At 68.5% G+C, this 46,223-nt stretch carries 40 protein-coding genes and 1 pseudogene; 25 read left to right on the top strand and 16 right to left on the bottom strand.

Annotated elements, in window-relative coordinates; all coding sequences use genetic code 11:
• The first annotated feature begins 45 nt into the window (after positions 1-45).
• From sphst_RS12965 to sphst_RS12955, 3 genes are all read left to right on the top strand, one after another.
• Complete coding sequence (locus sphst_RS12965; protein WP_031396665.1) at positions 46-459, top strand: DUF4345 domain-containing protein; 414 nt, start codon at positions 46-48, stop codon at positions 457-459.
• A 39-nt stretch (positions 460-498) separates the two neighbouring features.
• On the top strand, positions 499-1,695 hold the full coding sequence (locus sphst_RS12960) for a thiolase family protein (protein ID WP_031396666.1): 1,197 nt from the start codon (positions 499-501) through the stop codon (positions 1,693-1,695).
• A gap of 223 nt (positions 1,696-1,918) precedes the next feature.
• Positions 1,919-2,590, top strand: coding sequence for a peptidylprolyl isomerase (locus sphst_RS12955; protein ID WP_107045645.1), 672 nt, complete (start codon positions 1,919-1,921; stop codon positions 2,588-2,590).
• Between the two features lie 4 nt (positions 2,591-2,594).
• On the opposite strand, the gene sphst_RS12950 is transcribed toward sphst_RS12955, so the two are convergent.
• From sphst_RS12950 to sphst_RS12940, 3 genes are read right to left on the bottom strand one after another with little or no spacing between them, the layout of a single operon-like run.
• Positions 2,595-3,950 carry a dihydrolipoamide acetyltransferase family protein gene (locus tag sphst_RS12950; RefSeq protein ID WP_107045644.1) on the bottom strand — a complete coding sequence of 452 codons (1,356 nt, stop codon included), beginning with the start codon at positions 3,948-3,950 and terminating at the stop codon, positions 2,595-2,597.
• Positions 3,950-4,957 (bottom strand): alpha-ketoacid dehydrogenase subunit beta, encoded by a 1,008-nt coding sequence (locus sphst_RS12945; protein ID WP_031394420.1) that lies wholly within the window; start codon positions 4,955-4,957, stop codon positions 3,950-3,952. Before sphst_RS12945 ends, sphst_RS12950 begins: the two co-directional genes overlap by 1 nt.
• A 56-nt stretch (positions 4,958-5,013) precedes the next feature.
• Positions 5,014-6,321, bottom strand: a complete 1,308-nt coding sequence (locus sphst_RS12940) for a thiamine pyrophosphate-dependent enzyme (protein WP_031394419.1) — start codon at positions 6,319-6,321, stop codon at positions 5,014-5,016.
• A gap of 151 nt (positions 6,322-6,472) precedes the next feature.
• Between sphst_RS12940 and sphst_RS12935 the strand changes: the two genes are divergently transcribed.
• Positions 6,473-6,862 (top strand): MmcQ/YjbR family DNA-binding protein, encoded by a 390-nt coding sequence (locus sphst_RS12935; RefSeq protein ID WP_234387641.1) that lies wholly within the window; start codon positions 6,473-6,475, stop codon positions 6,860-6,862.
• A gap of 12 nt (positions 6,863-6,874) precedes the next feature.
• On the opposite strand, the gene sphst_RS12930 is transcribed toward sphst_RS12935, so the two are convergent.
• On the bottom strand, positions 6,875-7,891 hold the full coding sequence (locus sphst_RS12930) for a fumarylacetoacetate hydrolase family protein (protein ID WP_107045643.1): 1,017 nt from the start codon (positions 7,889-7,891) through the stop codon (positions 6,875-6,877).
• A gap of 201 nt (positions 7,892-8,092) precedes the next feature.
• Between sphst_RS12930 and gloB the strand changes: the two genes are divergently transcribed.
• From gloB to sphst_RS12865, 13 genes are all read left to right on the top strand, one after another.
• Positions 8,093-8,821 (top strand): hydroxyacylglutathione hydrolase, encoded by a 729-nt coding sequence (gene gloB / locus sphst_RS12925; RefSeq protein ID WP_107045647.1) that lies wholly within the window; start codon positions 8,093-8,095, stop codon positions 8,819-8,821.
• Positions 8,822-8,862: 41 nt separating this feature from the next.
• Entirely contained in the window at positions 8,863-9,279 is a 417-nt protein-coding gene (locus sphst_RS12920; protein ID WP_107045642.1) for a hypothetical protein, read from the top strand.
• Complete coding sequence (locus sphst_RS12915) at positions 9,276-9,644, top strand: hypothetical protein (protein WP_192139446.1); 369 nt, start codon at positions 9,276-9,278, stop codon at positions 9,642-9,644. Before sphst_RS12920 ends, sphst_RS12915 begins: the two co-directional genes overlap by 4 nt.
• Before the next feature lie 135 nt (positions 9,645-9,779).
• Positions 9,780-11,957, top strand: coding sequence for a TonB-dependent receptor (locus sphst_RS12910; protein ID WP_107045640.1), 2,178 nt, complete (start codon positions 9,780-9,782; stop codon positions 11,955-11,957).
• Positions 11,958-12,301: 344 nt separating this feature from the next.
• On the top strand, positions 12,302-12,925 hold the full coding sequence (locus sphst_RS12905; RefSeq protein WP_107045639.1) for a glutathione S-transferase: 624 nt from the start codon (positions 12,302-12,304) through the stop codon (positions 12,923-12,925).
• Between the two features lie 148 nt (positions 12,926-13,073).
• A complete protein-coding gene (locus sphst_RS12900; RefSeq protein ID WP_442800401.1) occupies positions 13,074-15,407 on the top strand; it encodes a TonB-dependent receptor in 2,334 nt (777 codons plus the stop codon).
• 145 nt (positions 15,408-15,552) lie between these two features.
• Positions 15,553-16,671: a DUF47 family protein gene (locus sphst_RS12895; RefSeq protein WP_056679450.1), complete on the top strand. Its 1,119-nt coding sequence runs from the start codon at positions 15,553-15,555 to the stop codon at positions 16,669-16,671.
• 195 nt (positions 16,672-16,866) lie between these two features.
• Positions 16,867-17,865: an inorganic phosphate transporter gene (locus sphst_RS12890; protein WP_031394897.1), complete on the top strand. Its 999-nt coding sequence runs from the start codon at positions 16,867-16,869 to the stop codon at positions 17,863-17,865.
• A gap of 76 nt (positions 17,866-17,941) precedes the next feature.
• Positions 17,942-20,614, top strand: a complete 2,673-nt coding sequence (locus sphst_RS12885; RefSeq protein WP_107045637.1) for an EAL domain-containing protein — start codon at positions 17,942-17,944, stop codon at positions 20,612-20,614.
• A gap of 406 nt (positions 20,615-21,020) precedes the next feature.
• Entirely contained in the window at positions 21,021-22,907 is a 1,887-nt protein-coding gene (locus tag sphst_RS12880; protein ID WP_409349135.1) for a ribonucleoside-diphosphate reductase subunit alpha, read from the top strand.
• Positions 22,908-23,090: 183 nt separating this feature from the next.
• A complete protein-coding gene (locus sphst_RS12875) occupies positions 23,091-23,849 on the top strand; it encodes a hypothetical protein (RefSeq protein ID WP_325049481.1) in 759 nt (252 codons plus the stop codon).
• Positions 23,846-25,015, top strand: coding sequence for a M48 family metallopeptidase (locus sphst_RS12870; RefSeq protein ID WP_107045635.1), 1,170 nt, complete (start codon positions 23,846-23,848; stop codon positions 25,013-25,015). Before sphst_RS12875 ends, sphst_RS12870 begins: the two co-directional genes overlap by 4 nt.
• Positions 25,015-25,587 carry a hypothetical protein gene (locus sphst_RS12865; RefSeq protein ID WP_107045634.1) on the top strand — a complete coding sequence of 191 codons (573 nt, stop codon included), beginning with the start codon at positions 25,015-25,017 and terminating at the stop codon, positions 25,585-25,587. Before sphst_RS12870 ends, sphst_RS12865 begins: the two co-directional genes overlap by 1 nt.
• On the opposite strand, the gene sphst_RS12860 is transcribed toward sphst_RS12865, so the two are convergent.
• The 5 genes from sphst_RS12860 to sphst_RS12840 form a co-directional block, all read right to left on the bottom strand.
• Positions 25,584-27,815 (bottom strand): hybrid sensor histidine kinase/response regulator, encoded by a 2,232-nt coding sequence (locus tag sphst_RS12860; RefSeq protein WP_107045633.1) that lies wholly within the window; start codon positions 27,813-27,815, stop codon positions 25,584-25,586. The two genes, sphst_RS12865 and sphst_RS12860, sit on opposite strands and share 4 nt — an antisense overlap.
• A gap of 128 nt (positions 27,816-27,943) precedes the next feature.
• Positions 27,944-29,608, bottom strand: coding sequence for a response regulator (locus sphst_RS12855; protein ID WP_159043617.1), 1,665 nt, complete (start codon positions 29,606-29,608; stop codon positions 27,944-27,946).
• Between the two features lie 13 nt (positions 29,609-29,621).
• A complete protein-coding gene (locus sphst_RS12850) occupies positions 29,622-31,130 on the bottom strand; it encodes an ATPase domain-containing protein (RefSeq protein WP_234387640.1) in 1,509 nt (502 codons plus the stop codon).
• Between the two features lie 170 nt (positions 31,131-31,300).
• Positions 31,301-33,109, bottom strand: coding sequence for a DUF885 domain-containing protein (locus tag sphst_RS12845; protein ID WP_107045630.1), 1,809 nt, complete (start codon positions 33,107-33,109; stop codon positions 31,301-31,303).
• 85 nt (positions 33,110-33,194) lie between these two features.
• Entirely contained in the window at positions 33,195-33,398 is a 204-nt protein-coding gene (locus tag sphst_RS12840; protein ID WP_031440577.1) for a DUF5818 domain-containing protein, read from the bottom strand.
• A 176-nt stretch (positions 33,399-33,574) separates the two neighbouring features.
• Between sphst_RS12840 and nhaA the strand changes: the two are divergent.
• Positions 33,575-34,961 (top strand): annotated as a pseudogene (nhaA, locus tag sphst_RS12835) (Na+/H+ antiporter NhaA).
• Between the two features lie 57 nt (positions 34,962-35,018).
• Positions 35,019-35,336, top strand: coding sequence for a hypothetical protein (locus sphst_RS12830; protein ID WP_234387638.1), 318 nt, complete (start codon positions 35,019-35,021; stop codon positions 35,334-35,336).
• Between the two features lie 461 nt (positions 35,337-35,797).
• On the opposite strand, the gene sphst_RS12825 is transcribed toward sphst_RS12830, so the two are convergent.
• On the bottom strand, positions 35,798-36,046 hold the full coding sequence (locus tag sphst_RS12825; protein ID WP_031396615.1) for a DUF2171 domain-containing protein: 249 nt from the start codon (positions 36,044-36,046) through the stop codon (positions 35,798-35,800).
• Positions 36,047-36,102: 56 nt separating this feature from the next.
• Here sphst_RS12825 and sphst_RS12820 point away from each other — a divergent pair, with 56 nt between their 5' ends.
• From sphst_RS12820 to sphst_RS12805, 5 genes are all read left to right on the top strand, one after another.
• The gene (locus sphst_RS12820) at positions 36,103-36,306 is read left to right on the top strand and encodes a hypothetical protein (RefSeq protein ID WP_031396614.1); all 204 of its coding nucleotides are present in this window, start codon (positions 36,103-36,105) and stop codon (positions 36,304-36,306) included.
• Positions 36,303-36,566, top strand: a complete 264-nt coding sequence (locus tag sphst_RS12815) for a hypothetical protein (RefSeq protein WP_031396613.1) — start codon at positions 36,303-36,305, stop codon at positions 36,564-36,566. The genes sphst_RS12820 and sphst_RS12815 overlap by 4 nt, the downstream gene beginning before the upstream one ends.
• A 45-nt stretch (positions 36,567-36,611) precedes the next feature.
• Entirely contained in the window at positions 36,612-37,667 is a 1,056-nt protein-coding gene (locus tag sphst_RS12810; RefSeq protein ID WP_056409090.1) for a ribonucleotide-diphosphate reductase subunit beta, read from the top strand.
• A gap of 180 nt (positions 37,668-37,847) precedes the next feature.
• A complete protein-coding gene (locus sphst_RS20610; protein WP_159043616.1) occupies positions 37,848-38,018 on the top strand; it encodes a helix-turn-helix domain-containing transcriptional regulator in 171 nt (56 codons plus the stop codon).
• Positions 38,011-38,274 (top strand): DUF2442 domain-containing protein, encoded by a 264-nt coding sequence (locus sphst_RS12805; RefSeq protein WP_031396611.1) that lies wholly within the window; start codon positions 38,011-38,013, stop codon positions 38,272-38,274. Before sphst_RS20610 ends, sphst_RS12805 begins: the two co-directional genes overlap by 8 nt.
• A 210-nt stretch (positions 38,275-38,484) precedes the next feature.
• On the opposite strand, the gene sphst_RS12800 is transcribed toward sphst_RS12805, so the two are convergent.
• The 5 genes from sphst_RS12800 to sphst_RS12780 form a co-directional block, all read right to left on the bottom strand.
• The gene (locus tag sphst_RS12800) at positions 38,485-39,261 is read right to left on the bottom strand and encodes a thermonuclease family protein (RefSeq protein WP_234387637.1); all 777 of its coding nucleotides are present in this window, start codon (positions 39,259-39,261) and stop codon (positions 38,485-38,487) included.
• 232 nt (positions 39,262-39,493) lie between these two features.
• Complete coding sequence (locus sphst_RS12795) at positions 39,494-40,159, bottom strand: outer membrane protein (protein WP_031394478.1); 666 nt, start codon at positions 40,157-40,159, stop codon at positions 39,494-39,496.
• Between the two features lie 265 nt (positions 40,160-40,424).
• The gene (locus sphst_RS12790; protein ID WP_051916419.1) at positions 40,425-41,045 is read right to left on the bottom strand and encodes a hypothetical protein; all 621 of its coding nucleotides are present in this window, start codon (positions 41,043-41,045) and stop codon (positions 40,425-40,427) included.
• A 73-nt stretch (positions 41,046-41,118) separates the two neighbouring features.
• On the bottom strand, positions 41,119-41,460 hold the full coding sequence (locus sphst_RS12785; protein ID WP_031394476.1) for a hypothetical protein: 342 nt from the start codon (positions 41,458-41,460) through the stop codon (positions 41,119-41,121).
• Between the two features lie 72 nt (positions 41,461-41,532).
• Positions 41,533-42,792, bottom strand: coding sequence for a multidrug effflux MFS transporter (locus tag sphst_RS12780; RefSeq protein WP_031394475.1), 1,260 nt, complete (start codon positions 42,790-42,792; stop codon positions 41,533-41,535).
• Positions 42,793-43,250: 458 nt separating this feature from the next.
• On the opposite strand from sphst_RS12780, the gene sphst_RS12775 reads away from it, so the two are divergent.
• Positions 43,251-44,207, top strand: coding sequence for an isopenicillin N synthase family dioxygenase (locus tag sphst_RS12775; RefSeq protein WP_031396078.1), 957 nt, complete (start codon positions 43,251-43,253; stop codon positions 44,205-44,207).
• A 274-nt stretch (positions 44,208-44,481) separates the two neighbouring features.
• Here sphst_RS12775 and sphst_RS12770 read toward each other — a convergent pair whose 3' ends face one another.
• Positions 44,482-45,714, bottom strand: a complete 1,233-nt coding sequence (locus sphst_RS12770; RefSeq protein WP_107045629.1) for a M20 metallopeptidase family protein — start codon at positions 45,712-45,714, stop codon at positions 44,482-44,484.
• Between the last annotated feature and the right edge of the window lie 509 nt (positions 45,715-46,223).

The raw sequence follows: 46,223 nt of genomic DNA, 5'->3' as shown, positions 1-46,223 counted from the left end.
AAAAAAAGAACTGCTCGACAACCCCGAACTGCTCGACAAGCTGACATGACGCTCGAACACCGCCTGCTGCAGGGCGTCGTCGCGCTCGCCTGCCTCCTGCCGCTGCTCGTCGGCGGTCAGGGGATCGTCCAAGGCCCCGCGCCGTTCGGCCACCTCGCCGACGTGCCGCGCGATCTCGACAGCCATTTCCGCTATATCTCGGGAATCTTCTTCGCGACCGGGCTCGGCTTCCTCAGCTGTATCCCGCATATCGAGACCAAGGGACCACGCTTCCGCCTGCTCGGCGGGCTGATCGTGGTCGGCGGCCTCGCGCGGCTCGTCTCGCTGATCGATGTCGGCATGCCGTCGCGCGGGCATGTGCTCGGGCTCGGCATGGAAATCCTCGTCGTGCCGCTGCTGATGCTCTGGCAGGCGCGCCTCGCCCGCCGGGCCCTTTCCAACGCCGGACCGAATCCCTAGACGACGCTTGACCATACCCGGTCCTCGAAAGGTCCAAGCATGCGTGAAGCCGCCATCGTCTCGACTGCCCGTACCGCCATCGGCAAAGCCTATCGCGGCGCGTTCAACGCGACCGAGGCACTGGTGCTAGGTGGGCATGTGATGACAGCGGTGGTCGAGCGCGCCGGGATCGACCCCGCGCGCATCGACGAGGTGTTCTGGGGCGTTGGCAACCAATGGGGGACACAGGGCGGCAACGCCGGACGCATGGCGCTCTTCGCCGGCGGCCTGCCCGAATCGGTCCCCGCGGTCACGCTCGACCGCAAATGCGGCTCGGGGCTGACCGCGGTCGCGCTCGCCGCACGCACGATCATCTGTGACGAGGCCGATGTCGCGCTGGCGGGCGGGATGGAATCGATCAGCTACACCGTGACGAAGGACGCGCCGCGCTACGTCAACCAGAGCGTCACCGCGCGCGAGCCCGCCGCCTATATCCCGATGATCGAGACCGCCGAGATCGTCGCGCGCAAATACGGCATCAGCCGCGAGGCGCAGGACGCCTATGCCGCGATGAGCCAGCAGCGCGCCGCCGCCGGCCTCGCGAGCGGCGCGTTCGCCGAGGAGATCGTGCCGATCACCGTCGAGAAGGCACTGTTCGACAAGCAGGGCACGCGCACCGGCAGCGAGAGCGTCACGCTGAGCCAGGACGAGGGGATCCGCGCGGGCACCACCGCGGAGGCGCTCGCCGGGCTGAAGACGGTCTGGCCGGGCGGCGATTTCTCCAGCCCGGGGACCAGCGTCACCGCGGGCAATGCCAGCCAGCTCTCCGACGGCGCCTCCGCACAGCTGCTGATGGACCGCCGGACCGCGGAGGCCGAGGGCAAGGAGATCCTCGGTATCTATCGCGGCTTCCAGTCGGCGGGCTGCGATCCCGCCGAAATGGGCATCGGCCCAGTCTTCGCGATCCCCAAGCTGCTCGACCGCGCCGGGCTGACCGTCGCGGACATCGGCCTGTGGGAGCTGAACGAGGCGTTCGCGTCGCAATGCCTCTATTGCCGCGACCATCTCGGCATCGATCCGGAGAAGTACAACGTCAATGGCGGCGCGATCGCGGTCGGCCACCCCTTTGGCATGACCGGCTCGCGCCTCGTCGGCCACGCACTGATCGAGGGCCGCAAGCGCGGCGTCCGCTATGTCGTCGTCTCGATGTGCACCGCCGGCGGCATGGGCGCCGCGGGCCTGTTCGAGATCGTCTGACGCGACGGGGGCGGGAGGGATGACGCACCCTCCCGTCGCTCCGCACCATCCACCCTGCCCCCTCCCGTCATCCTGACGAAAGTCAGGATCCAGGGTAACAGGCCACAGCGCTCCTGGCTCTGGATCCTGACTTTCGTCAGGATGACGGCGGGTATAGAGGCTCAGCCTGTCCGCGATCGCCGACCCGGCGAAGGCCCCGAATGACAAAGGTCGTGCCCTGCGTATGCGTTTCCTCCTCCTCCCGACACTAGCGCTGCTGGCCGCCCCGGCCGCCGCCGCCCCCCAGAAACCCACCCCCGCGAAACCCGGCACCGTCCGCGTCCGCCTCACCACGTCCGAAGGCCCGATCACGCTCGCGCTCGACACGCGCCGCGCGCCCAAGACCAGCGCGAACTTCCTCGCCTATGTCGATGACGGCCGCTTCGACGGGACCGATTTCTACCGCGCCGCGCGCAGCAAGAAGGCGCCGAAATTCGGCTTCGTCCAGGGTGGCATCCGCACCGACGCGCGGCGCATCCTGCCCGCCTTCCCGCTCGAGACCACGACGCAGACCGGCATCCGCCATCTCGACGCGACGATCTCGATGGCGCGCGGCAGCGAACCCGGCTCGGCGGGCGGCAATTTCTTCATCACCGTGGGGCCGACGCCCGCGATGGACGCGCGCCCGGGCTATCTCGGCTATGCGGCGTTCGGCCATGTCGTCGGCGGGATGGACACGGTCCGCCGCATCCTCGCCAAGCCGACCGGCGGCGGGCTCGACGCGTTCAAGGGCCAGATGATCCTCAACCGCGTCGCGCTGATCAGTGCCAAGCGGCTCGACGGCACGCCCCGCCCGACCAGCGGCCCGCGACCATGGCTGTTGAAGACCCGCCCCACCCCGCCACGGCCGCGCTGACGTCTCAGTCCGCGAACAGCAGGACCGGCGTCTCGAGATACTTCTTCAGCCCCTGGACGAAGCTCGCCGCGTCCCAGCCATCGACGACGCGGTGGTCGCAGCTGATCGACAGGTTCATCAGCTTCGCACGGACCACCTCGTCGCCCTTAAACACGGGGCGTTCGACGATCTTGTTCGGCCCGATGATCGCGACCTCGGGCCGGTTGATCACCGGCGTCGTCGCGATCCCGCCGAGCGGCCCGAGCGAGGTGACGGTAATCGTGCCGCCACCCATCTCGTTCGGCGCAAGCTTGCCCGCGCGCGCGGCTTCGGCGAGCCGCGTGATCTCGGTCGCGAGCTGCCAGACGTTGCGATCCTGCGCGTCGCGGATCACGGGCACGGTCAGCCCCGCATCGGTCTGCGCCGCCATGCCCAGATGAATGCTGCCGTGGCGGGTGACCACGCCCGCCTCGTCGTCATAGCGCGCGTTGAGCATCGGGAAGTCAGGGATCGTCTTGCATATCGCGACGATCATCAGCGGGAGCATCGTCAGCTTCGGCCGCCCGCCGCGATTGGCGTTCAGATCCGCGCGCATCGCCTCCAGCGCGGTGACGTCGATCTCGTCGACATAGGTGAAATGCGGGATAGCCCGCTTCGACGCGGCCATGTTCTCGGCGATCTTGCGCCGCATGCCGATGACCTTGATCGGCTGGTCCGCGCGCGCCCGGCTCGCCCCCGGCGCCTGATAGCCCTGCCCCGCGCCATACCGCAGATACGCGTCGAGATCGGCATGACGGACCCGGTCGGACTCGGTCTTCACCGACGCCAGATCAATCCCCAGATCCCGTGCCCGCGCCCGCACCGCGGGCGACGCCAGTGCGTGTGCCTTGGCGGCAGCGGCGACCAACCCCTCACTCCCCCCCGGCGAAGGCCGGGGTCCAGTTGGAACGTCTGCAGTGATAGCGGTCCGAGGCTCGTCATCTGCCGACCCCACCTGGGCCCCGGCCTCCGCCGGGGTGGTGGAGGTCGGCGTATCGACCACCTCCTCAACCCCCGGATTCTCCGCCTCATACTGCTCCGCCGTCTCCGCCTGCGCCGCCGTCAACGGCGCCGCCACGACCTCGCCCCCGGCGTCAACCGCATCCGTCTCGATCACCACCAGCGCGGCGCCGATCGACACCTGATCGCCGACCTCGCCCGCCAGCTCGACGACGACGCCCGACACGGGCGACTCCATCTCGACCGTCGCCTTGTCGGTCATCATGTCCGCGACCGGCGAATCCTCCTCGACGCGGTCGCCGATCGCGACGTGCCATGCGACGATCTCGGCCTCCGAGATGCCTTCGCCGATATCGGGCAGTTTGAAGGTAAAGCGAGCCATTATGCGTCCTTCATGATCTTCTTGAGGGCCTCGGTGATCCGGACCGGCCCCGGGAAATAGGCCCATTCCAGGCTGTGCGGATAGGGCGTGTCGAACCCCGTCACGCGCTCGATCGGTGCCTCGAGATGGTAGAAACACCGCTCCTGCACCAGCGCCGACAGCTCGGCGCCGAACCCGCTGGTCCGCGTCGCCTCGTGCACGATCATGCAGCGCCCGGTCTTCTTCACCGACGCCTCGATCGTCTCGATGTCGAGCGGGACGAGCGTGCGCAGGTCGACGATCTCCGCGTCGATCCCCGTCTCGGCGATCACCGCCGCGCAGACATGCACCATCGTCCCGTAGGCGAGGATCGTCAGCGCCTCGCCCGCCCGGACGATCTTCGCCTTGCCGAGCTCGATCTTGTAATAGCCGGTCGGCACCTCGCCCGCGGGATGCTTCGACCAGTTCTGCGACGGCCGGTCCCAGTATCCGTCGAACGGCCCGTTATAGATGCGCTTGGGCTCGAAGAAGAGCGTCGGGTCATTGTCCTCGATCGCCGCGATCAGCAGACCCTTGGCGTCATAGGGCGTCGACGGGATCACCGTCTTGATCCCCGACATGTGCGTGAACAGCCCCTCAGGACTCTGGCTGTGCGTCTGCCCGCCGAAAATGCCACCGCCGAACGGCGATCGCACCGTGATCGGCGAGGTGAACTCGCCCGCCGAGCGATAGCGCAGCCGCGCCGCCTCCGACACCAGCTGGTCGAGCGCGGGATAGATGTAATCCGCGAACTGGATCTCGGGGACAGGACGCAGGCCGTAGGCGCCCATCCCCACCGCGACGCCGATGATCCCGCATTCGGTGATCGGCGTGTCGAACACGCGCGTCTTGCCGTGTTTCGCTTGCAACCCCGCGGTCGCGCGGAACACGCCGCCGAAATAGCCGACATCCTCGCCCATCACGATCACGTCGGGATCGCGCGTCATCATGATGTCCATGGCGGAGTTGATCGCCTGGATCATGTTCATCCGGCTGGTCTCGCCGCCATCCGCTGCGTCGGACCCGGGTGCCTCGATCATGTCGCTCATGCCTTGCGATCCCATGGACGGCCGCTTGCCGTCTCTTCATCGAGCATCTGCTGACGCTGCTCCTTCAGATGCCAGGGCAGCTCCTCGAACACGCCGTCGAACAGCGATTCGAGCGGCTGGTGAAGCCCGTGGCCGAGGATGCCGTTCTTCTCGGCCTCCTTCTGTGCGGCCTTGACCTGCTCGGCGAGTTCCTTGTCCTGCGCGGCGTGGCGCTCATCGTCCCATTCGCCGATCGCGATCAAATGGTCCTTCAACCGCTTGATCGGGTCGCCGAGCGGCCACGCATTGGGCTCGCCCTCGCTGCGATACTGGCCGGGATCGTCCGAGGTCGAATGACCTTCCGCGCGGTACGTGAAATGCTCGATCAGCGTCGGCCCCTGATTGGTCCGCGCCCGCTCGGCCGCCCATTCAGTGGCTGCGTACACGGCAAGCGCATCGTTACCGTCGACGCGCAGGCCCGCGATCCCGTACCCGACCGCCCGCGCCGCAAACGTCGTCGCCTCCGCGCCGGCAAACCCCGAAAAGCTCGAAATCGCCCACTGGTTGTTTACGACGTTGAAGATCACCGGCGCGCGGTAGACCGCGGCAAAGGTGCACGCCGAATGGAAGTCGCCCTCCGCGGTCGATCCCTCGCCGCACCAGGTCGCCGCGATCCGCGTGTCGCCCTTGGCCGCCGATGCCATCGCCCAGCCCACGGCTTGCGGATATTGCGTCGTGAGGTTGCCCGAGATCGAGAAGAACCCGGCTTCCTTCACCGAATACATGATCGGCAGCTGCTTGCCGCCCAGCCGGTCCGCGGTGTTCGAATAGATCTGGTTCATCATGTCGACGAGGCTCCAGCCCCGTGCGATCAGCAGCCCCTGCTGGCGATAGGAGGGGAAGCACATGTCCTCGTAATCGAGCGCATAGGCCGCCGCGACCGCGACCGCCTCCTCGCCCAGCGCCTTCATGTAGAAGCTCGTCTTGCCCTGCCGCTGCGCGCGGAACATGCGTTCGTCGAACGCACGGAGCAGCGCCATGCTGCGCAGCATACGGCGCAGCATATCGGGCGAAAGCTTGGGATCCCACGGCCCCACCGCATGGCCCTCATCGTCCAGAACGCGGACCAGCGTATAGGCGAGATCAGTGAAATCGCTCGCCTTGTCCGCCGTATCGGGACGCCGCGCCTGCCCTGCGGGCGGCACGTCGACTTCGGCGAAATCGACCGGATCGCCGGGTCGGAACTTCGGTTCGGGCACATGCAGCGTCAATCCGGGTAGATTGCGCAGCGGCTGCGAATCGGCGCGAGGGTGCTCGCTGGCCATCGTCACTCCATCTCCATCGCCCGGCGGCGTACGCGCCGGATCGCTCTTCGCGGCCTTGTTATAAAATTTCAACGGCATTGGCGAGAGGGAGTTTTGCCGGACTCCGCATTCGCACCGGCGGCGTGCAACGCCGTGCGATCAATGCGATAGCATGAGCCTGCGGACGGGGGCACGAACGGGGAGGCAGGGCGAGATGCTGCAGGACTGGGACGCCATCGTCGCGATCGGATGCACGCTGCCGGGTGTCGAGCCGGGCACCAGCTACGGCCGGCCCGCACTCAGGTTCCGCGGCAAGACGCTCGCCTCGACCACCGCGTCCGATCCCGGCAGCTTCGTGCTCCATATCGGTCTCGACGAGAAGGAGATCCTGCTCGACACCGACCCCGCGACCTTCTGGCAGACCGAACATTATGACGGCTGGCCGGCGGTGCTGGTCCGCTACGGCACCGGCGCGAGCGAGCGGATCGCGCATCTGCTCGCGCGCGCCTGGTGGGACCGCGCCACGTCAGCGCAGCGCAAGGCCTATGGCGAGCGCCCCTAGCCGGCTCGCACGCTACTCCACCGTCTGCTCGATCACCCCGAAGATCGGGCGGTGCCGGTCGTCCTCCGCCCAGATCCGCACCGTGTCGCCCTTTTTCAGGAACGGGGTCACCGCCGCGCCGCCCGCGATCGTCTCGATCGTCCGCACTTCGGCCAGGCACGAATAGCCGACCCCGCCCTCTGCGATCGGCTTGCCCGGCCCGCCATCCTCGCCGCGGTTCGACACCGTGCCCGACCCGACGATCGTCCCCGCGCCCAGCTTGCGCGTCTTGGCGGCGTGCGCGATCAGCGTGCCGAAATCGAACGTCATGTCCTCGCCCGCCTCGGCGCGGCCAAAGGGCTGGCCGTTCAGGTCGACCATCAGCTTGCGGTGCAGCTTGCCGTCCTGCCACCAGTCGCCGAGCGATTCGGGCGTCACGAACACCGGTGAAAACGCGCTGGCGGGCTTCGACTGGAAGAAGCCGAACCCCTTGCCCAGCTCGCCCGGGATCAGGTTGCGCAGCGACACGTCGTTGGTCAGCCCGACCAGCCGCACCGCCGCCAGTGCCTCGTCGCGGCTCGCGCCCATCGCCACGTCGCCGGTGACGACGACGACCTCGCCCTCCATGTCGCAGCCCCAGCTCTCGTCGGAAAGCGGGATCGGGTCGCGCGGCCCGAGAAACCCGTCCGATCCGCCCTGATACATCAGCGGATCGTGCCAGAAGCTGTCGGGCATCTCGGCGGCGCGCGCCTGCCGGACGAGCGCGACATGGTTCACATAAGCCGAGCCATCCGCCCACTGATAGGCGCGCGGCAGCGGCGATGCCGCGTCATGCTCGTGGAACCGCCGCATCGGGATCATCTCGTGCTCGAGATCGGTCGACAGATTCTCGAGCATCGGCGCAAGCCGGTCCCAGTCGTCGAGCGCGGCCTGCAGCGTCGGCGCGATATGCGTCGCATCGGCATACCAGGCGAGGTCGTTCGACACGACGACAAGCCGGCCGTCACGGCCCCGGGCTGGATCTGCGTCCTTCAGGCTGGCCAGTTTCATTGCGGATCCTCTCAATGTTTTCACCACCCTACGCCCGCCCGCCGCCGGAAGTCGAGACCGACGGTCGCACGCGCATCCCGACCGCCGCTCATGCGTTATCCTTGCATCCCCCCGACCCCGGCGCCACACCTGGCCACCGCCTTCGAAAGCTCCGCCATGCCCCTCGACGCCATGCCCCTCGACGCCATGCCCCTCGACGCCATGCCCCTCGACATCGTCCGCGTGCCCGTCCTCAGCGACAATTACGCCTGGCTGATCCACGATCCCGACAGCGGCACGACGGTCGCGCTCGACCCGGGCGAGGCGGATCCGGTGATCGCCGCGGCGACCGCGCGCGGCTGGCGGATCGATCAGGTCTGGACGACGCACTGGCATCCCGATCACACCGGCGGCAACGCCGCGATCCGCGCTCAGGGCGCGACCGTCACCGGCCCCGCCGCCGAGGCCGCGAAGATCCCGACGCTCGACCGCACCGTGACCGAGGGCGATACCGTGACGCTGGGCACGCACGCGGCGCAGGTGATGACCGTGCCCGGGCATACGCAGGGCCATATCGCCTTCCACTTCGCCGACGACGCGGTGATCTTCACCGGCGACACGCTGTTCGCGATGGGTTGCGGCCGGCTGTTCGAGGGCACCCCCGCCGACATGTTCGCCAACATGCAGCGTTACGCCACGCTGCCCGACGAGACGCGCGTCTATTGCGGGCATGAATATACCCAGTCGAACGGCCGCTACGCGCTGGTCGCCGAGCCCGACAATGCTGCGATCCACGACCGGATGGCCGAGGTCGACGCGGCCCGCGCGCGTGGCGAGGCGACCGTGCCCACGACGATCGGGCTCGAACGCGCGACCAATCCGTTTCTCCGTGCGACCTCGGCCGCCGAGCTCGGCGAATGCCGCGCGGCAAAGGATGCGTTCAAGGGCTGAATAGGCTATGCTGGGCCCCTCGGGGGCGCAAAGGAAACCGCATGCGCATCATGACACGCTTATCGCTGCTCTGCCTGACGATCGCCGCCACCGCCTGTACGGCGACCCCGCGCGAACAGGCGCAGATCGCGCAGCGCGAAACCGAAACGCAGCGAAAGCTCGCGACCGCGCTCAAGGGGCTGACCCCGGGCGAGCCGACCCTGTGCCTCAACACCTTCGGCCAGAAACAGGTGACCAGCTACGGCTCGACCTTTCTCTACCGCGTCAACAACGGCACGATCTACCGGACCGAGACCAATGGCGGGTGCGGCGATCTCGACCGCAACATCCTGATCACGCGGACGCCGACCGGCCAGCTCTGCCGCGGCGACATCGCCAACACGATCGACCGCGCCAGCCGCTTCCCCAGCGGCAGCTGCAGCTTCGGCGAATTCGTCCCCTATCGGAAGGCCCGATGAGGATGCCGCGCTCCGGCAGGATCGCCAGCCTCGCCGCGCTCGCGCTGACGCTCGTCGCCGGCCGCGACGATCCGCTCGCGGGGCGCATCGCTGGCGCGCCGGTCCGCTGCATCGGCATCGGTCTGGTCCAGGGCCCGACGATCCTCGACGCGACCACCATCCTCTATCGCCAGTCGGGCAAGCGCGTCTGGCGCACCGGCCCGGTCGGCCCCTGTCCGCAATTGCGCCCGCTGTCGACGATCATCGTCGACATCTATGGCGGCCAGCTCTGCCGCAACGACCGGTTCCGGCTGATCGAACCCGGCCTGTCGATCCCCTCACCCTCCTGCCGCTTCACCGACTTCACCCCCTACGACAAACCCTGACGCCCGGCCGTCCCGGATGATATGTTGCATCATGGCAACAACCCCTGACCCAATATTCCGCAACTGCGAACATCTGCTTTGATATGATACATCATTCGCGCTAGGCGGCAGCTCCGGGGTTCAAGGAGCGTTTCTATGCGTAAGACTTTCATCGGGATCAGCGCGCTGGCGGTCTTCGCCGCGACCGCCGCGACCGCCCAGACCGACACGCCGCCGACCGGCGCACCGGCCGATACGCCTGCCGCAACCCCAGCCCCGACCCGCACCCCCACCTCGCGCGCCGCCGCCGAGATTCTCGTCACCGCCCCCGTCCGCCAGAGCGAGACCGACGTCCTCCAGGGCACCTCCATTCTCTCGGGCGCCGAGCTCACCCGCAACCTGCGCCCGACCATCGGCGAGACGCTCGCGCGCCAGCCCGGCGTGTCCGCCACCTCGTTCGGCCCCAGCGCGTCGCGCCCGATCCTCCGCGGCTTCCAGGGCGAGCGCATCCGCGTGCTGACCGACGGGATCGGCTCGATCGACGTCTCGAACACCTCGGTCGATCACGCGGTCATCATCGACCCGCTGCTCGCCGAGCGGATCGAGGTGCTGCGCGGCCCCTCCGCCCTCCTGTTCGGCTCGTCCGCGGTCGGCGGCGTCGTCAACGTCATCGACACGCGCATCCCGCGCACCGTCCCCGAAAACGGCTACCGCGTGAACGGCATTGCGACCTACGGCTCGGCCGCGAACGAGCGCTCGGGCGGCGCCGCGGGCGACGTCGCGGTCGGCCAGCACCTCGTCCTCCACGCCGACGGCTCCTATCTGAAGTCGGGCAATCTGCGCACCGGCGGCAACATCCTGTCGTCGCAGGCGCGCGCCGCCGCGCTCTCACAGGTTGGCCTCCCGCAGGATACCGACGAGCCGATCGACTTCGCCGGCTCCGCCGCGCTCCGCGGAAAGCTGCCCAACACCCAGTCCGAGACCTGGACCGCGGGCGTCGGCGCGTCGATCATCACCGATGGCGGCAATCTCGGCGTGTCGTACAGCCATTATGACAGCCTCTACGGCGTGCCGATCCGCTATGCGACCGCCGTCGGCCAGGAGCAGGAGGCGCCCCGCCTCGACGTCGTCCAGAACCGCGTCGACCTGCGCGGCGAGATCAACACCGGCGGCGGCTTCCTCGACAAGATCCGCGTCCGCGCGGGCCACGCGACCTATCGCCATTTCGAGCTCGAACCCGATGGCGGCGTCGGCACCGCCTTCTTCAACAACGGCACCGAAGGCCGGATCGAACTGGTCCAGGCCAATCGCGGCGGCTGGCAGGGCGCATCGGGCGTGCAATATTTCAACCGCCTGTTCGACGTGAACGGCGACGAGGCCTTCCTGCCGCGCAACGAGACCAACCAGACCGGCCTCTTCACGCTCCAGCAATACAGCGCCGGCGCGTTCCGGGCCGAGGGCGGGCTGCGCTACGAGACGACCTCGCTCTCCGCCAAGACCCCGCTCGACGACCTCCGCTTCTTCCGCGGCAGCCGCAGCTTCGACGCGGTCTCGGGCTCGCTCGGCGCCTCCTACGGCGTGACCGACGCGGTCCGCTTGGGCATCAACCTCTCGCACACCGAGCGCGCGCCGTCCGCCGAGGAGCTGTTCGCGAACGGCGGCCATGCCGGCACCCAGGCCTATGAATTCGGCAGCCCCGATTTCAAGCTCGAGAAGAGCTGGGGCATCGAGGGCACGCTCCACGCGCATGGCGACGGCTTCAGCTTCGACGCGTCGGCCTATTACAACGACTTCTCCAACTATATCTCGGAGAACCAGGTCGCGCAGAGCGTCTGCCAGACCGCCGCCGATCCGTCGGGGCGGGAGGTCGACCTGCCCTGCTTCCAGTATCAGCAGGCGGACGCGCGCTATTACGGGTTCGAGGCCAATGCCTCGGTCCGCCTCGCACAGATCGGCGGCTATGTGCTCAACGCCGACCTGCTCGGCGATTATGTCCGCGCGACGATCGTCGACAACGGCCCCGTGCCGCGCATCCCGCCGATGCGCGTGCTCGGCGGGATCGAGGCACAGGGCGACCGCGTCAACGGCCGGCTCGAGGTCGAGCACGTCTTCGACCAGGACCGCATCGCCGCGTTCGAGACGACCACCAACGGCTATACGATGGTCAACGCGACCCTGGGCTTCAACCCGTTCGGCAAGGACAGCAAGACCTCGATCCTGCTCAGCGCGAACAACCTGTTCGACGTCGAAGCCCGCCGCCACGCCAGCTTCCTCAAGGACTTCGCCCCCCTAGCCGGCCGCGACATCCGCGCCACCCTCCGCTTCGGGCTGTAACGGGAGGGGGCCGCTCCCCACCCCCTAGAAAAAGAGCACCACCCCGGCGAAGGCCGGGGCCCAGTTGGGAGGACCGGAGTAATCAGCCCCAGCCCGCCGTCGAAAGCCTACCCAACTGGGCCCCGGCCTCCGCCGGGGTGACAGGCAGAGGCGCACCCTCCCCCAACCCCACCCCGGCGAAGGCCGGGGCCCAATTGGGGAAGCGGAGTAATCAGCCGCAGCCCGCTGTCACGACCGCCTTCCCATTTGGGCCCCGGCCTTCGCCGGGGTGGGGGCGAGCGTGCGAAGCGATCGGGCCAACCAGCCCCCGAGACGCGCCGCCCCCCGCCCCCTATACCCAACCCATGCTCCCCATCCTCTACAGCTTCCGCCGCTGCCCCTACGCGATCCGCGCCCGCAGCGCGGTCGTCGCCAGTGGCATCGCGGTCGAGCTCCGCGAGATCGTCCTGCGCGACAAACCCGCCGCCCTCCTCGCCGCCTCGCCGAAAGCCACCGTCCCCGTCCTCGTCCTCCCCGACGGCCGCGTCATCGACCAGAGCCTCGCCATCATGCACTGGGCGCTCGCCACAGCCGATCCGCTCGACTGGCTCGCCGGAGAGGACACCGATCTGATCGCGACCAACGACGGCGCGTTCAAGCATCATCTCGACCGCTACAAATATGCCGATCGCCACGCGACCGACCCGCTTGAGCACCGCGCCGCCGCCGCCGCGATCCTCGCCGATCTCGACGCGCGGCTGCACGCCACCGGCCATCTCGTCGCGCCCCGCTTCACGCTGACCGACATGGCGATACTCCCCTTCGTGCGGCAATTCGCGCAGACCGACCGCGGCTGGTTCGACACGCTCCCCCTCCCCGCACTCCACGACTGGCTGGGGCGCTATCTCGCCTCGCCGCTCTTCGCCGCGGTCATGACCAGAGTCACGCCGTGGCAGCCGGATGCGCCGACTGTCATTTTTCCAACATGATCCGCGGCTAGCGCGTCGCCGGGGGGCATTGCGACAGCATGAGCCGCGCGACGGCGATCACGGTCCACGGGGGTGGCCGCGATCGGCGCGCGCGGCTCGTCGGGTGTCCCTTCGGTAGAACCAAGAAGATCATCCAGGGAATATCACCGTGACACGCACCCGTCTGACCACGTCGCTCCTGCGCGGCATCGCACCCGCGACATTGCTGCTCGCCGCACTGCCCGCCGCCGCCCAGGACACGACCACCGCCCCTGCTGCCGCCCCCGCTGAAGACGGCCTCGGCGAGATCGTCGTCACCGCCGAACGCCGCTCGGAGAATCTCCAGCGCGTGCCGCTGTCGGTCGGCGTCGCCTCGGGCGATGCGTTGCGCGCGTTCCAGGCGGGTGGCGACGACACGCTGCTGTCGCTGTCGGGCCGCGTCCCCGGCCTCTATGTCGAGACCACCACCGGCCGCATCTTCCCGCGCTTCTACATCCGCGGTCTCGGCAACATCGATTTCTACCTCGGCGCGTCGCAGCCGGTCACGATCATCCAGGACGACGTGATCCTCGAGCATGTCGTGCTGAAGTCGAACCCGGTCTATGACGTCCGCCAGGTCGAGGTGCTGCGCGGCCCGCAGGGCTCGCTGTTCGGCCGCAACACGACCGCGGGCATCATCAAGTTCGACACGATCAAGCCGACCAACGACTTCGACAGCCGCGCCTCGGCCTCGGTCGGCACCTATGGCAGCGTCAGCGTCGATGCGGGCGTCGGTGGCCCGCTGATCAAGGACCTGCTGTCGATCCGCGTCTCGACCTTGCTCCAGCACCGCGAAAACTATGTCGACAACGTCTATGCCGGCGTCACGCAGGACAGCACCGCGACCCCGCGCAAGAACGCGATGGGCGGCTTCGACGACCGCAACGTCCGCGTCCAACTCGCGCTGACCCCGGGCAACGCCTTCTCGCTCGACCTGTCGGGCCATGCCCGCTGGTATGACGGCACCTCGACGCTGTTCCACCGCGCCGCGCTGAAGAAGGGCTCGAACGACGTCCAGGCCGAACCGCGCAACATCGTCGCGCTCGACGAAGGCAATGACAATCCGCAGAGCTACACCACCTATGGCGGCTCGGTCCGCGCGACCTACGACTTCGGTCCTGCCGCGCTCACCTCGATCACCGCCTATGAGACGACCTCGGGCTTCAGCCGCGGCGACACCGATGGCGGCGCGGGCGCGAACTTCCCCGTCCGCGGCACGGCGAACGGCTTCGGCCAGTCGCAGGGCCAGATCCGCGATCTCGACCAGTGGTCGCAGGAGCTGCGTCTGTCGGGCACGCAGGGCGGGCGCTTCAACTGGCAGGTCGGCGGCCTGTATTTCGACACGCGCGACATCACCGATTTCTACCAGCGGACCTTCTTCCTGACGACCGCGCAGCGCAACCCGAACAACTGGGTCCGCCTCCACGACGTCAACACCTCCTGGGCCGGCTTCGGCCAGGTCAGCTACGAGCTGATGGACCGGCTGACGCTCACCGCCGGCGGCCGCATCACCGAGGACAAGAAGCGCACGCAGCTGCTCAAGCCCGTCCAGAACGTCGCCGGCATCAGCCAGTATCCGGCCGGCTTCCGCACCGACGTCACGCTGAAGGCGACCAAGCCGAGCTGGGACGCGAGCCTCCTCTACCAGGCGAGCCCCGACATCAGCCTCTACTCGCGGATCGCGCAGGGCTTCCGCGGACCGACGATCCAGGGCCGCTCGGCAGTGTTCAACTCGGACTTCTCGACCGCCAACTCGGAGACGATCCTGTCGTGGGAGACGGGCATCAAGACCCGCCTGCTCGACAACACGCTCAGCCTCAACGCGACCGTGTTCGGCTACCGCGTCAACGACATCCAGCTCAACGGCAACGATCTCAACGGCAACGGCATCCTGTTCAACGGCAACAAGGCCGAGGCGTACGGCATGGAGGCCGAGGCGAACTGGAAGCCCGTTCCCAACCTCACGCTCGGCGCCGGGCTCAGCCTGCTGCACAGCGCGATTCGCGACACGACGACCGAGGTGCAGATCTGCGCGCTCAACAACGCGGTCGTCTGCACGCCGTCCGCGGCGGTCCGCCCCGTCCCCGGCGCGTTCGGCACGACCTTCCTCGTCAAGATCGACGGCGAGCCCCTGCCCAATGCCCCTGAGTATAATGTCGACCTGACCGCACGCTACGACCAGCCGCTCGGCAATGGCGGTCGCGCGTTCATCGCGGGCGACTTCAACATCCAGGGCTATACGCAGTTCGTGCTCTACAAGACCAAGGAGTTCACCGCGAACGGCAACTTCGAAGGCGGCCTGAAGATCGGCTATGCCGCGCCCGACGATGCCTATGAACTCGCGGTGTTCGCGCGCAACATCACCGGCGAGAAGAACCTGAAGGGCGTGATCGAGAACTACATGGCCGCGGTGTTCAACGAACCGCGGATCATCGGCGTCTCGCTCAGCGGCAAGTTCCGCTGATACGGCCGGCGTGGCGGTAACCCCGCCACGCCATCCCCTTGCGGATCGTGGCGGTTCATCCGCCACGCCACCTTTGCGGAGCGTCTGGCGCTCGCGCGCGGTGCGTGTCAGACATCGGGTTTGACCTTGCCCGAGGACCCGACCGATCCGTCAGATCGCTGCCCTGCCCTACCGGATCACCGCCGACGGATCCGCCGAGATCCTGCTCATCACCTCGCGCGAGACGCGGCGCTGGGTGATTCCCAAGGGCAATCCGATTGCCGGCCTCGCCTCGCACGAGGCCGCCGCGCAGGAAGCGTTCGAGGAAGCCGGGATTCGCGGCATCCCCTGCCCCAGCGCGGTCGGCGATTTCTGCTACGACAAGCGGCGCCGCAGCGGGCGTCTCCGGCCGATGATCGTCAGCGTCTATCCGATGCAGGTCGTCGAACAGGTCGCGGACTGGCCCGAGCGGGATCAGCGCGAGACACGGTGGTTTCCGCCTGATAAGGCCGCCGCCGCGGTCGACGAGCCCGAACTCAAGGCTCTGATCCGAGGATTCCGAAAGCCACCGATCCCGGTGGCGTTCGAACAACGCGTGCTGCCTGTGCTGCGGTCACGAATGAGGAGGCGTTTTCCGATGCTGGGCTGGTTCCAGGCACTCATGCCCAAGCAGGGGCGGTTCTTCGAGCTGTTCGACGCGCATGCCGCGACGCTCGTCGCGGGCGCCGACGCGCTCGCCCGGCTGCTCCACGGCGAAGGCTCGATCGAAAGCCAGATCGCCGAGATCGTGCGCCGCGAACACGAGGCCGACGACATCACGCGCGAGGTCCTGCAGGACGTCCGCCGCGTGTTCGTGACGCCGTTCGACCGCAGCGCGATCACCGACCTGATCGGCGTGATGGACGATGCGATCGACCAGATGAACGGCACCGCCAACGCGATCGCGCTCTACGAGGTGACCGAATTCGCGCCCGAGATGCGCGACATGGCGGGCATCATCGTCGAGGCTGCGCGGATCACCGCCGAGGCGATCCCGCTGCTCCGCTCGCTCGGCAGCAACGCCGGCCGTCTCCACGACCTGACCGCCCGGCTGATCCAGATCGAGGGTCACGCCGACGACATCCACGACACCGGCCTGCGCGCGCTGTTCGCCGCGTCGAAGAGCCATGCCGACCCGATGGCCTTCATCATCGGCCGCGAAATCTATTCCAGCCTCGAAAAGATCGTCGACCGCTTCGAAGACGTCGCCAACGAGATCCAGGGACTCGTCATCGACCATGCGTGACGCGTCGTTTCGGCCCGAAGCCTCCCCCAGTTCACCCCCCCGGCGAAGGCCGGGGCCCAGTTGGGCGACGGCCATGGCCGAGGGCAGCGCACCGTTACTGCGACCTCTCCAACTGGACCCCGGCCTCCGCCGGGGAGGTAAACTGGTGGGACGCCCCGCGATGACGCCAATGCAGGCTCGGGGAAGCATCCCCGCATGATCCTCTCGCTCCCGGTCCTCATCGGCCTGATCGGCATCGCGCTGCTGTTCGATTTCCTGAACGGCCTGCACGACGCTGCGAACTCGATCGCGACGGTCGTCTCGACGCGCGTGTTGAAACCCCAATATGCCGTGCTCTGGGCGGCATTCTTCAACTTCATCGCCTTTGCCGTCTTCGGCCTCCACGTCGCGCAGACCGTCGGCACCGGCATCGTCCATGCGCAGGTGATCGACGCGCAGGTGATCTTCGCCGCGCTGATCGGCGCGATCGCGTGGAACGTCATCACCTGGGTGCTCGGCATCCCCTCGAGCAGCAGCCACGCGCTGATCGGCGGGCTGCTCGGCGCGGGCGTCGCCAAGATCGGCTTCGGCGCGATCGTCTGGAGCGGCGTGATCAAGACCGTCAGCGCGATCTTCGTCTCGCCCGCGGTCGGCCTGCTGCTCGCGCTGCTGCTCGTCCTGCTCGTCGCCTGGACCAGCCTGAAACTCACCCCCCTCGGCGTCGACAAGCGCTTCCGCAAGCTCCAGCTGATCTCCGCCGCGCTCTATTCGCTCGGCCACGGCGGCAACGACGCGCAGAAGACGATGGGGATCATCGCGGTGCTGCTCTATTCGCAGGGGCTGCTCGGCGGCGAGTTCCACGTGCCCTTCTGGGTCGTGCTGTCCTGCCAGGCGGCGATGGCGCTCGGCACGCTGTCGGGCGGCTGGCGGATCGTCCACACCATGGGGTCGAAGATCACCCGGCTGACGCCCGCGCAAGGGTTCTGCGCGGAGACCGGCGGCGCGATCACGCTGTTCGCCGCGACCTTCTGGGGCGTGCCGGTCTCGTCGACGCACACGATCACCGGCGCGATCGTCGGCGTGGGTGCCGCGCGCCGCCTGTCCGCGGTGCGCTGGAACGTCGCCAGCAACATCATCATCGCCTGGACCGTGACGCTGCCCGCCGCCGCCGCGATCGGGGCGGCGACCTATTGGCTGACCGGGCTATTTATCTGATAAATGCAGGCGCTTACGACCTGTTAAGCATGATCGGAGGGCAATTGCGCAACCGCTGATGCGGTACGCTTGCGCAATGTTCTCGCGCTCTCCCGCCATTCCCCTCCGCGATCATCCCGACGCCACGAGCCTCATCCTGTTCGGGCTCGTCGAAAGCGACGAGGATGCGTGGAGCGCCGCGCAGCATGTCCGCCTCGCCAAGGTCGGCGCGGTCTGGCCGGTCGCGCTGATCGCGCACCTCGTGGCCGCGGCGATCGTCTTCGGCGTTTCGCTGGCGGCACGGCCGGCGCTGATCGCGGCGGTGGCGGTGCATGCGGGGGTGATCGCTCTGCTGTCCGGCGCGGCCTTCGCGACGGTGCGCAGCAGGACGCTGCGCGAATGGCCGATCCATCGCCGCAACGCGGTGCTCGCGACCTGCGCCGCCGGGCTCTCTGCTGCGCTCCTGTCGTTGCTCTGGGTCACCGTCGAGCTGCCGGGCGGGCCGATCGAGCTCGCCGGGCTGGTCGCGATCGTCGGCGCGATCAGCGTCACCGCGATCACGCTTTACGCCGTGCGCGCCGCGACCCTGGGGTTCGGCATCGGCCTGGCGCTGATGCTGACCTTGCTGTCGGGCGTCGGCATCGCACCGGTCGTCGCGATCGCCGCCTTTGCCGGCTTTGCCGCGGTCGCCTACCGGATGGCGCGGATCGACTATGCGCTCGCGCTCGATCACGCGGACCAGTCGAGCGAGGGCCGGCTCGCGATGAAGCTGATGGCGGAGTTCGAGAATTACGGCCCCGGCTGGTTCTGGGAAGCCGACCGGCGCGGCCGCATCACCTATATCTCGCCCAAGATGGCGCACGCGCTCCCGCCGCCGTCGGATCCGGAGGAGGGGTGCGACCCGTCGTCCGGGCTGGTCGGCTGCATCCTCACCGACCTGTTCCGCATGGACAGCGAGGCGCCCGGCACCGAACGCACGCTCGCCTTCCATTTGTCATCGCGCACCTCCTTCTCGGACTATTCGGTCTGCGCCGCCGCTGACCCCGCGCCCGAGCGCTGGTGGTCGATGTCGGGCCGACCAGTGATCGACGAGATCGGCCGGTTCCAGGGCTTTATCGGCACCGGCTTCGACCTCACCGAAAAGCGCAAGGCCGATGCCGAGATCAACCGCCTCGCGCTGTTCGACGGGCTGACCGGGCTCGCCAACCGCCAGCGGATGCGGCTCTCGCTTGACAAGACGCTCGCGCAGCAGGCCGGGCCCTACCGCCCGACCGCGCTCTTCCTGATGGATCTCGACCGGTTCAAGGCGGTCAACGACACGCTCGGCCACCAGGCGGGCGACCTGCTGCTCAAGCAGGTCGCGCAGCGGCTCACGCGCGTGGTCGGTGACGCAGGGCTCGTCGGCCGGCTCGGCGGCGACGAGTTCCAGGTCGTGCTCCCCGGTGTCGACAACCGCGACACGCTCAGCACCCTGTCGCGCGAGCTCATCCTCGCGCTGTCGCAACCCTATTTCATCAGCGGCGCGTCGGTCTCGATCGGCTGTTCGATCGGCATCGCGATCACCCCGCAGCACGGCAAGGATTCGGAGACGCTGATCCGCAACGCCGATCTCGCGCTCTATGCGGCCAAGGCCGATGGCCGCGGCGTCCACCGCTTCTATTCGGACGACATGCTGGCGGGGGCGAAATCGCGCAAGCAGCTCGAGGACGATCTGCGCATCGCGGTGACCGAGGGCGCGTTCCACCTCTGCTACCAGCCCGTCGTCAGCACGAAATCGACGCGGATCGTCGGCTATGAGGCGCTGATCCGCTGGAACCACCCGACGCGCGGCCCCGTGTCGCCCGCCGACTTCATTCCGATCGCCGAGGAATGCGGGCTGATCGAGGCGATCGGCACCTGGGTCCTGCGCACCGCGTGCAACGCCGCCGCGCGCTGGCCCGCCGACGTCCGCGTCGCGGTCAACGTCTCGCCGATCCAGTTCGCCAATCCCGCACTGCCAGCCCTCGTCACCAGCGCGCTCGCCCAGTCCGGGCTGCCCGCCAACCGGCTCGAACTCGAGATTACCGAGGGCGTCTTCCTCGACGAGAGCGCGTCCTCGGACCAGATGTTCAAGGCGCTGAAAGGGATCGGCGTCCGGCTCGCGCTCGACGATTTCGGCACCGGCTATTCGTCGCTCGGCTACTTACGCACCGCGCCGTTCGACAAGATCAAGATCGACCAGTCGTTCGTGAAGGGCGCGGCCGAACCGGGCAATCGCAACGCCGCGATCATCAAGGCGATCGTCATGCTCGCCGACACGCTCGGCATGGAGACGACGGCGGAAGGCGTCGAGCTTCAGGACGAGATCGCGCTCGTCCGCGATCTCGGCTGCAGCCATATCCAGGGCTATGTCTATGGCCGCCCGGTCCTCAACGAAGTGGTGATGGAACAGCTTTCCACCGCCGCGGGGGTGGCGACCGCCGCCGGGTTCAAGACCAGCCGCGCGCCGCGCGTGCGGATGCTGCGCTCCGCACGGCTGCTGGTCGAGGATACGCTCGTCGATGTCCGCGTCCGCGACATCTCGACCAGCGGCGCGATGGTCGAGGGGCTGATGGTCCGCGGCGATCCGACCCGCGCCGGCGTCTCGATCGAGCTCGTCGATGGGCAGATGATCGGCGCGCAGATTCGCTGGCTGCGCGATGGCCGCGCCGGGCTCGCCTTCGACCATCCGGTCGATATCGAACGGCTCGGCCCCCCGCCGCTGGTCCGCGGGATGCGCCGCGCGGGCTGACCGCGGGCGCGCGCGGCTCGCTCGAAAATATTTCGAAAGGCGCGAAATCCGCTTGCGTATCGCGAACCCGGCGCAGATCCACGCGTCGCGCCGCCGCCGCCGCGTCGGGATACCCCATCGACCCCGGGCAGGGCCGCAACGGGCCAACTAGCGGCTTGCACCCGCTGCGGGATTGGCACAGTATCTGGGGGCTACTTACAGCGGCAGGCCCTATCTCTGGTAGAACATGGTGCGCCCCTCGGGCTGCCACCCTGGTTGTCGACAGGCGTGACCACGCGCTGCCGATCAGTTTTTGTTCTGCTTTTGATCTGCCCGATGATAGCATGGGATATGCTCCCGATTCGAACGATTACAGAATTTTAGGAGCGGTCTTTTGGATTTCAGAGACAGCAGCCGGGATAGCGACATGACGACCGACACCATCGAACAGACCCTCGACACGCCCGCAGCAGAGGCCCCCAAGGCGCCGCGTCAGGCGCAGGACAGCCATTCCGTGCGCGCGCAGATTTACCCGGTCGAGGTCGATCACAGCCGCGACGCGCTGCTGACCGAATTCGGCAAGGAGACGCTGAAGGACCGCTATCTGCTCCCGGGCGAGAGCTATCAGGATCTGTTCGTCCGCGTCGCGTCTGCGTACGCCGATGACGCCGGCCACGCGCAGCGCCTCTACGACGCGATCTCGAAGCTCTGGTTCATGCCCGCCACCCCCGTTCTCTCGAACGGCGGCACCGGTCGCGGCCTGCCGATCTCCTGCTATCTCAACTCGGTCCCCGACAGCCTCGGCGGCATCGTCGACACCTGGAACGAGAATGTCTGGCTCGCCTCGCGCGGCGGCGGCATCGGCACCTATTGGGGCAATGTCCGCGGCATCGGCGAGCCGGTCGGCCTCAACGGCAAGACCAGCGGCATCATCCCGTTCGTCCGCGTCATGGATTCGCTCACCCTCGCCATCTCGCAGGGCTCGCTGCGCCGTGGCTCGGCCGCCGTCTATCTCGACGTCTCGCATCCCGAGATCGAGGAATTCCTCGAGATCCGCAAACCCTCGGGCGATTTCAACCGCAAGGCGCTGAACCTCCACCACGGCGTGCTGATCACCGACGCCTTCATGGAGGCGGTGCGCAACGGCGAGGAATGGCACCTCCGCTCGCCGAAGGATCAGGCGATCCGCGCCACGGTCGACGCGCGCTCGCTGTTCCAGAAGCTCGTCGAGACGCGTCTCCAGACCGGCGAGCCCTACATCGTCTTTGCCGATCACGTGAACAAGGCGATGCCCAAGCATCACCGCGAGCTCGGCCTCAAGGTCTCGACCTCGAACCTGTGCTCGGAAATCACGCTGCCGACCGGCAAGGATCACCTCGGCAACGAGCGGACCGCGGTCTGCTGCCTGTCGTCGCTGAACCTCGAAACCTGGGATCAGTGGAAGGACGAGAAGGGCCTGATCGAGGACGTCATGCGCTTCCTCGACAACGTGCTGCAGGACTATATCGACCGCCATGAGCCCGGCATGGAACGCGCCGCCTATTCGGCGGGCCGCGAGCGTTCGGTCGGCCTTGGCGTCATGGGCTTCCACAGCTTCCTTCAGGCACGTGGCATCCCGTTCGAAGGCGCGATGGCCAAGTCGTGGAACCTGCGGATGTTCAAGCACATCAACGCGCAGGCCAATGAAGCCTCGATGCAGCTCGCGATCGAGCGCGGGCCCTGCCCCGACGCCGCCGATGTCGGCGCGATGGAGCGGTTCAGCTGCAAGATGGCGATCGCGCCGACCGCGTCGATCAGCATCATCTGCGGCGGCACGTCGGCCTGCATCGAGCCGATCCCGGCGAACATCTACACGCACAAGACGCTCTCGGGCAGCTTCTCGATCAAGAACCCGTATCTCGAGAAGATGCTCGCCGAGAAGTCGAAGAACTCGGACGCGGTGTGGAACTCGATCCTCGAACAGGGTGGTTCGGTCCAGCATCTCGACTTCCTCTCGACCGAGGAAAAGGACTGCTACAAGACCAGCTTCGAGATCGACCAGCGCTGGCTGCTTGAACTCGCCGCGGACCGCACGCCGTACATCGACCAGGCGCAGTCGCTGAACCTGTTCATCCCCGCGGACGTGGAAAAGTGGGACCTGCTGATGCTCCACTTCCGCGCCTGGGAGCTCGGCATCAAGTCGCTCTACTATCTCCGCTCCAAGTCGGTGCAGCGCGCTGGCTTCGCCGGCGGGGTCGAGGCGGACAACACCATCGACCTGCGTCAGATCGACGTCGAGTCGAAGGATTATGACGAGTGCCTCGCCTGCCAGTAAGCCCCTGACCCATTACTGTGGCGGGCCCGCCCGCCGCCTGATCGAACAGCCTGTCGCGCTCCCCGCGCGACAGGCTTTTTCGTGGGTACGTCCGCCTTGGTCCAAAGCGGGCCGGTCTGCGGCTTGTCGCCCCCGTGCGCGCGGCCTAGCCCGGTCGCCGGGACAGCGCGCTGGGGGGCGTCGATGGGGACAGGGCTCGCGACGCGTCTGACGATCATGCTGCTGGCCCCGGCCCTGACACTCGCGCCCGCCTCACCCGCCGCCGCCCGCCAGAGAAGCGCGCAGAAGACCGGCTTCACGCTGCCCCCCGGCAGCGGCAAGACCATCCTCCTGATCCGCCCGAGCATCCGCGTCGGCGCGCGCTCGACCGGCGGGATGTTCGAACCCAATGGCGACTGGACCGACCAGGCCCGCCGCAACATCGAAACCGCACTCGCCGCGCAGCAACAGGCGCTCGGCAACCGCGTGATCCCCGCGCCCATAGCGGACGGCGATGCGGCGCGGCTCGTGGCGGACTATGCCGCGCTGTTCGCCGCGGTCTCGCAATCGGTGATCCGCTATCAGTTCTTCGCCGGCGACCGGCTGCCGACCAAGAAACGGGCGACGCAGGCCGGGCGGTTCGACTGGACGCTCGGGCCCGGCATCGCGCGGCTGCCCGGCGCGCGCGACGCCGATTACGCGCTCTTCCTCAGCACCAGCGACGCCTATGGCTCGACCGGGCGCAAGCTGCTGCAGATCGTCGCGATGCTGGGGCCCGGCATCCCGCTCAGCGCGGGCGAACATGCGGGCTATGCCGGGCTGGTCGATCTGCGGACGGGCGACCTGCTCTGGCTCAACGCCGACCGCGCGATGGGCGGCGACCTGCGCACCCCCGAAGGCGCCGCCCGCCGCGTCCAGCAACTGCTCGCCGATTTCCCCGGCAGCACCCCCGCCCCCCGATGACCGTCACCGCGCTCGCCCTCGCCCTGCTCGCCGCGACCGCCCCCGCCCCGCCCCCCTATGCCGGCGCCTATCAACCGGTCGGCGTCGACGAGATCGGCGCCTGGGCCGAGGCGGACGAGGACGAACGGCAACTCGCGCTGTCGCCGCTGCTGATCCGCGACGCCGCGCTCGACGCCTATGTCCGCCGCGCGCTCTGCGACACGGTCGGCGCGGCGCGCTGCGCCGGCGTGCGGGTCTATGTCCTGCGCGTGCCTTTGTTCAACGCGAGCATGGCGGCGAACGGGACGATGCGCGTGTTCAGCGGGCTGCTGCTCCGCGCCCGCAGCGAGGCGGAGCTCGGCGCGGTGCTCGGACATGAATTCGGCCATTTCGAACGCCGCCACACGCTTGCGCAGTTCCGGGCGCAGCGTACCGGCTCCGACCTGCTCGGCTGGGGCGCGGTGCTCGCCGCAATGGTCCCCGATGCCGATCTGCGCCGCCGCTTCGCCACGCTCGGCCGATCGGTCTACGGCGCACTCTACCGCTTCTCGCGCGATCAGGAACGCGAGGCCGACCGGCTCGGGATCGGCTATCTCAACGCCAGCCGCCTCCGCCCCCAGGCCGCCGCGCAGCTGTGGCACAGCGCGATCGCCGAGGCCGGTGCCTCCGCGGTCGCGCGCGGCGCGCACCGCCCGCGGCTCGACCGCATCGGCTTCTACGCCTCGCACCCGCCCGAGGCCGAACGCGCCGCCACGCTCGATGCGCTCGCGCTGCCCGACGCGACGGACCGCGACGACGGCGCCGACCGCCATGCCGACGCGCTCGCGCCGTGGCTGCCGCTGTTCCTCGACGACCAGATCAAGCTCAACGACTTCGGCGCCAGCGCCTATCTGATCGCCGCCTGTGCGGCGCGCGGCTGGACCGCAGCGCTGTGGCGCGCGCGCGGCGACCTGTACCGCGCCCGCGGCAACCCCCACGACCTCGTCAACGCCGCACGCTTCTATGCGCAGGCCACCGCGCTCGACCCTAGCCTCGCCGCCGCACAGCGCGGACTGGGGCTCGCACTGGTCCGGACCGGCCGCCTCGCGGAGGGACAGGCGGCACTACGCCGCTATCTCGCGCTCGACCCCGCCGCCGGCGATGCGACCATGATCGCGGCCCTGATCGCCGCCCCGGAGGACCGCTGATGCGCTACCCGCTGCTCCCCGCCCTCCTCATGCTCCTGCCCGCGCCCGCCGACGCCAACGCCTATCGCGCGCAGGGCAAGCCGGTCCGCGTCGCCCGGACGATGACCGTCACCCCGCCGCGCGACTGGAACCAGCTCTCCGCCCGCCCGGGCCGCAAGGCCGAGGTCTGGACACTCGACGGTGAGCGGCTCAACGCGGTCACCTGGTTCGGCGGGATCGCACCCGGCGAGCCGCTGCTGCGCGAACCCCGGCGCCGCAGGACGCTCCCCCGCTACAGCGACGCGATGCTGCTCGCCGAGATCCCCGAACTGCTCGAATCGACCTATCGCAGCGCGGGCGGAATCGCGGACTTCACGCTCACCACCGCAGCGCCCGACCCGTTTCTCGGCCATGCCGGCATCCGCTTCGGCTATGCCTATGTCGACGCCGACGATCTGCCCCGCCGGGGCGAGGCACGCGCGGCGATCGTCGCGGGGCTGCTCTACATCGTCACCTTCGACGCGCCGCGGACCGACTATTTCGACCGGCTGCTCGGCGACGTCCACCGCCTCACCGACAGCGCCGCGCTCTAGAACGCGCCCGCCACGAGCGGCCGGTCCGCCTCCATCACCGCGTGCAGCCACGGCGCGAGCTCCGCCATCGAATAGGGTTTGTGCAACAGCGCAAAGCCCTGCGCGCCGTCCTTCGAGATCACGTCGCTATAGCCGCTGGTCAGCAGCACACGCATCGCGGGAAAGTCCCGGCGGACATATTGCGCCAGCGCGACGCCGTTCATCCCCGGCATCACCACGTCCGAAAACATCACGTCGAACGCGTCCACCTCCCGCGCGAGGATCGCCAGCGCCTCCTCGGCATCGCGCGCGAACACGATCGCGTGACCCAGATCGGCGAGCGCGGACATCGCGAAGTCGCCGACCGCGGCATTGTCCTCGACCACCAGGATCCGCAGCGACGGCCCGTCGCCGCGCGCCTCCGCCGCGATGCCGACCCCCGCCGGCACGCCGGTCGGGTCATGCGGCAGATACAGCGTGAACGTCGCGCCCGCGCCGGGCGTGCTCTCGACGATCACCTCGCCGCCCGACTGCTTCACGAACCCGAACACCTGCGACAGGCCCAGCCCGGTGCCGTGGCCGATCGCCTTCGACGTGAAGAACGGCTCGAAGATATGCTCGATATGCGCCGGGTCGATCCCGCTGCCCGTGTCGTGCACGCCGATCGTCACGAAATCGCCGTCGCGCGCGACATGGCCGCGCACCGCCGGGATCCGCGCCGCGCGCCCGACCACGATCCGAAGCGCACCGCGCCCCGCCATCGCGTCGCGCGCATTGACCGCCAGGTTGACGATCGCGGTCTCGAGCTGGCTCGCATCCGCATGCGTCAGGCACGGCGTGTCGGGCAGGCTCAGCGCGATGTCGATGAACGATCCCGACAGCGTCGCCAGCATGTCGGTCATCCCGCTGACGACGGCGCGGACGTCGAGCACCTCGGGGGTCAGCGACGATCGCCGCGCAAAGGCGAGCAGTTGGTTGGTCAGCTTGGTCGCGCGGTCGGCGGTGTCCGCGATCGCAGTGATGTAGCGGTCGCGCCGATCCGCGCTCAGGTCGGGCCGCCGCAACAGGTCGGTCGATCCGCGGATCACCGTCAGCAGATTGTTGAAATCATGCGCAATACCGCCGGTAAGCTGGCCCAGCGTCTCCATCTTCTGCGCCTGGCGCAGCGCCTCGTGCGCCTGGGTCAGCTCCGCGGTCCGCTCCGCCACGCGCTGTTCGAGCGTGTCGTTGACCTCCTGCACCGCCTTGAACAATTGCGCATTGTCGATCGCGATCGCCGCCTGCGCCGCGACGCCGACCAGCAGCCGCTCGTGCCGTTCGCCGAAACGCCCGGGCTCGGAATGGCCGAACAACAGCCCGCCCAGCACCACCCCGGTGCGCGACGTGACCGGCACCGACAGATAGCTGCGCACTGGCAGATGCCCGCGCGGCATCCCGTAATGCGGCGCGCTCTTGCCGTAGCGCGGGTCGGTGCGGATATCGTCCGAGCGGATCACGCCCTCGTTGCGGAAGGTCGGTCCGAACACCGCGGTCGCGCGCGGCCGGCCGAGCTTCTCGAACGCCGCACGCTCCGCCCCGGCCAGCGTGAACAGGTGCAGCCGCTCGCCGGTCTCGTCCATCAGGTTGTGGAAATACGCCCCGAACTCCGCCCCGGTCAGCTTGACCCCCGCATCGGTGACCATCTGGATCAGCGGCTCGAGCTCGAGCTCGGCGACCAGCGCCGCGCCGGTGACGTTCAGCGTCTCCAGGCTGTGCGTCTCCCAGCGCAGGCTGCGCTCGGCGAGCACCGCGTCGGTCGTCTCGATCACCACCGCCAGCACGCCCGCGGGCACCCCGTCCGCATCGAGCACGGGTGAATAATTGAGGTCGAGGAACACCGTCTCGGGCTCGCCGTGGCGGTACAGCGTCAGCTCCTGCCGCGCATAGCTCCGCGTCTTGCCGGCCATCCCGGCGCGCACAACGCCGTCGTTGAACGCCGCCGCCTCCGTCCAGGCCTCGCGCACCGGCATGCCGAGAATCGCGGGATGCTTGTCCTGCGCGATCGTCGCATAGCGCGCATTGTAGAGCAGGATCCCCTCCTCGCCCCACAGCAGCGCCATCGGCACCGGCGCGCGCAACAGGATCGACACCACGGTCCGCAGATGCGGCGGCCAGCCCTCGATCGGGCCGAGCGGGGTCGCCGACCAGTCGAACGCCGCGATCAGCGCCGCGAGCGGTCCGTCGCCCAGGAATCCATGTCGCTCAGCCACGCTGCCCCACCTTGCCCCCACCCCGGGTCCGAAATCCTGCGTCCCTGATCACCGTACACGCACGGGCGTTAACCCCATCCTATACACCGCACCGTCACCGCGAAACGCTGCAATGTCCGTCACCTGCGCTACTGCGCCGACAGTGCATCGCCGATCCGCGCCGCGACCTCGCCGATGCGATAGGGCTTCTTCAGCACCGTCTCCGCCGCCAGCTCGTCGCCGAACGTCGCGACATCGGCATAGCCGCTCGCGAACAGCAGCGGCATGGCGGGGGCGACTGCGCGGATCCGCCGCGCCAGGTCGACGCCCGACATGCCCGGCATCACCACGTCGGTCAGCACCAGGTCGAACGACGCGCGCCCGAATTCGGTCAGCGCCTCGGACCCGCTCGCCGCCGCGACCACCTGATAGCCGATCTCCTCGATCATCTGCGCGGCGACCCCGCGGACGTCATTGTCGTCGTCGACCACCAGGATCCGCTGCCGCGACCCGGTCGCCTGGGCCAGCCGTTCGATCGCAACCGGATCGGCGACCTCGGTCGTCCGCGGCAGGTACAAGGTGATCACCGTCCCCTCGTTCTCCGCGCTGACGATCCGGACCGTGCCGCCCGACTGGCGGGCAAAGCCGTAGACCTGCGCGAGCCCCAAGCCCGTGCCCTTGCCCTGCCCCTTGGTGGTGAAGAACGGCTCGAACGCGCGCGCGAGCACGGCGGGCGTCATCCCCGCACCGGTATCGGCGACCTGGATCGAAACATAAGCGCCCGGGTTCAGCTCGGCGGTCAGCGCGTCGGGCACCGCGGCCAGGTTGCGCGTCGCGATCCGCACCACCCCGCCCGACGGCATCGCGTCGCGCGCGTTGATCGCCAGGTTGAGCAGCACGACCTCGAGCTGCGTCGGATCGACCATCGCGCGCCAGACATCGTCCGCCAGGTCGAGCTCGACCGTCACCGCCGCGCCGATCGACCGCGCGAGCAGGTCCGCCATCGACGCGACGACCTGGTTGGGCTCGACCGGTACCGGCGACAGGTGCTGGCGTCGCGAAAAGGACAGGAGCTGCGCGGTCAGCGTCGCGCCGCGCTCGCCCGCCTGCAACGCCATGCTCGCCAGCCGCCGGATCTTCTCGTCGTCGGTCCGCCGCAGCAACAGGTCGAGCGAGCCGATCACCGCGGTCAGCAGATTGTTGAAATCATGCGCGATGCCCCCCGTCAGCTGGCCGATCGCCTCCATCTTCTGCGCCTGGACCAGCCGCGCCTCGGCCCGCTCGCGCTCGGCGATCTCCGCGGTCAGCCGGTCGTTCGCCGCCGCCAGTTCGCGCGTCCGCGCCTCGACCTTCGCTTCCAGCGTATCCGCCAGATCGCGCAGCTCGGCGCGTGCCTTTTCGCGGTCCTCGAAATGCCGTGCCGCCAGCCGCTGGCGTTGCCGCGCGCGCAGCGCCGCGCGCGCCGCACTGACCAGCGACGCAGGATGGAGCGGGCGTTCGAGCAGGGTCACATTGGCGACCGCCTCGACCTCGCGCGCGCCGCGCCGCGGCTCGCCGCGCTTGCTCAGCAGGATGAACGGGAAGTCGGACCAGGGCGCCTGTGCGGCAATCGCTGCGAGCAGCCGCTCCTGGTCGAGCCGCGACAGCGCGTCGTCGGTCAGGATCGCGCCGGCATGCGTGCCCCCCGCGATCGCCGCGAACAACGCGGTCCCGTCGGCATCCGGCACCGCGGCGATATCGGCAGAGCGCAGCACCTGCGCGGTCACGTCGGCGTCGCGGCCGGTCGGCGCGACCACCAGGAAATCGTCGGTCATCATCGCCGGTCGGTCAGGATTCGTCACGGTTCGTCAGCAGGGCGGCGCTGCCCCCATATTCGGGCGTCCCGGTCAGCACACCGCGAAACCCGGTCAGCTGCGGCCCGACGCGGATCCCGCCGCTGTCGATCCGGAACTCGCGCAAGGTCCCCTCATGCGGACCCATCCGGCGTTTCAGGAACGACATCACCCGCCGGATCGCGCCATCCGCCTCGAAGAACCTGAGCAGCATCACCGAATCCGCCAGATAGGTCAGGTCGACCGGCGACTGCATCGTCCCGATCATCCCGGCCTGCGTCAGGACGAGCAGCCCCAGCACGCCCTGCTGGTTCAGATAGGTGACGACCTCGTGCATCTGCAGCAGCATGTGCTGCTCCTCGGGCATGGCGAGCTGATAACCCGACAGCGAATCGAGCACGACCACCGTCGCGCCGACCCGCTCGACCTGGTCGCGGATGATCCCGGTCAGCTCGCCCGGCGACAATTCGCCCGGATCGACCTGGCGGAAGCACAGCCGCCCCGCCGCGACATGGTCGCTGAGGTCGAGGTCCATCCCCGCCGCGCGGCGCATGAACACGCGCTCGGTCTCGTCGAAGCTGACGAACAGCGCCTTCTCCCCGCGTTCGAGCGCGGCGAAGACATATTGCAGCGACAGCGTCGTCTTGCCCGATCCCGACGGCCCGATGATCAGCGTCGTCGTCCCGTAATCCAGCCCGCCGCCCGACAGCGTGTCCAGCTCCTCGATCCCGCTCGACGCCAGCCGGTCGACGAAACCCGTATCGGGATGCGCGACCGCGGTCAGCCGCGGAAAGATCTGCAACCCGCCGCGCCGGATCACGAAGTCGTGGAAGCCACCGCGAAACGCGCGCGCGCGCATCTTGTACACGCGCAGCCGCCGTCGCTCGGATCCATAGGGCAGCGCGATCTGTTCGAGCCGGACGACGCCGTGCGCCAGGCTGTGCAGGCTGAGATCGTCCTCGGTCTGCGTCAGGTCGTCGAGGAACAAGGCGGTGCAGCCCCGCTGCGCGAAATAATGCTTGAGCGCGAGCAGCTGCCGGCGGAACCGCAGCGGCCCCTGCGCGAGCAGGCGGATCTCGGACAGGCTGTCGAACACGATCCGCGTCGGCTCGACCTTGCTGACCGCCTCCATCACCATGTTGACCGTCTCGCCGAGTTCGAGATCGGACGAATAGACGATCGACTGTTCGCGATCGACATCGAGGCTGAGTTCGGGCGGCACCAGTTCGAAGATGTCGACCCCGGTCATGTCCCAGCCATGCGTCCTGGCGACATGGAGCAGCTCGTCGCGGCTTTCCGACAGCGTGATGTACAGGCACCGCTCGCCCGCATCGCGCCCGGCGAGCAGGAACTGCAGCCCGAGCGTCGTCTTGCCCGACCCCGGCTCGCCCTCGATCAGGTGGACGCGGTTATACGCATAGCCGCCGTCGAGGATATAGTTCAGCGGGTCGAGGCCGGTCGATACGACGCTCCCGTCGGAGGGTGATGACGGTTCTTGGCGCACGCGACATTTCTCCAGGCCAGTCCGGGCGCCGCGCCGGACCATGTCCGGTTCGAGAGCCCCCGCCCAACAACCCCCCGGCAACGCACAAGTTTCCGCTGCGGAATTTTTGCAAAAGTCACCGCGGTCCGGCCGCGTCGGCGGGGGGGCGGCGGGCTGGAGGACTGGGGGGCCTAAGCCCCCGCCCCCGTCCGGCGCACCACGCGTTCGAGGATCGCGAGCGGCATCGCCCCCTTCAGCAGCACCGAATGGAATCCCTTCGGCGTATATCCCGGCCGCGCCTTCGCCTCGTCGCGCAGGCGGGTCCACACCGTGTGGCCGATCTTGTAGCTGCACGCCTGGCCGGGCCACACCGTGTAGCGATCGATCTCGCCCTGGCTGCGGCCGCGCGCGATCCCGGTCGTCGCGATCAGGTAATCGGTCGCCTTTTCGCGGCTCCAGCGTTTCGCGTGCATCCCGCTATCGACCACCAGCCGCGTCGCGCGGAACAGCAGCGACTGGAGATAGCCGACCTGCCCCAGCGGATCGCCCTCATACATCCCCATCTCGTCGGCGAGCTGTTCGGCATAGAGCGCCCAGCCCTCCGAATAACCGCTGAAGAACCCACGCCGGCGGATCAGCGGGATCTGCTCGCTTTCGAGCGCGAGGCTGACCTGGAGATGATGCCCCGGCACCGCCTCGTGATGCGTCAGCGTGGCGAGCCCGAATTTGGGCCGGTCGAACGTGTCGCGCAGGTTGATGTAATAGATCGCCGGTCGCGACCCGTCGAGCGAGGCGTTCTGGTAATAGCCGCCCGGCGCGCCCGCCTGGATCGTCGGCGGCACGCGGCGCACCTCGACCGGCGCCTTGGGCAGGCTCGCGAACGCCTCGGGCAGCCGCGCCTGCATCGCGACGATCTGCCGGTTGAGATGCGCGAGCAGCGCGTCGCGGCCCGCATCGGTGTTGGGATAGAGCTGGTCGGGTCGCTTGTTGAGCGCCACCAGCCGCTCGCCGACGGTGCCTCCCGTCATCCCCTGCGTCTTCAGGATGCCGTCGATCCGCGCGCCGATCTCGGCGACCTGCGCAAGGCCCAACCGGTGGATCTCGTCCCCGCTCATCGCCACCGTCGTCGCGGCCTCCGCCGCCGCGGCATAATAGGCGTCGCCATCGGGCAGCCGCCAGCAGCCCGCATCATGCACCGCCTTGGCACGCAACTCGGCGACCAGCGCACGCTGCCGCTCGAGCGCGGGGCGGACGTCGCGCTCGACGATCGCGGTCGCGCGCGCGACGCGGTCGTCGGGCAGCCCCGCGGCCTTCAGCTTGGTGGCGAAGCTCGTCACCATCACGCTCTGCGCCGCCGCGCCCTCCATCGCGCTGCCCAACTGTTTCAGCGTCGTGTCGAGGATATAGTCGGGTGCGAACACGCCGCGCGCCGCGTCGCTGCGCTGCTGCTCGCTGCTGTCGTCGATCGCCTTGGGCAACGCGGACAGTCGCTGCAGATACGCATCCGCCTCGCCCGCATCGCGCACCCGCGTCTGCGATTCGAGGAAATCGGGCACGTCGCGATACGGCCCGGTCAGCTGGCTCAGCACATAGGGCGCGAACCGCCCGAGGCTGCTGCCATAGGTGAACCGCTTCGCGCCCGCGACCGCGCGCGTCAGCTGATAGGTCACGATCTCGTGATCGAGCGCGGCGTCGCTCGACAGCCCGCTCGTCCCGAACGCGCGCAGCTCGGCGAGTTCCTTGGTCGCCTGCGCCAGCTCGCGCGCACGCCCCGCCGCCGACTGGTCGTCGAGCCGCGCCTTCAGCCCGCTGCGCGTCCCCGTGTCGAGCCCCAGGCGCGTCGCCTGTTCGGGCGAGTCGTCGAGCCGCGCATAGAAGAACCGGTCGAGCATCGTGCGCAGCGCCGCGTCGCGCGATCCCGCCGCGGCGGCCCCCTTCAGCGGGACCGCACCGATGACGGACGCGGCAGCGGCACTCGTTAGAAACCGACGACGATGCATGGACTACTCCCCTGATTCGGGAAGGGTGTAGCATCCGGGCGGTCTCGATCCACCCCGGGCCCCATGCTATCTAGAACTTACGCGCTCAGACGGGCGAGACGCCGTCCGCATTCACCAGGTCGTCGCCGACCAGCGTGCCGACCAGCCGGACGCGCTTCTCGACCAGGTCGACCGGCGTGCGGTGGAGCTCGAGCTCATAGCGCCCGCCCATGTCGCGGCGCAGGTAGAACGCACCGCCGTCACGGATCAGCGTCCCCGTCTCGTCGATCTTGGTTCCGATGGTCGTCATGGCGCGCGGCCTCCTGCCAGCGGCGATACCGCAGGTGACGCGCGACGCAACCCCCGGCGGCGTCGGCCCGCCGGCAGAAGTGTCCCACGCGCCCAAGGGATACGGCAAGGGATACGACGGGCGGTCTGCACCGTTATACCCGCACGCGCGTCCTGCCGACGCGATCCTGGAACATCATGGCCCTCACCCCCCGTCTCTCCGGCAAGCTGGCGGCGCGCGCGCATCATTCGCCCGCCGCCGCCGGTTTCCTCCACCGCCTCGCGCCGTTCTTCGCTGCCGATCAGGTCGTCGGCGGGCCGCTGCTCATCGCCACGATCGTCGCCTTGGTCTGCACCAACCTGCCGATCGCGCATGATTATCAGACGATGTGGGACAGCACGCTCGAAATTCGGCTCGGCAGCTTCCGCGCCGCGCACCCGCTCGCCGACTGGGTGAACGAGGCGCTGCTGCCGCTGTTCTTCCTGATCATCGGCGCGGAGGTGAAGCGCGAATTCACCAAGGGCGCGCTGTCGACCGTGCGCACCGCGATGTTCCCGCTCGCCGGTGCGATCGGCGGGATCCTCGTCCCCGTCGCGGTCTATCTCGCCTTCAACTACGGGACCGTCGGCGAGCGGCTGGGGCACCGTCATCACCTCGGACACCGCGTTCGCGCTCGCGATCATCGGCATGTTCGCGACCCGGCTGCCGGTCTCGATCCGCGCGGTGCTGCTGGCGTTCGCGGCGATCGACGATGTCGGCGGGCTGCTCGTCATCGCGGTCGCCTATACCGGCACCCTGGTCCTGCCGATGCTGGTCGTCGCGGCGGTCGCCTATGTCGCGATCTTCGTGCTGCTGCGGCTGAAGCTCGTCTCGCCCATCCCCTATGTGCTGCTCGGGCTGATCGTCTGGGCGGGCGTCTATGCGTCTGGTATCCATGCGACGATCGCCGGCGTGATGCTCGGGCTGTTGTCGCCGACCCAGTCGCGGCTGTCCGAACGCCGCTTCGCCGAGCGCGTCCAGGCCCCGATCGACCGCTTCAAGCAGGCGGTCGACGAGGCGGAGTCGGGCGACCCCGAGGAAAACGAGGAAATCCAGCGCAAGGCGCAGCAACAGCTTGGCTATATCCAGGAAATGACCGAGGCGACCGACGAACCCGCCGAACGCCTCGTCCAGATGCTCAACCCCTGGGTGTCCTATGTCGTCCTGCCGCTGTTCGCGCTCTCGGCCGTGCGGATCCATTTCTCGACCGACCTGCTCGCCGACGCCGCGGGATCGCTGCTCGGGATCGGCGTGTTCGCCGGGCTCGCGTTCGGCAAGCCGCTCGGTTTCGTCACCGCGACCTGGCTGGCGGTCAAGGCGGGCGCCGCCGAACTGCCCGACGCGGTCACCTGGCGGATGGTGCTCGCGATCGGCGCGCTGTCGGGGATCGGCTTCACCATCTCGCTGTTCATCGCCAATCTCGCCTTTCCCGATGCGCAGCGGACCGAGATGGCGTCGCTCGCGGTGCTCGCCGCGTCGCTCGCCTCGGGCGCGCTCGGCTATGTCCTGCTCCGCACCGCCGCGGCGCGGACCGAGGCCGGCTGACCACGGAACCTCCGCCGCCCACCGGGCGCTTCCATCTGGATCCCGTATGATGGAGGTATGACGATGACCGAAGCCTATTGGGGCGACACGACGCCGCCCGACATCGACTGGCGGATGAGCGCCGCGCTCGAAAACGTGCCCCGCGGCGACACCGACGTCGCCGAGGTGACCAACCTCGAGACCGCGGTCCGCACCTGGACCACGCTCGATCCCGAGCATCAGCGCGCCGCGACACTGACGCCCGAGCATGCGCTCCAGATCGGGCCCGAGGGCGCGGTCCGGCACTTCAGCGGCGATGCGATCGCAGCACTCGCCGCACTGCTCCCGACCGCTGGGCGCGCGGCCCCGGTCGACGACGACCCCGAAGCCGCCTGATCGCGTCGTTTCGGGGCCCGGACGGCGCCTGTCCGGCCCCGAAACCCGCGGAATTCCGCGGGCTCGCAGGGGTCTCGACCACCCGAGCCCGCCCCGACGCCCGATCCCGTATCTGGTGTTGGAATGCCCCGGACCACACCATCCCTAGGTGCAAGTCGGATAATTCGCGGCTCTTATCGAAATAAGTGCATAGCGATATCCGGCCCGATCATGTAGATAAATGGCGTCACGCAGCGCCGCCCATCGGCGACGCCGGGCCCAGCTAGGACGGAGACGACATGCGCAGCAAATCGCACTCTGCCGCCGGGCGGACACCGGCCGACGCCACCCCGATTCGGGTGGCCGGTGCAGCAGCGCGAGACCGCGTACGTACGACGCGAAAAGGGCGCCCCGGATCGCTCCGGAACGCCCCTGTCGTGCACTCGGCGCGCCCCCTCCGCTCGGGAGAGGGCGCCGCGCGGTTACTCGCTCTCTTCGAACGTCAGCGCGTTCGCGCCGGTCGCGCTCAGGCGGACCTTGTCACCCTCGATCTCGGCGACGAGGCCGAGCGAGATATAGTGATGCTTCGCGCCCTGCCCGTCCTGCGACTGCGGCGAATCATTCTTGGTCAGCTTGATGCGGTCGCCGTCGACATGATCGACGGTACCGACATGAACGCCGTCCGCGCCGATGACTTCAGCGTGTTCCTTGATCTGAGTTGCGTCGACCATTTTGCGTCTCCTGTGGTGGGTCTGGGTGCAGAACGCGCGTCTCGGGCATTGGTCGCATGACCTATGGCAGCGCCATCATGTTTGTCGTCGCGGCCCTGCTCGGGATCATCGGCGTCGCGATGCTGTTGCGGCTGCGCAGCCCCGACGTCAGCGACAAGCAGGTCTATGCCTTCCGGATGATCGGCATCATGCTCACCTCGGGCGCGATCGTGCTCGCGCTGTCGGCGGGCGCGATGTGGCAATGGACGCTCGAATCGTGAACACGCTCGTCCTGATCCTCGCGGTCGTCGGCATCTGCGCGGCGAACATGATCCTCGGCCGTCACTGGAGCCGGCTCGACCATAATCCCTGGTCGGGCGACTTTCGCGGCGAGACCTTCTGGGGTCCGACGCCCGGCTGGAACCCCGGCGCGCTCGACATCGGCAAGATCCGCCAGCGCGGCCGCGTGCTGATGATCGCCGCACCGATCGCGTCGCTGCTGTTCCTCGTCGTCGTCATCACCAGTTCAAGCCGTTTCTAGCTTCACCAGTTTCCTCAATTTTCTAAATTTGTCCCGGAGTATCCCATGTCCCTCCTCGAAGCCCGCAAGCAGTACAAGCCGTTCGAATACCCCTGGGCGTTCGAATTCTGGAAGCGCCAGCAGCAGCTCCACTGGCTCCCCGAGGAAGTGCCCTTGGGCGAGGATTGCCGCGACTGGGCGCAGAAGCTCAGCGATCACGAGCGCAACCTGCTGACGCAGATCTTCCGCTTCTTCACCCAGGCCGATGTCGAGGTGCAGGATTGCTACCACGAGAAATACGGCCGCGTGTTCAAGCCGACCGAGATCAAGATGATGCTGGCCGCGTTCAGCAACATGGAGACGGTGCACATCGCCGCCTACAGCCATCTGCTCGACACCATCGGCATGCCCGAGAGCGAATATGGCGCCTTCCTCGAATATGCCGAGCTGAAGGACAAGCATGACTATATGCAGAGCTTCGGCGTCGACAATGACGAGGATATCGCGCGCACGCTCGCGATGTTCGGCGGCTTTACCGAGGGCGTCCAGCTCTTCGCCTCGTTCGCGATGCTGATGAACTTCCCGCGCTTCAACAAGATGAAGGGCATGGGCCAGATCGTCACCTGGTCGATCCGCGACGAATCGCTGCACTGCGAGGGCATCATCAAGATGTTCCACACCTTCTGTGCGGAGCGTCAGTGCCTGACCAAGGCGGTCAAGGACGACATCGCCGACGTCTGCCAGACGACGATCCGCCTCGAGGACAATTTCATCGATCTCGCCTTCGAGATGGGTCCGGTCAACGGCATGACCCCCAAGGAGATCAAGAAGTATATCCGCTTCATCGCCGACTGGCGCATGACTCAGCTCGGCCTGAAGCCGATCTACATGATCGACGAGCACCCGCTGCCCTGGCTCGCCCCGATGCTCAACGGCGTCGAGCACGCCAACTTCTTCGAACAGCGCGCCACCGAATATTCGAAGGCCGCGACCAAGGGCCAGTGGAACGACGTCTGGGACAGCTTCGACAAGCGCCAGACCGCCAAGAAGGGCCCCGCCGCGAACGAGGACCTCGCCGACGGCGGCGACATGTTCTCGCTGGCGGGTGTTGCTGCGGAATAAGTCGCGCCGCGCGCGGGTTTAGCCACCGCTAAACCCCGCCCCGGCAGCGCGACCGGCCGGCGGCGCCATCAGCGCCGGCCGACGGCATGGGCTTTGCCCATGCCGGCCTCGTTCTGAAGACGGCAGGTGACAAACCCCGGCAAGGCGACGATGATCGCCGAGGCTTGGAGAGTCAGACTGATGGGCATCAAAACGACCGGCTGGAGCCCAACCGCGCATCTCGATAGCGATGCCGCAATGCTCGCCTATCTCGAAGCGGTCTTCGAAGACGGCGACCCGGCGTTGATCGCTGCCGCACTTGCCGACGTGGCCCAGGTCCGCAGCAGTGTCGGTGCAGACGTTCGTGATTAACCTCGTTCGCCTCGCCGTTACCGGCGATGATACGCTGGATCTCGTCTTTTCGGACGGCAGTGCCGCGCATTGGTCCGCCGCCGACCTTATCGCCCGTGACACGGTCATGACGCGCCCGCTCGCCGACCCCGCCTATTTCGCCCGCGCCTCCATCGAAGGCGGCGCGCTGGCCTGGCCGAACGGCTTCGAACTGTCCGCGGACGCGCTGCACCAGCGTCTGGCAGCCAAGGACCTGCTGATCCGCAACGCTGCCTGACGCGCGGTCGGGGGAGCGGCGCCGCCGAGCCCAGGGATGACAGCCAGCGCCTGACCGCATCGTGGCTGATCAATCGCCCGTCCCGCACATCGGCGTCCGCCCGCGCATCGGCCTCAGCCTCGGCCGCGGAGTCCGGCATGTCGAAGGGGAGAGTCTCGTGCATCATGCACCGTATCGTACAGGACTCACGTGCCGACGACGAGAGCCCGCTCAGCACCAGGGCGACCGCTTCCCCCCGCCATAATGCCGCGCCAGCCCCTCGCGGACCAGCGTGTCGCCCAGCGATCGCCCGTCGCGCTGCACAAGCCGCAGCTTGCGCCCATATTTGTCGACGTCGCGCTTGATCCGCGTCAGCGTGAACGGCCCGGCATTGAGCAGCGCCTGCATCCGCAGCGTCGCGCGGTGGCCCGCGCGTGCCTCGGCCTTGCAGCGCGGCGGGTGGGTTTCGGGGGTGTCGATATCGGCGATGCGGATCTTGGTGCGGGTCATCCAGAAGGTGTCGCCGTCGACCATGCAGTTGACCCGCTTGGCCCGGCCACAGATCGTGAAGCGCGCCGATACCGCCTTCCCCGCCCCCACCGCGCCGGGCCCAGCTCCAGCCCCGGCCCCAGACCCGGCCCCAGACCCGGCCCCGACGATCAGCCCGCCCGCCGCGCCCGCCGCCGCAGCCGCCGCGGTCGCGGCCGTGCTGCCCAGACCCGCGGCAGACGGCGCGACGTCGGTGGCGGTATCGCGCAGCCGCCCCCAGCCACCCGGCACATGGAGCTGCCCCGCGGGCCAGGTCACGCCGAACCCGGTCGGCCATTCGACCTTCAGGCCCGGCGGAACGAGCGGCGACCAGTCGATCTTGCGCAGCGTCGGCACCATCAGCCCGATCAGCACACCGTAGAACACCAGGCGGAGCTGTAGCGCGAGACCCGGACCGCTCCGACGCCGGGCGCCACCCGTCCCGCGATTGCCGCTCAGCAACCGCATAAAATCAAACACATACTCCATCGCCTTTCGCGCCTACGCGGCCACGAGTCGATGTCACTCGCCCGTCGACTCACATGCGGCGAAGCGAGTCGGAAATGCGCCAGAACGCATCGGGAACATCAGGAGGACGTCATGGCACCGCCCGACGCCTCTCCACGCGACCCGGCCGATCCGCGCCGGACACAAAAAAGGGCGGGGTGCGATCGCTCGCACCCCGCCCGATTTCACGTACCTAAGCCAAGGCTCAGAAGTGCGTGACGATACCCAGCATCGGGCGGAAGCTCTGCGCGTCGCCGAAGGTGTTGACCTCGGCGCGGATGCGGAAGCCGGCGTTGCCGGTGATGCCCTTCAGGCCGATGCTCTGCGGACCGACTTCGGCGCCGATGCCGTAGGTGATCGCGCTATAGTCGCGGTTCGTGTTGGGAACCGTGTTCGACAGGCCCGAGAAATGGTCGAAGTTGACCCACTGGTAGCCGACCTTGCCGTAGATCAGGCCGCTGTCGCCAGCGCGGAAACCGAAACGGCCTGCTGCGCCATACTGCCAGTCGATGTTGCCATCGATGCCCTTGATCACGTTACCTTCTGCGCCGACGAAGACCGGGCCCAGCGGAACGTTGACGCCCAGGACGCCCTGAACGAGCGAACCCGAGGGCTTGTAGCCGCGACGCAGCGTGCCGTTGGCGTTCAGCGCCTGCGGGATGCCGTGGCCGGCTTCGTTGTCGAACTGCTCCCAACCGCCCATGACGCCGAAATACGGCTCGATCCCGAAGGCCTTCGAGCCGTCCGGTGCAGCGGCTTCGCCGGGCGCTGCGCTGTTGTCGGTGGGGGCAGGAGCCGACATGTCCTGCGCGAACGCCGGAGCGGCGAGGGCGGCTGCTGCGATGGCGACTGCGATGGAAAGCTTACGCATATTCGAATGACCTTCTTGTTTCGTTCTGGGTCCCGCCGCCCCGGACAACCCGTGGCGCGTGACACTCAGGCCCTCCAAACAGGTCGATGACGAAAATGTTGCACCGCCGTGCGTCGATTTCGGGAACAATCACCGGCTGTGGCAAGATGGCAACGGTTTCTGACGGTTGGATGAACGAACAGGGGCGAAACCGCGGCCATCATGGCGGCTTCGTGGCTTTTCCCGGGCGTCAGCAAGACGCTACGGATACCCCGGTTTCAGCGGCTTAGCGGCGTCCGGGCGCGCTGGTGGCGGGCGCGCGCGGCGGCGGGATCACCGGGTCGACCGAGGTGGATTCGATCCGCCAGAGATGCGCCTCGGCGCTCGCGGTCTCGATCCCGTCGTTGACGCGGTGCAGCAGAACCATCCCGTCATCGGCAAATCGCGTGCCGTCGCTGAGCGTCCCCGTCACGCGCACCGGCACCGAGATGTGCAGCTGACCCGCCCCTGCATCGACGCTGCCCGGCGCGGCGACGCTGGCGTCATAACGGGCATAGCGCGCAAAGCGGTTCGCGAACCCCGCCCGGTCGAGCGTCGAGGATTCCCCGTCGCGACACCAGAGCGCGCGCGCCCCGGCAAAGTCACGCTCCGCGATCCGCTGGTAATAGCGTCGCACCACCGTCGCCGCCGCCTCGGGCAAGGTCTCGGGCGCCGCGGCTGCAATCTTGGTGGTGCCGACGGGATGCCGGCCGGGGCGGCTGTCCGCCGCATAGCGCGCGATATTCTGTTGCGCGCGTGCCGCCGCCGCGGTGACGTCGAGCTGCTGCTGCTTCGGGTCCGAGCAGCCGCCAAGGCCGCATCCCAGGAGGATCGGCAACACGCCGCCGGTTGCGATCACGATACGCACGCGCGCCTCCTACATCGAAGCGGGACGCGCGTGCGGGGATCGCTGCCGCACGCACGTCGGGGGATCGCAGGGATCAGGGCTTCAGCGCGACGTCGTCGGCATCGTCCAGCTCGTCATCGTCGATGCTGCCATCGTCGAGCTCGTCCTGGACGTCGTCCTCGTCGATATCGTCCTCGTCCATCGTCACGGTCGAATCGGTCTCGCCGACCGCTTCCGAATCCATGTCGATGTCGTCGATCGGCTCGTCCTCGTCGTCGTCCGTGCCCAGATCGGGGCTCAGATCGGTGACGATCGCGCCATCGACCGGGCCGCTGCGCGTCGCCTCGAGGATCTCGGCGCGCTGGCTCTCGTCATAGCCGTCCTCGTCATACCCGTCGTCGCCCGTGCCCATGCCGGGAACCTGATGTCCGCCCATGCTATCGCTCCTGCTCAGGCCGCGTCGTGCGGTCTCGCGTCAAGGAACGGCGGGCACGCGTGCCCGGTTCCGTCACTCGGCCGGTTTGACGACGATCGCAGGCCGGAACAGGCGGCCCCGTTCCGTCAGCGCGACGACTGCCAGCGCCGCGAGCCCCGCGAGCAGGAAGCCGAGCACCAGCGGCACCGTCGTCCCGTCGAACGCCTGGCCGATCATCGCGCCGATCACCGCGCCCGCGGTGACGCTGACGAACCCCTGCACGCTCGACGCGGTGCCGGCGATCCGCCCCATATTCTCCATCGCCATTGCCGAGAAATTCGACGTCGCCAGCCCGAAACAGCCGAGCGTCAGCGCCTGGAACACCGCAAAGCTGGTGAGCGATTCCCAGTTCGCCTCGATCGCGCCCAGATGCACCAGCGACACCAGGATCAGCCCCGACAGCGCGCAGTGGCTGATCAGCCGCGTGCCGAGCTTCATCACGATCCGCGAATTCATCAGATTCGCCGCCGCCATCGTCACCGAGGTGACCGCGAAGATCAGCGCGAGCAGGTCGGGCTTGGCGAACACGTCCGCCATGATCTGCTGGATCGAGTTGAGATACCCGTACAGCGACCCCATCAGCGCGGTCGCCGCCAACGTATAGCCGAGCGACAGCCGGTCGCTAAGCGTCTGCCGCCAGTCCGACAGGATCCGCGCCGGCGTGATCGGCAGGACGTTCTCGGGCGCCAGCGTCTCGGGCATCCGGACCCAGAACCAGGCGAGCACGACCAGCGTCAGGCCTGCGATCACCCAGAAGATCGCGCGCCAGTCGCCGAACTGCAGCACGCTCCAGCCGAAGGTCGGCGCCAGGATCGGCACGATCATGAACACCATGAACGCGATCGACATCACCCGCGCCATCGCCCGCCCGTGATAACAGTCGCGCACCAGCGCGATCGTCGCGACCCGCGCCGCGGCGATCACCGCCCCGCCTGCGACCCGCGCGATCAGCAGCAATGTGAAGCTCCCCGCCAGCGCGCAGGCGACATTGGCGAGCGCATACAGCCCCAGCGACCAGAGCAGCACCGTGCGGCGCCCGAACCGGTCGGCGAGCGGCCCGTGGACGAGCTGCGCGACGCCGAAGCCGATGACGAACGCGGTCACGATATATTGCCGGCTGTTCTCGCTCGCGATCCCAAGCGACTCGCCGATCGCGGGCAGCGCGGGCAGCATCGAATCGATCCCCAGCGCGGTCAGCGACATGAGGGCTGCGACCAGCGCCACGAACTCGACAAAGCCGATCGGCGCGCCGCGCATCGCGGGCGCGTCGGATACTGGGGTTTCTGCGGTCATGATGCGGCGCCCTACCGCGTTATCGCTACCTACGAAACCCGCTATCCGCCCCGCCACGCGCACGAATCCCACGCGCCCAATCCCCCGGGAGGCCACGCCCCCACCCCCCCCACAGCAACGCCCCCCAATCCCCCGGCGGCAACGCCCCCAACCCCCCGGCAGCAACGCCCCTCAATCCCCCGGCAGCAACGCCCCCCAACCGTCATCCCCGCGAAGGCGGGGATCCATACCGGCAACCCTCACGACTCCATCACCGACGTCCGAGCATCTGGATCCCCGCCTCCGCGGGAATGACGAAACCAAGTGCCCCTCCCCCAAGGCCCGTCATCCCCGCCGCCGCGGGCATGACGGCAAGAGAGGGGCCGGAATCGCTCCGCCGCCACGCGAAATCCCGCCAGGCAATTGGCACCGCGCGCCCGCGTCGCTATATCGGCGCTCCCCTATCCGGACATCCTTCCATGCTCGACAGCCCCGCCGCCCAGGTTCCCACACTCAGCCTCGCCGATCAGGCGCGCGACCCCGATGGCTTTGCCGCCGCGCTCGGCAACTCGTTCGAACGCTTCGGTTTTGCGATCGTCGCCGATCACGGCATCCCGACCGAACTGATCGACCAGGCCTGGGCCGAGACCAAGGCGCTGTTCGAGCTGCCCGAGGACGAGAAGCGCGGCTATTTCGCGCCCGGCGGCGGCGGCGCGCGCGGCTACACCCCGTTCAAGACCGAGATCGCCAAGGACGCCAAAGTCGTCGACCTCAAGGAATTCTGGCATGTCGGCCGCGAACTCCCCGCCGGCCACCGCTACGAGGCGCAGATGTCGCCGAACGTCTGGCCGACCCGTCCCGAGGGCTTCAAGCCGGTCTTCCTCGATCTGTTCAAGGCGTTCGACACCGCGGGCGACAAGCTGCTCTCCGCGATCGCGCGCCACCTGAAGCTCGCGCCCGACTGGTTCGACTCCGCGGTCAAGGACGGCAACAGCGTCCTGCGCCTGCTCCACTACCCGCCGATCCCCGCCGATGCCGAGGGCGTCCGCGCCGGCGCGCATGAGGACATCAACCTCATCACCCTGCTGCTCGGTGCGGAGGAGGCGGGCCTCGAACTGCTCGACCGCGCGAACGGCCGCTGGCTGTCGATCAAGCCGCCCGAGGGCGCGATGGTCGTCAATGTCGGCGACATGCTCCAGCGGCTGACCAACCACGTCCTGCCCTCGACCACGCACCGCGTCGTCAACCCGCCGCCTGAGCGCCGCGGCCATTCGCGCTACTCGATGCCCTTCTTCCTGCATCCCGCGCCGGATTTCCTGATTCAGACGCTGCCGGCGACGATCACCGCGGAAAACCCCAACCGCTACCCCACCCCGATCACCGCGCACGACTATCTCTACGAACGCCTGGTAGAGATCGGCCTGATCAAGAAGTAACTCCTCTTCTACCACCCCGGCGAAGGCCGGGGCCAAGTTGGGGAACGGCAATAACCGCGGACACCGCTCCGTTATGCCGACCTCTCCACCTGGACCCCGGCCTTCGACGGGGAGGGGCGACACGTGCGCCCGGCCCGCCCCCCGCCACCACCCCGGCGAAGGCCGGGGCCCAGTTGGGGGACGGCAATAACCGCGGACACCGCTCCGTTACGCCGACCTTCCCAACTGGACCCCGGCCTGCGCCGGGGAGGTGCAATGGGGGTTCTTCGCAGCCTCAATCGAACCCGTTCGCCAGAAACCGCTCCGCCACCGCGCAGTGCACCGCGATGCCGTGAGCCATCACCCGCTCGTCGATCGTCATCTTCGTATTGTGCAGCGGCGGATTGGTCCGCGGGTCGCTTCCCTCGAGCGCCGCGCCGATGAACGCCATCGCGCCGGGCAGCTTCTGCAGCACGTAGGAGAAATCCTCCGCCCCCATCATCGGCGGCATCACCTGATAGGCGCCCTCGCCGCCGATCGTGGTCGCCACCGCCTTGATCAGATCGGTCGCGCGCGGATCGTTCACGGTGACGGGATAGCCCTGCTCGATCGTCGGCGTCCCGACCGCACCATGCGCTGCGGCGATCCCCTCGACCATCCGCACGAACGCCGCGCGCAGCTGTTCGCGCGTCCGCTCGGACAAGGTCCGCATCGTCCCCAGCATCTCGACGCTCGACGGGATGACGTTGTGCGCCGACCCCGCGTTGAGCTTGGTGATCGACAGCACCGCCGGATCGGTCACCGCCACCTGTCGTGCGACATAGGTCTGCAGCGCGGTGACGATCTCGCACGCGATCGGCAGCGGATCGAGGCAGTCGTGCGGCATCGCCGCATGCCCGCCGCGCCCGGTGATCGTCGCGCGCAGCGTGTCGGTCACGACCATCAGCGTCCCTGACCGGCTGACGACATGCCCCATCGGCATGTTGGGCGAGATGTGCAGCGCGAACCCCGCCTCGGGCAATGGCGCATCGAGCAGCCCGTCGGCGATCATGTGCCGCGCGCCGTGATGCCCCTCCTCGCCCGGCTGGAACATGAACACGACCGTCCCCGGCAGATCGTCCCGCCGCGCGCACAAGGCCTTGGCCGCCCCGACCAGCATCGCGGTATGCGAATCATGCCCGCACGCATGCATCGCCCCGTCGACCTTCGACGCGAACGGCAGCCCGGTCTCCTCCTGCATCGGCAGCGCGTCCATGTCGCCGCGCAGCAGCACGGTCCGCCCATTGCCCCCCGCGGTACCGCCACCCCGCCCGCCGCGCAGGATCGCGACGAACCCGGTGGTCGACGTCCCCTCGCGGATCTCCAGCGGCAGCCCGGCCAGCGCCGCCTTCACCTTGTCCGAGGTGCGCGGACAGTGCAGCCCGACCTCGGGATCCGCATGGATCGCGCGCCGCAACTCGATCGCCGCATCGAGACTCTCCTCACCGATCGCGGCCCAGTCGGTGGTGGATTCGAAATCGAGCGACATGATCGGGTACCTTTGCAAGACGTGGTGCACCGGCCCGGCCAACGCCCGGCCCGTGCCGATGCCGCCCTATACCACAGCACCCCCCCCCCTCCACCCCCCCGGCGAAGGCTGGGGGAGGTGCAAGCGAGATCGGACCCGCCAGCCCCCACACCCCCCACCACCCCGGCGAAGGCCGGGGCCCAGTTGGGGAACGCCAGTGATGCAGGACGGCGCTCCGTTACAGCGACTCCCCAACTGGGCCCCGGCCTCCGCCGGGGTGGTATGCGCGAGATCACACGCCCCCGCTTCCCTTGTGTCCCCGCGAAGGCGGGGACCCAGTCTGGGCACCCGCCGTCGCGGGTGACCATGGAGAAGGACACGCCAGTCCACCAAATAGTGCCCCCACCCCGGCGAAGGCCGGGGCCCAGTTGGGGGACGCCAGTGATGCAGGACAGCGCTCCGTTACTCCAACCTCCCCAACTGGGCCCCGGCCTCCGCCGGGGTGGTATGCGCGGAAGCAGGAGCGTCCG

It is taken from the genome of Sphingomonas sp. STIS6.2, assembly GCF_000732685.2.
GTDB classification, from domain to species: Bacteria; Pseudomonadota; Alphaproteobacteria; order Sphingomonadales; family Sphingomonadaceae; genus Sphingomonas; species Sphingomonas aerolata.
Note: the sequence above shows the minus strand (reverse complement) of the source record. Positions and strands in the feature narration are given on the sequence as shown.

What these genes read in the sequence shown, in the direction of transcription:
- sphst_RS12965 (WP_031396665.1), top strand. Translation starts at nt 46, where the DNA reads ATGACGCTCGAACACCGCCTGCTGCAGGGCGTCGTCGCGCTCGCCTGC.
- sphst_RS12960 (WP_031396666.1), top strand. Translation starts at nt 499, where the DNA reads ATGCGTGAAGCCGCCATCGTCTCGACTGCCCGTACCGCCATCGGCAAA.
- sphst_RS12955 (WP_107045645.1), top strand. Translation starts at nt 1,919, where the DNA reads ATGCGTTTCCTCCTCCTCCCGACACTAGCGCTGCTGGCCGCCCCGGCC.
- sphst_RS12950 (WP_107045644.1), bottom strand. Translation starts at nt 3,950, where the DNA reads ATGGCTCGCTTTACCTTCAAACTGCCCGATATCGGCGAAGGCATCTCG.
- sphst_RS12945 (WP_031394420.1), bottom strand. Translation starts at nt 4,957, where the DNA reads ATGAACATGATCCAGGCGATCAACTCCGCCATGGACATCATGATGACG.
- sphst_RS12940 (WP_031394419.1), bottom strand. Translation starts at nt 6,321, where the DNA reads ATGGCCAGCGAGCACCCTCGCGCCGATTCGCAGCCGCTGCGCAATCTA.
- sphst_RS12935 (WP_234387641.1), top strand. Translation starts at nt 6,473, where the DNA reads ATGAGCCTGCGGACGGGGGCACGAACGGGGAGGCAGGGCGAGATGCTG.
- sphst_RS12930 (WP_107045643.1), bottom strand. Translation starts at nt 7,891, where the DNA reads ATGAAACTGGCCAGCCTGAAGGACGCAGATCCAGCCCGGGGCCGTGAC.
- gloB (WP_107045647.1), top strand. Translation starts at nt 8,093, where the DNA reads ATGCCCCTCGACATCGTCCGCGTGCCCGTCCTCAGCGACAATTACGCC.
- sphst_RS12920 (WP_107045642.1), top strand. Translation starts at nt 8,863, where the DNA reads ATGCGCATCATGACACGCTTATCGCTGCTCTGCCTGACGATCGCCGCC.
- sphst_RS12915 (WP_192139446.1), top strand. Translation starts at nt 9,276, where the DNA reads ATGAGGATGCCGCGCTCCGGCAGGATCGCCAGCCTCGCCGCGCTCGCG.
- sphst_RS12910 (WP_107045640.1), top strand. Translation starts at nt 9,780, where the DNA reads ATGCGTAAGACTTTCATCGGGATCAGCGCGCTGGCGGTCTTCGCCGCG.
- sphst_RS12905 (WP_107045639.1), top strand. Translation starts at nt 12,302, where the DNA reads ATGCTCCCCATCCTCTACAGCTTCCGCCGCTGCCCCTACGCGATCCGC.
- sphst_RS12890 (WP_031394897.1), top strand. Translation starts at nt 16,867, where the DNA reads ATGATCCTCTCGCTCCCGGTCCTCATCGGCCTGATCGGCATCGCGCTG.
- sphst_RS12885 (WP_107045637.1), top strand. Translation starts at nt 17,942, where the DNA reads ATGTTCTCGCGCTCTCCCGCCATTCCCCTCCGCGATCATCCCGACGCC.
- sphst_RS12880 (WP_409349135.1), top strand. Translation starts at nt 21,021, where the DNA reads ATGACGACCGACACCATCGAACAGACCCTCGACACGCCCGCAGCAGAG.
- sphst_RS12875 (WP_325049481.1), top strand. Translation starts at nt 23,091, where the DNA reads ATGGGGACAGGGCTCGCGACGCGTCTGACGATCATGCTGCTGGCCCCG.
- sphst_RS12870 (WP_107045635.1), top strand. Translation starts at nt 23,846, where the DNA reads ATGACCGTCACCGCGCTCGCCCTCGCCCTGCTCGCCGCGACCGCCCCC.
- sphst_RS12865 (WP_107045634.1), top strand. Translation starts at nt 25,015, where the DNA reads ATGCGCTACCCGCTGCTCCCCGCCCTCCTCATGCTCCTGCCCGCGCCC.
- sphst_RS12855 (WP_159043617.1), bottom strand. Translation starts at nt 29,608, where the DNA reads ATGACCGACGATTTCCTGGTGGTCGCGCCGACCGGCCGCGACGCCGAC.
- sphst_RS12845 (WP_107045630.1), bottom strand. Translation starts at nt 33,109, where the DNA reads ATGCATCGTCGTCGGTTTCTAACGAGTGCCGCTGCCGCGTCCGTCATC.
- sphst_RS12840 (WP_031440577.1), bottom strand. Translation starts at nt 33,398, where the DNA reads ATGACGACCATCGGAACCAAGATCGACGAGACGGGGACGCTGATCCGT.
- sphst_RS12830 (WP_234387638.1), top strand. Translation starts at nt 35,019, where the DNA reads ATGACGATGACCGAAGCCTATTGGGGCGACACGACGCCGCCCGACATC.
- sphst_RS12825 (WP_031396615.1), bottom strand. Translation starts at nt 36,046, where the DNA reads ATGGTCGACGCAACTCAGATCAAGGAACACGCTGAAGTCATCGGCGCG.
- sphst_RS12820 (WP_031396614.1), top strand. Translation starts at nt 36,103, where the DNA reads ATGACCTATGGCAGCGCCATCATGTTTGTCGTCGCGGCCCTGCTCGGG.
- sphst_RS12810 (WP_056409090.1), top strand. Translation starts at nt 36,612, where the DNA reads ATGTCCCTCCTCGAAGCCCGCAAGCAGTACAAGCCGTTCGAATACCCC.
- sphst_RS20610 (WP_159043616.1), top strand. Translation starts at nt 37,848, where the DNA reads ATGGGCATCAAAACGACCGGCTGGAGCCCAACCGCGCATCTCGATAGC.
- sphst_RS12795 (WP_031394478.1), bottom strand. Translation starts at nt 40,159, where the DNA reads ATGCGTAAGCTTTCCATCGCAGTCGCCATCGCAGCAGCCGCCCTCGCC.
- sphst_RS12785 (WP_031394476.1), bottom strand. Translation starts at nt 41,460, where the DNA reads ATGGGCGGACATCAGGTTCCCGGCATGGGCACGGGCGACGACGGGTAT.
- sphst_RS12780 (WP_031394475.1), bottom strand. Translation starts at nt 42,792, where the DNA reads ATGACCGCAGAAACCCCAGTATCCGACGCGCCCGCGATGCGCGGCGCG.
- sphst_RS12775 (WP_031396078.1), top strand. Translation starts at nt 43,251, where the DNA reads ATGCTCGACAGCCCCGCCGCCCAGGTTCCCACACTCAGCCTCGCCGAT.
- sphst_RS12770 (WP_107045629.1), bottom strand. Translation starts at nt 45,714, where the DNA reads ATGTCGCTCGATTTCGAATCCACCACCGACTGGGCCGCGATCGGTGAG.